Below are 48,177 nucleotides of genomic sequence, written 5' to 3'. Positions count from 1 at the left end.
TGCCGATGTGGAGCGGGTGATGTCACTTTGTAGCCGAGATTGGATAAAACTGACCTAATGTTTAATCCGATTGGTATCACTCCCTGGAGGCGCATGCCCTGAAAGGGGCCTTGGAGGTAGAGGGAGTCAGGGTGCGCCTCAGCGGCGAAGGGCTCTCCGGCGCGCTTGGGGAGCTGCCGGTGGATCTGCTGCAAGTGACCCTGATGGTGAACGAGCGGGATCGTCAGCGGGCGGGCCGGATCATCGAGCGCTACCAGCAGCGCCAGGGCAACGGCTGGCTGTGCGGCCAGTGCGGGGAGGAGAACGGCGCCAACTTCGATATCTGCTGGCGCTGCCATCACGATCCCCAGGATCATTGAACGCCCCTCGCGCCCTCAGCGCAGGGTGAAGTCGATGTCATCCCCCGCATGGGCATCGTGGTAGGTGGCGAGATCCAGCTCCTTCTCGCTGCGGGCGATGAGCACGGAGACCAGGATGTCGCCGGAGACGTTGACCGTGGTGCGCGCCATGTCGAGGATCCGGTCTATGCCGGCGATGAGCGCCACCCCTTCCAGCGGCAGTCCCACGGCAGTGAGGGTCAGGGTCAGCAGCATCAGCCCGGTACCGGGTGTGCCCGCCGTGCCGATGCTGGCCAGCGTGACGATGCTGATGAGGGTCAGGTAGTCCACCAGATGCAGATCCACCCCGAAGGCCTGGGCCACGAACAGGGCGGTGACTCCCTGATAGAGGGCGGTGCCATCCATGTTGATGGTGGCGCCGATGGGCAGCACCTTGGCGGTGATGGCGGGGGAGACCCCGAGCCTGCGTTCGGCGCAGGCCAGGCTGATGGGCAGGGTGCTGCTGCTTGAACTGCTGGTGAAGGCCACCGCCTGGGCATCGACGATGCTCTTGAAGTAGTGCAACGGGTTGAGGCGCGCCATCAGGAGCAGCAGGCTGCTGTAGACGCCAAGCACGTGGAGCAGGCAGCCGAGGTAGACGGCGCCGATCACCTTGAGCAGCGGCAACAGCAGGCTGACGCCGTACTTGCCGGTCATCCAGGCCATCAGGGCGCAGACGCCATAGGGGGCCAGGGCCATCACCATCTGGGTCAGCTTGAACATTCCCTCCGCTAGGGAGGTAAAGAACAGGATGGCGGGGCGGCCGCGTCGCCCGGTGGCGTTGAGGGCGAGAGCGAGGGCCACGGCGAACACGATCACCTGCAATATCTTGCCATCGCCCATGGCCTGCACCGGGTTGCGCGGCACCAGGTGGCTCAGCACGCTGGCCAGGGTAGGTTGCTGCGCCATGGCGCCCCGTTCATAAGGACCCATATTGGCGCCCATGCCCGGTTCCAGCAGCCAGCCCATCATCAGGCCGATGCAGATGGCGACGGCGGTGGAGCAGAGATAGAAGCCGATGGCCTTGCCGGCGATGCGGTCGAGCCGCTTGCCCTTGAGCAGGGCAGTGAGGCCTGCCAGGACGGAACAGAAGATGAGGGGCACCATCAGCATCTGGATGGTGTTGACGAACAGGACGCCGATGGGCTTGAGCAGCAGGGCCTGCTCGCTGAAGCAGAGCCCCAGACCTATCCCGGTCAGCATGCCGAGCAGGGTCTTCAACCAGAGCGGGCGACGGGTCCAGATCCGCCAGGGTTTGAAGACCAATCCATGGAACAGCATGACGCCAATATCCTTATTTTCTGTCTGCGGTGGCAAAAAGGGGCGACAGTGTAGCCATCCCCCCGTCAGGTTGCCACATTATCGACAAAGCGGCGCTCACGACCAGCCCGCTGGCGTTAAAAAAGGCGTTTTGTTGGCCTATATCAAGAACCCTCTCCGGGCTTCGGGCTTTAATTGTCATCTGACATGATGATTAAAGAGGTTCGAGATGTCCCAATCGATACACGGTCACGAAGTGATGGAGATGATGCTGGAGCAGGAGAGTCCGTTTACCCGGGCCAGCCTCAGGGCGGCGATCGCCTCGCGCTTCGGTGCCGAGGCCCGGTTCCACACCTGCAGCGCCAGCGAGATGGACGCTGACGCCCTGATCGACTTCCTGGCCAGGCGCGGCAAGTTCATCGACTCGGAGTCAGGGTTCCAGACCCGCGCCGACAAGATCTGCAACCACGGATGATCGCCAGCGGCGAGCGCGGTGGGGCGCTCGCCGAATCCCGCCACCTTTGTTATATTTCGCCCTCCTTCCCCTCTTGTTGAAAGGTTCTGCCCGGGCGCTCTATGGACACATTCTCCGCTGCCGTCATGCTGTTTCTGATCATGGATCCGCTGGGCAACCTGCCGGTCTTCCTCTCCATCCTGCGCCATGTCGACCCCAAGCGTCGACGCAAGGTAATGCTGCGGGAGCTGTTGTTTTCACTGGTGATCATGATGGGCTTCCTGTTCGCCGGTCAGCAGATCCTGAGCTTCCTCAACCTGCGTCAGGAGGCGGTCAGCATCGCGGGGGGCATCATCCTCTTCCTCATCGCCATCAAGATGATCTTCCCGAGCCCCGGTGGCGTGACCGGGCTGGCGGCGGGGGAGGAGCCCTTCCTGGTGCCCATGGCCATCCCCATGATTGCGGGCCCCTCCATCCTGGCTTCCCTGCTGCTTCTGGCCAACCAGGAGCCGACCCGGATGGTGGACTGGTCATTGGCCCTGCTGATGGCCTGGGGGGCCAGCGCCGTGATCCTGATGTTCTACGAGCTGTTCAACAAGCTGCTGGGTGAGCGAGGACTCACCGCGGTGGAGCGGCTGATGGGCATGCTGCTGGTGATGATCTCGGTGCAGATGCTGCTGGATGGGGTACACCACTATCTGGCGGTGACGGGTCAGAACTGACGGGGCGAATGCTGATGTCAACGTGAAACGGGGCTTCTTGAGCCCCGTTTTTTTTGCGCGTCAGGCGGCAGCGGCCGGGCCGTCCGCCGAGGTTTCCAGCTTGCCCATGATGAGGGCGAGCAGGGTCTCCCGCAGCCAGCGGTGGCCCGGATCCTCCTCGTGGCGCTGATGCCAGATGAGCAGGTGGGAGATGCTGTCCAGGGCGATGGGCAGCGGCAGCGGCACCAGGGGATAGACCTGGGTCGCGTGGCGGGCATAGAGCCTGGAGAGGGTCACTATCATGTCCGAGTGCATGCCCATGCGCAGGGCCGCCTCGAAGGAGGGCACGGTCGCCTCGATCCGGCGATAGAGATCCTGCTCCGCCAGCTTGTGATCCAGCATCCAGCGATCCCGCCCCTCGCAGTAGGTCTGCACATGGGGATAGGCGAGGTAACGGGCGAGATCCCACTCGGGCTCCTGCAAGGCAGGGTGATCCCGTTGCACCAGGCAGGTGAGATCGTCGATGGTGAGCAACCGCTGGCAGATGGCGTTGGGCAGGGTGTCGAGGCGAAAATCCGAATTGATGCAGTTCTCCCGCACCGTGAAGGCGATATCCACCTGGCCCTGGCTCATCTCGGTCAGGCTGTGTTCGGTCCACTCCTCGTAGCGCAGGCGGATGCCAGGGGCCTGACGCTTCAGTTCGCTCAGGTAGAGGGGGGCAAACAGGGTGAAGGCGCTGTCCATGCTGGCGATGACGAACTCCCGCTCCGTGCTGGCGGGATCGAAGTCCGGCGGCTGGATCAGGTTGTCCAGGGAGAGCAGTATGGGCTGCAGTTGCTGCTGGAGATCCAGGGCGCGGGGAGTGGGATCCATCCCGTAGGCCGAGCGCACGAACAGGGGATCGTCAAAGGTCTCCCGCAACCGTCCGAGGGCCTTGCTGACGGCGGACTGGCTCAGGTGCAAACGGCGTGCAGCCCGGCTGCCGTTGCGCTCTTCCAGCAAGACTTGCAGGATTATCAACAGATTAAGGTCTATGCGTGCAAGCTGTTCCAGCAACATGATATGAATCCTCTTCAATTCCTAGATGAATATATACCATTTGTTTTCATATCTTGGCGATCCTATGCTCGACGGGTCTCTCGCCCTGGTGGCGGCTGGTACAGGATGTAGCGGTTGAGGGGACAAGTAGCACCGACTCATACGGCGGCCCATGGTCGCCGTATTTTTTTGCGCCTCGTCGCCGTTTTTGCGCGATTTTTTCGCCAACTTGCACCTGCCTTGATTTTGCCCAACAATCGATACGCTTTCTTTTGATACAACCTCCAGGTATCTAACAGTCAGGAGTCTCCCTATGGGACTGGGTGGCATTCATATCTGGCATCTGCTGATCCTGCTCGTGGTCGTCGTCGTGGTGTTTGGCAGCAAACGCCTGGCTGGCGCCGGTGAGGATCTGGGCACTGCCATCAGGGATTTTCGCAACGCCTTGCGCGACGATGACAATATCCGGAATAAGTAGGAGTGAACGTATGTCTGTAGACGAGAAAGTGGAACTGAACGAGACCTGTGACAGTTGTGGCTGTTTTGCCGAAATCGGCACCATCATCGGCGAAGGTGACGACGTCATGGAGCTGGTGATCGAGGCCGCTGCAGAAGCCGACGCCCGTGAGAAATTTGCAGCTTACGAGGCGCTGGCCAAGCAGGTCACTGCCGACGCCAAAAGCAGCAGCGAGCTGAGCCGGGGCCCGGATGGCGTGATCCTGAAGGCCCGCCTGCAATTCACCTGCACCGCCGAGAAGCTGATCTTCGAGATGCGCGCCCGCTCCCTCTGAGATCGTGATGACACGGCAGGCTTGCCTGCCGTCTTGCTCTGCCCCTCGCTTTTTCCCTCCCTTTGCGTTGTATAGTGAGTTATCCCACGGACGATCCGTTTTCCGTCCGGCATGCGCCGATCGGCAGAAGATCCCGCGACGCCCCATGACTTGGCGCAGGCGCCTTCTCTGACAGACCCGACGGTGCGCACCGGCCCACAGCGAGGTGGTTACATCATGATGCGGCGATGGATCTGGGCCCTGCTGGCTCTCTGCTCTCTCCCTCTGCTGGCGGCGGATCTCAAGCCGCAGTTGCTGCCCCAGGCCGGTGATCTCGAACACATCCTGCAAAAAAAAGAGCTCAGGGCCCTGGTGGTCTATGAGCGGGGTTTTTTCTTTTTCGACAAGGGAGCCCAGTACGGCATCCTGGTCAATCAGCTTCAGGGATTCGAGCGCTGGTTGAACCAGACCTACCTGGCCAAGGAGAAGCTCAAGCTCAAGATCATTTATATCCCGGTGCGCCAGGACAAGCTGCTGGACTATCTGGCCGAGGGGCGCGGGGATCTGGTGGCCGCCAACCTGACGGTCACCCCCACCCGGCGCGAGCAGGTGACCTTCTCCCAGCCGCTGATCGCCCCCATCGAGGAGTGGGTGGTGAGCCAGCGGGATCTCCCTGCCTTCAATCGCATCACCCAGCTGTCCGGCCGGCGGATCTGGGTGCGAGCCAGCTCCAGTTATTTCGAGAGCCTGCACCAGCTCAACTGGCTGTTTCGGGAGCTGGGGTTGCCCCCGGTCTACATCGAGACGGTTCCCGAATACCTGCAGGACGGGGACCTGCTGGAGATGGTGTCAGCCGGGATCATTCCGCTGACGGTCACCGACAGCTTCAAGGGGCGGATCTGGCTCGACATGATTGGCGGCCTCAAGGCCCACAGACTGATACCGCTGCGGGACAAGGGGCGCAGCGCCTGGGCCCTGCGCAACAACAGCCCGGAGCTGCTCAAGGCGGTGAACGCCTACATCTCGGAGTCGAGCAAGCGGACCCTCTACAGTGACATGACATTGCGCCGCCTGCTGGCGCAGAGCGACCGCATGAGCAACATACTGGCGCCGGACCCGCTGGGGCGACTGTCGACCATTCGCAAGGTACTGGAGGCCCAGGCGGACAAGTATCAGCTGGACTGGCTGATGCTGGCCGCGCTGGCTTACAAGGAGTCGGGGCTCAATCCCAATGTCGGCTCTCACCGGGGGGCCGTCGGCATCATGCAACTGCTGCCGAGTACCGGCAAGGAGGTGGGGATCCGAGGCGCCAGACTCACCAGTCTGGAGGGCAATGTGGAGGCGGCCTGTCGCTACATGCGACTCATCCTGGACACCTACTTCAATGATCCCGGGATGGACAGGCTCAATCGCCATCTGTTCGCCCTGGCCGCCTACAATTCGGGTCCGAACCGGGTCCAGGCATTGCAGGCCAAGGCGGCCGACAAGGGGCTGGATCCGAACGTCTGGTTTGGCAACGTGGAGCAGCTGGTGGCCAACGACGTGGGCCAGGGGCCCATCAACTACGTTGGCACCATCTACAAATACTACGTGGCCTACCGTTTCAGCCTGCCCCAGCTGGAGGGCAAGTCAGAGGCCATCGAGGCGGTGCAGCCCTGAGCCTGTCAATGCTGGCCGGGGAGGGGATCATCGTGATGCTGCGCAAAGGGTTCCCAGCCCAGATCCCGGTGCTGCTGGTACCAGGGCATCAACAGCCTGGCCGGGGTGGGATCCGGTTGGCTGGCATGAGGTCTCTGACTGAGGGAGGGGTGGTCGCGCAGTTCCATCATCGGCTCCTTGACACTGGGCTATCGGGGCGGTTGTCTGGGTTATGCCACCACCAGATGACAGGGAGATGACCCTTGATCCCCGCCGAGTTTGCCTTGCTCGCCGATCCCGGCGCCGCCCTGAAAGCCCGATGCCAGTTGATCCGCCAGGCTCGCCACCGGATCCTCGCCCAGTATTACAGCTGGGAAGAGGACGGCAGCGGCAAGCTGCTGCTGGCGGAGCTGGTGCGGGCGGCCAGGCGCGGAGTGGTAGTGCAACTGCTCATCGACGATCTCTACGGCGGGGAGAACCGCTTTCTGGAGGCGGTGGCGGCGGAACCGGGCATCGAGGTGCGCCTGTTCAACCCCTTCTGGCTGCGGGGCTGGCGTCCCCTTACCTTGCTGCTGGAAGGGGTGCTGAGCTTTCGCCGCATCAACCACCGGATGCACAACAAGCTGCTGCTGGTGGATGGCAGCCAGGCGGTGATCGGCGGGCGCAACATCGGTGATCGTTACTTCGGGCTGGGGATGCCGCCTCACTTCATCGACCTGGATCTGGTCTGCCGCGGCCCCCTCTGTCAGCAGGCCGAGCAGGGGTTCGCGCTGTTCTGGCACAGTCGCTGGAGCCACCCGGTCCGTCGCCTGTTGAGACGCCCCTTGCTGCCAGCCGAAACCCGGGCCCTGAACGACTTCCTGCTGACCCTGACCGACCCCGCCATGGCGGCCGCCTATGATCTGCCGGCCACTCTGTTTGATGAGTGCCCCATTCCCCTTTGCTGGCATCCCGGGCGAGGGCAGTGCTGGTTCGATCGCCCCGGCAAGGGGCTGGTCGCCCGGCCGACCACGGCGCCCCTGCTGGGACGCATGCTGGCGAGCAATCAGGGGGCCCTGAGGTTGGTGAGCCCTTACCTGGTCCTGACACGGGGGCTGCGTCGCCGGCTCAAGGGGCAGCGACGGCAGGGGGTCGACATCGAGATCCTGACCAACTCCCTGGCCAGCACGGACGTGCCCCTGGTCTATGGCGCCTATCGACGTCACCGCCACTGGCTCGAGCGTCAGGGGGTCACCCTGTTCGAGCTGACGACGGAGGCGTTCAGTCTGCATGCCAAGCTGATCCTGATGGGGAAGGAGGAGGCGCTGCTCGGCAGTTTCAACCTGGATCCCCGCTCCCTGATGCTCAACACCGAGTTGATGCTGCACCTCCATAGCCCGACGCTGTGCGACGAGTTGCAGCAACTCATCGATGGCTGGTTGCAGCAGGCCGTGCACCCGGTGGTGGCGTCCCCCTCTGCATGGCGGCGCCTGCTGGCGCAATTGAGCGATTGGTTACCTTTGCATCGTTGGTTGTGAGTGGGATCCGCCTTGTGCGAGATCTCGCAAAGCCTTGTGCGCCTTCGAGGATAACGTTTGCCATCCAAAGACGGGACTGGATTGCATCGTATTGTTTTTAATCGATTTATATTAAGAGTGCAGTAACAATCCAGGGGCCTCGACTGCATAGAGGTGCGTGTAGAACGGTTTTTTATTTTATTTAACTGCGTAGTATCTCGAGTGCAAGGACAAACACGGCGGCTGGTCTGCCGTGTGGGTGACGGCAACAGGGGAAATGGGCCAACCGGATTGCTCCGGCAGGCGAGGCGGATCGGGAGCGGAAACCCGTGATGCCAGACAGACCCCCGTGGTTGCGGGAGCCCAATATGGAACATGCTATTTGCGAGGGGGTGACATGCGAATGTTGCCCCATTTTTTTATGCCCGCCGTCCGTTTGCCCAATCAAAAAGACCGCCTGCTGGCGGTCTTTTGCGTGATGTCTCGGCGATCAGGCGAGGCCCGCCAGCAGACGACTCCAGTTGCGCTTGGCAACGAGGAAACCGTCTCGCAACGTGCGGTACTCCAGTTGCAGCCTGAGCCTGTCGTAGCGTGCGAGGGCTGTGCGCTTGCGCTGCTCCAGCAGTGACTTGCGGCTGGCATAGTAGTGCTGGATCTGCAGGCTCAGCTTGTCGTACTCCTCCTGCAGCAGTGCCTGCCAGCGTTCCCTGTCATCCTGCTTGTGCACTCTGGCCTGGGCGCGCTTGAGCTGCATCTCCAGCCTGGCCTGTTCGATGCGTTCCTCCGGGCAGGATCTCAGGTCTTTGGCGAGCCCGCACCAGGCGGCTGTGCGGATCAGCCACTTGGTGGGGTCGAACTGCCACCACTGAATGCCGTTGCGGTAGTCGTTCTCGAACAGGTGATGGAAGTTGTGATAGCCCTCGCCAAAGGTGAAGAAGGCTAGGATGCCGTTGTCCCGGGCGCTGTTGCGATCCGTGAACGGCTGGCTGCCCCAGATGTGGGCCAGGGAGTTGATGAAGAAGGTGGTGTGATGGGTCATCACCATGCGCAGCACCCCGGCCAGCAGCAACATACCGAGCAGATCCCCGTGCAAGAGGCCGAGCAGCAGCGGAATGCCGATGTTGGTGACCAGAGCCAGGGTCAGATAGTGCCTGTGCTGGAAGGCGACCACGGGGTTGTTTTGCAGGTCGCGCACATTGCTGTAGTCGTGGTAGGTATCGCGCTGGTATTCCCGCAGCATCCAGCCGATGTGGGAGTACCAGAAACCGCGACCCGCACTGTAGGGATCCTTCTGGTTATCATCCACGTGGCGGTGGTGGCGGCGATGATCCGAGGACCAGTGCAGCGCCGAGTTTTGCAGGGCTAGCGCGCCTCCGATGGCGAAGATCCATTGCAGGGCCGGGTGCGCCTTGTAGGCCTTGTGGGACCAGAGCCTGTGGTAGCCGGCGGTGATGGAGATGCCGCAATAGCAGAACAGCAGCAGGAAGCAGAGCCACTGCCAGAGGTCGTAGCCCTGGCTCAGTCCATACCAGGGGACCGCTATCAGTGCCGTCAGCCCGGAGAGGGCGAACAGCAGGGTGTTGGTCATGATGATCGGGGGGCGGTCCATTTCACTCGGCTCCTTTCAGCGAACAGCTGTTCACTATTCTCCATTGAGCCGGAATGCGGGTCAATGGTAAAAAAGTCGGAGACAAACCTGATCCCGGCCCCGCCTTCGGGTTATCATCTGGCCTCGCTAATCTCAAGGTGACTGTTTTCGTGGGTATTCGCGCGCAACAAAAAGAAAAAACCCGGCGTACGCTGATCGAGGCGGCGTTCAGTCAACTCTGCGCCAACCGCAGTTTCTCCAACCTCAGCCTGCGGGAAGTGGCCAGAGAGGCGGGCATAGCGCCGACCTCCTTCTATCGCCACTTTCGGGACATGGAAGAGCTGGGGCTGACGCTGGTGGACGAGGGAGGGCTGACCCTGCGCCAACTGATGCGCCAGGCGCGCCAGCGCATTGCCGGTGGTGGCAGCGTCATCAGCACCTCGGTGCAGACCTTCATGGAATTCGTCGAAAACAACCCGAACATCTTCCGGCTGCTGCTGCGCGAGCGCTCCGGCACCTCGGCTGCATTCCGTCAGGCGGTGGCCCGGGAGATCCAGCACTTCATCGCCGAGCTGACCGATTATCTGGAAGCCACCACGCAGGCGCCACGGGAAGAGGCCTATATCCAGGCCGAGGCCATGGTGACCATCGTCTTTAGCGCCGGTGCAGATGCCCTCGACATGACTCCGGAAGAGTGCAAGGCACTGTCGGAGCGCACCATCAGCCAGTTGCGGATGATCGCCATGGGCGCCGAGGTGCAGAACCGCAAGCGCCACGAATCTCTCACATAACGCAATGATGGACAGCCTCATGCATGAACCGAACGCGATTCCGAAGAAGCCCCTGGTGCTGGCCCTGCTGATCGGTATCTGTGGCGATGCCTTCCTGTCGGCCTTGACGGAGTCGGTCGTCCCCTTCTCCTTCTATCCCCTCATCGCCCTGTTGCTGGCGGCCAGCCAGCTCTATCAGCACTATCGCCATGAGCCCATGGTGGGCAACACACCAAGCTGCATTCTGCTCTGCTTCTTTATCGGCGTGTTCGGCCATTCTGCCCTGGTCAAGGTGCAGTACCCCGAGCTTGGCAGCAACTTCTTCTCCCTCATTGCCATGCTGCTGCTGCTCGCCGCCCTCTCCATCAAGCTGGGAATCAGCCTCGGAAAAACGCAAAAGGAGTGACGAATCACTCCTTCTGGTCGGGCCGGGGGTGGCCTAGTCGGCACTGGGGGGAGTCTCTCCCTTCTTCCTGGCGTCTATGATGGCCTGCAGCTTGGTGCGGATATCCATCATGCCGAACACCCCGAAGATCAGCACCTGGGTGAATTCGAGACGAGTGACCGCGAAGTAGGGTTTGCAGGCCGCCTTGATCATGCTGGCCTGTACCCAGTGCATCAATATCACGATGACGCCGCACACCGGCAGAAAGCCGTTCAGTTTGCCCGGCAGGGTGCCCAGCAGGGCGAGTGCCACACCGAACCAGAAGAACAGCAGCACCCCCATCGCCAACAGATTAAACACCCGCTTCATCGTTTACCTCCCGTACATAGAGTTGATAGCAGGCCTGATGTGATCGACCTGCTTGTCCTTGAGCCGTTGTCCAAATTGACGGAGAAGGGGACTGTGCCCATCTCCCCTTTACACAGCTGCGTCATGCTTGGTGTCCCGCAGATAGAGCTGATAGCAGACCTGACCAGCCTGCTTGTCCTTGAGTAGTTTCCAGCTGGCGGGCAGCGCCAGATCGGCCATCTCTTTTTCCCGCTCCAGATAGATGAGGGCATCGGATGCCAGCCAGCCGCGTTGCTCCAGCAGCTCGCACACCTGGGGCAGCAGCTCGCGACGAAACGGTGGGTCCAGAAAAACCAGATCGAACGGCGTGGCCGGGCCTTGCAGCCAGCTCACGGCATCAGCCTGGATCACCTGCCCCTGGCTGCTGCCCAGGGTCGTCAGGTTCTTCTTGAGCTGGTCGGCGGCGCCTCTGTCCATCTCGATCAGGGTGACCTGTTCGGCATAGCGGGACAAGGCTTCCAGCCCCAGCCCGCCGCTGCCGGCGAACAGATCCAGGCAGCGGGTACCGCGCACGTGGGGAGCCAGCCAGTTGAAGATGGTCTCCTTGACGCGATCCGTGGTGGGTCTGAGCCCTTCCACATCCCTGACGGGGAGTTTGCGCCCCTTCCATTGGCCGCTGATGATTCGTACCACGCCCGCTCGCCCCTGAGGGGCCGGGCTCTTGCTCGGGCTGTTACGGCTGGATTTCACTCTGGGCATCGCGTTTCGTCGTCAGAAAATAAAGTGATAGTATAAGGCGGTTCATTTTTATGCCGACCCGCCGAGGGACGGCTATCTTAGCAGTCAGCCTTTGATGTGAGTATTTTTAGATGGCAAAAGGTTTGTTTTCCTGGCTGGGTTTCGGCCGCAAGAAAGAAGAGGCTGAGGCCGTTCCATCGCAGGCGCCCGACGCTACCCCGGCGGTAGTCGAGTCGGAGGCCGCCGCTGTTCCCGCGCCTGTCGCCGATGTTGCCCCGGCTGATGCCCCCACCGCCAAGCCCGAAGCGCCGCTGAGCGGCCCTGACGAAGGCCCCCTGGTTGTGGAAGAGCCGGAGGGCGAGCTTGAGCCCGTCATCGTCAATGAGGCCTTGATCTCAACCGAAGCTCAGGTCGCAGAAGAAGCCATTGTCGCCGCCGAAGCCCGCGCCGCAGAAGAAGCCCGTATTGCCGCCGAGGCTCGCGCTGCGGAAGAAGCTCGTCTTGCCGCCGAAGCCCGCGCCGCAGAAGAAGCCCGTGTGGCCGCCGAAGCCCGCGCTGCGGAAGAAGCTCGTCTTGCCGCCGAAGCTCGCGCTGCGGAAGAGGCTCGTATTGCTGCCGAGGCACGCGCCGCAGAAGAGGCTCGTCTTGCCGCCGAGGCCCGTGCCGTGGAAGAGGCTCGCATCGCTGCCGAAGCCCGTGCCGCGGAAGAAGCCCGTATTGCCGCCGAAGCCCGCGCCGCAGAAGAGGCTCGTCTTGCCGCCGAGGCACGCGCCGCGGAAGAGGCTCGCATCGCTGCCGAAGCCCGTGCAGCAGAAGAAGCTCGTATTGCCGCCGAAGCTCGCGCTGCGGAAGAGGCTCGTATTGCCGCCGAAGCTCAGGCTGCCGAGGAAGCTCGTGTCGCCAAAGAGGCCCAGCGAGCGGAAGATTTGCGTCTGGTCGCCGCAATGGAGGCTGAGGCCGCCGCGCTGGCGGCCCTGCCGCTGGCCGCCAAGGTGGACGACGACACTCAGGAGAAGCCGCAGCGGGAGGGCTTCTTTGCCCGCCTCAAGCGCAGCCTGGTGCGTACCAGGGAGAATATCGGTTCCGGTTTCTTCGGCCTGTTCAGCGGCAAGAAGATCGATGACGATCTGTTCGAAGAGCTGGAGACCCAGCTGCTGACCGCCGATCTTGGCGTCGACACCACCACCCGCATCATCGAGGGGCTGGTACAGCACGCGGATCGCAAGCAGCTCAAGGACGCCGAGGCGCTCTACGGTCTGCTCAAACAGGACATGGGCGAGATGCTGGCCAAGGTCGAGCAGCCCCTGGTGATCGACACCAGCAAGAAGCCTTACGTCATCCTGATGGTCGGCGTGAACGGCGTCGGCAAGACCACCACCATCGGCAAACTGGCCAAACAGTTCCAGGCCGAGGGCAAGAGCGTGATGCTGGCCGCTGGCGATACCTTCCGTGCTGCGGCGGTCGAGCAGCTGCAGGTGTGGGGTCAGCGCAACAACATTCCGGTGATTGCCCAGCACACCGGTGCCGACTCCGCCTCCGTCATCTATGACGCCATCGAGGCAGCCCGCTCCCGCGGGGCTGACGTGCTGATCGCCGATACCGCCGGCCGCCTGCAGAACAAGAGCAACCTGATGGAGGAGCTCAAGAAGGTGGTGCGGGTGATGAAGAAGCTGGACGATGCGGCGCCCCACGAGATCATGCTGACTCTGGACGCAGGCACCGGCCAGAACGCATTGAGCCAGGCCAAGCTGTTCAGCGAGGCGGTGGGCCTGACCGGCATCACCCTCACCAAGCTGGACGGCACTGCCAAGGGTGGTGTCATCTTCGCGGTGGCCGACAAGTTCCAGATCCCGATCCGCTACATCGGGGTGGGCGAGGGGATCGACGATCTGCGCCCGTTCGTCGCCAACGACTTCATCGAGGCGCTCTTCAGCCGCGAAGAATAAATCCGGCTGACATGAGTCGGCCCGGCCGTGACGAGCACGTGTTCCATACCCCGACTCCGGTCGGGGTATGTCACTATGAGGGCGCAGGCATGGCTCATCCGGGCAAGGATGACATGCAGCATGGTTGTGACCGATGTTGTCATCCAGGTGTTGTGCCGGTACGGGGGAGTGAGCGCCCCATGCTTTATCCCGGTCGGGGTTTGTCAATCTCAGGGAACCGTTATGATTCGTTTTGACAAGGTCAGCAAGGTCTACAGTGGCGGTCATCAAGCGCTGCAAAAGGTCAGTTTTCACCTGCGCAAGGGTGAGATGGCCTTCCTGACCGGCCATTCGGGGGCGGGCAAGAGTACCCTCCTCAAGCTCATCAGCGTGATGGAACGGCCGACCGACGGCCGCGTCTTCTTCCACGGCGATGACGTCAGCCACATCCAGCGCAGTCAGATCCCCTACGTGCGCCGCCAGATCGGCATGATCTTCCAGGATCACCGCCTGTTGATGGATCGTACCGTGTTCGACAACGTCGCCCTGCCCCTGGTGATCGATGGCTACAGCCATGGGGACATCAACAAGCGGGTGGCGGCGGCGCTGGACAAGGTCGGGCTGCTCGGCAAGGAGCGCTACCAGCCGCGCATGCTATCCGGCGGTGAGCAGCAGCGGGTCGGCATCGCCCGCGCCATCGTCAACAAGCCGCCCCTGCTGCTGGCAGACGAGCCGACCGGCAACCTGGATCCCCAGCTTTCCATGGACATCATGCGCCTGTTCGAGGAGTTCAACCGCTTCGGCGTCTCCGTGCTGATTGCCACTCACGATCTGGGACTGATCGCCCGGATGCGCTACCGCACCCTGACCCTCAAGGCGGGTCGCATGTATTCGTCCGGGGAGGATCGCTGATGGCTATTGTTCGTCATAAACAGCCGCCGTTGCGTCGTTTGATGATGTATGGGGTGGATCATGTGCGTCAGGCCTTTGCCAGCCTGGGTGAGCTGTGGCGCAACCCGCTCGCCTCCCTGATGACCCTGGCGGTGCTTGGCGTGAGTCTGGCGCTGCCTTCCTGTTTCCACGTATTGCTGAAGAATGCCGAAGTGGTAGAGGGGAGCTGGCAGACCAGCTCCCAGATCTCCCTCTATCTGCGCAAGGATCTGCCGGAGCAGAGCATCCTGGACATGAAGCAGCGGATCCTGCTCTATCCGGAAGTGGAGTCCGTCACTTATATGAACCGTGACGAGGCGCTCAGGGAATTTCGGGAGATCTCCGGTTTCGGTGATGCCCTGGATTATCTGGACAGCAACCCGCTGCCGCCGGTGCTGAGCGTGATCCCGGATCCGCGCTGGCAGAATCCCGAAGGGGCCGCCGAGCTGCTCGCCAAGCTGGAGAACGAGCCCGGTATCGAGCAGGGCAAGCTGGATCTGCAGTGGTTGACCCGGTTGCAGGGGATCATGAACCTGCTGCGCCACACCATTACAGGTATCGCGGTGTTGCTGCTCTCCGCCGTGTTGCTGATCGTGGGCAACACCCTGCGCCTGAATATCCTGAACCAGCGTTCCGAGATTGAAGTGCTCAAGCTGGTGGGCGCGACCGATGCCTTCATCCACCGTCCCTTCCTCTATACCGGCATCTGGTTCGGGGTCATTGGCGGCATGCTGGCCTGGTGGCTGACCGAGGTGATGGTGATCTGGAGCGAGGGGGTGGTGAAGGAGCTGGCGGGGCTCTACAACAGCAACTTCCGTCTGGTGGGGATGGGGGCGTTCGACGGCTTCAATCTCATACTGCTGGGCGCCCTGTTGGGGTTGATCGCCTCCTGGTTCTCGGTGCACAGGCACATTCGCGACATAGAACCGTCCTGATTAATTTGTCAGCATTTTAAATGCGCTGGATTTTGCGAACTGGATCAAGTAAAAGAGTGGCCCGTTTCTGGCACGGGCCACTTTCTCAGAGTAATCTGAATGGTGTCTGCGCCGAGGATCATATGTGGATCCTCTGAACCTTTTGATTTATCAATGGTCTATTGACTGCAGCAGAATGAATACGGGTATGGCCCCTATGCCTTGCTCGTCTGACTTGGCAAGCATGTGAAGGTTGCGAGCTCCGCAACAATGGACTTAGCATGCTACTTTTCAGGGGTCCTTTACTGTGACCCCTTTTTTTTGACTGTTCATTTATGATTCATGCCGTCAGCCTAAGATAGGCCGGGTTCATGCTGGGGTGATGTATGATGCAGCACGCAGAATGATACCTGGTCGGTAGACACGTCTTCTCAGGGTGTTAGACTGATTCGATTGAAAAGTAAGAGGTAGAACATGGGAACTTCATTGCAACGCACTATGGCTCTGATTCCGCAAGGTAGTCTGGAAGGCTATATCCAGGCCGTCAACTCGATCCCTGTGCTGAGCGCAGAGGAAGAGCGCGAACTGGCGATGCGTCTGCAGCAGGATGGCGATCTCGAAGCTGCACGCCAGCTCGTTATGTCGCACCTGCGTTTTGTCGTTCACGTGGCCAAGAGCTACTCCGGCTATGGCCTGCCTCAGGCCGATCTGGTGCAGGAAGGCAACATCGGCCTGATGAAAGCCGTCAAACGCTTCGACCCGAGCGTGGGCGTGCGTCTGGTCTCCTTCGCCGTGCACTGGATCAAGGCCGAAATCCACGAATATGTGTTGCGCAATTGGCGCATGGTCAAGGTGGCGACCACCAAGGCCCAGCGCAAGCTGTTCTTCAACCTGCGTAAATCCAAGAAGCGTCTGGGCTGGCTGAACCACGAAGAGGTACAGGCCGTGGCTGCCGACCTCGGGGTATCCGCTGCCGACGTCACCGAGATGGAAGCGCGCATGAGCAATTACGATCAGGCCTTCGACCTGGTCGGTGACGATGAAGACGAGGGTGGCTTCGCGCCGGTGCACTATCTGGAAGACAAATCTTCCGATCTCGCCGCGAACATCGAGAACGACAACTGGGACAGCCATGCCACCCGTCGCCTGAGTGCAGCCATGGCGACCCTGGACGAGCGCAGCCAGCACATCATCCGTGCCCGCTGGCTCGATGACGAGAGCAAGACCACCCTGCAGGAGCTGGCCGATACTTACGGCGTCTCGGCCGAGCGGGTGCGCCAGCTTGAGAAAAACGCGCTCAAGAAGCTGAAAGATGCCATGGATGCCTGACGGCCTCCTCCGGTAAGAAGCAGGGCCTGATGGCCCTGTTTTTGTTTTGCGGGGATCTGGTCGGCCTTGCCTTGGTTACCCTTGTGTATGGTATGTTGCCGCCACTGCCACAGTAGGGAGAGCAGAAGTGAAACTGTTGAACGACTTGTTTACCAACAACCGCGAGTGGGCGGAACGGATCAAGGCCGAGGATCCCAATTTCTTCGCTACCCTGTCCGCCCAGCAGGCACCCGAGTACCTCTGGATCGGCTGTTCCGACAGCCGGGTTCCCGCCAACCAGCTGATGGGGCTCTTGCCGGGGGACGTCTTTGTCCACCGCAACGTCGCCAACCTGGTGGTGCACACCGACTTCAACTGCCTCTCGGTGCTGCAATACGCGGTGGAGGTGCTCAAGGTGAAGCACATCATCGTCTGCGGCCACTATGGCTGCGGTGGGGTCAAGGCTGCGATGCAGAACCAGGAGCTGGGTCTCATCGACAACTGGCTGCGCAACATCAAGGACGTCTACTTCAAATACGGCGAACAGCTCGAAGCCATCGAGGATGAGCACGAGCGCTTCGACTACCTGTGCGAGCTGAACGTGGCCGAGCAGGTCGCCAACGTCTGTCACACCACCATCATCCAGAATGCCTGGCGCAAGGGGCAGGAGCTGGCGGTGCACGGCTGGATCTACGGCATCAAGGATGGCCTGCTGCACGATCTCGATCTCTGCATCAGCGGCCCTGACCAGATCCCGGACGTCTATCGCGCCTGGCCGGACATGCGTCCGCCCCACCGTCGCCGCTGAGGACCATCCGGTGGCTCCAGCGCTCTACCTTCAGATAAAGCAGCACATCCTGGACGGGATCCGCGAACGCCACTATCAGGCGGGCGACCGGATCCCGACCGAGGCCGCCCTGTGCGAGCAGTTTGCCGTGAGCCGCATGACGGTGAACAAGGCGCTGCGTGAACTGGTGGCCGAAGGCTGGCTGGTGCGCACCGCCGGATCCGGCAGTTTCGTGGCCGACAGGCGTACCGAGTCGCCGCTCCTGGCGATTCGCAATATTGCAGACGAGATCGCCGAGCGGGGCAGCGAGTACAGCGCGCGGGTGATCCGGCTGCAACGTCAGGCCGCCGACGAGAAAGTAGCGGTGCGTCTGGGCCTGCGGGTCGGGGCGCCCACCTTTCACAGCCTCATCGTCCATCAGGCCGATGGGGAGCCGCTGCAACTGGAGGAGCGCTTCGTCGATGCTGAGCGACTGCCCGGCTATGGCGAGCAGGATTTCACCCAGCAGACGCCAAACAGCTATCTGATGGAGATCTGCCCCCTCTCCGAGATGGAGCACGTGGTAGAAGCCGTGTTGCCGAGTGCTGGTGAAGCCGGACTGCTGCAAGTGAGGGTCGACACCCCCTGCCTGCTGCTGCACCGGCGAACCTGGTCAGACGGCTTTCTGGTCTCCTATGCCAGATTGTTGTCGCCGGGTTCCCGCTACAAGCTGAGCTCCAAGACGCGTCTCGCATAATTGTATATACATATTAAACATTTAAAAGCCCACCTCTCGGTGGGCTTTTTTGTGCTTACACTCTAATAAAGCCGCTGTTATCAAGATGTGAACTTGATCCTTTCTTTCTTTTTAGAGATCGGCTATAAATTATTGTATATACATTTAGAGGTCGGTATGAACAAGGAACTGTTGAACTGCGAGCGGGTCTGGCTCAACGTGACACCCGCCACCCTGCGCCCCGATCTGGCGGACTACGGCCTGCTGGAGCCCCATGCCCTTGGCGTGCGGGATGGCAAGATCCACGCTCTGGTCCCCATGCAGGATCTCAAGGGCCCCTATGCCGCCTCCTGGCAGGACATGAAGGGGAAGCTGGTCACCCCCGGTCTCATCGATTGCCACACCCACCTCATCTTCGCCGGCAGCCGCGCCGAAGAGTTCGAACTTCGCCAGAAGGGAGTCCCCTATGCGGAGATCGCCCGCAAGGGGGGCGGTATCATCAGCACGGTGCGCGCCACCCGGGCAGCCAGCGAGGAGCGGCTCTATGAGCTGGCGTTGCCGCGGATCAAGTCCCTGATCCGGGAAGGGGTCACCACAGTCGAAATCAAGTCCGGTTACGGCCTCACCCTGGAAGACGAGCTCAAGATGTTGCGGGTGGCCCGTCGTCTGGGAGAGACGCAGCCCATCCGGGTCAAGACCACGCTGCTGGCGGCCCATGCGGTGCCGCCGGAGTATCGCGACGATCCCGACTCCTGGGTCGAGACCATCTGCCAGGAGATCATCCCGGCGGCGGCCGAGGCAGGTCTCGCGGATGCGGTGGATGTCTTCTGCGAGCACATCGGCTTCTCCCTTGCCCAGACCGAGCAGGTCTATCTGGCGGCGGATCAGTACAACCTCGCGGTGAAAGGGCACATGGATCAGCTCTCCAACCTGGGGGGCAGCACGCTCGCCGCCCACTTCGGCGCCCTCTCGGTGGATCATCTGGAATATCTGGATCAGGACGGGATCCAGGCGCTGGCCCACCGTGGCGTGGTCGCCACCCTGCTGCCCACCGCTTTCTATTTCCTCAAGGAGACCAAGCTGCCCCCGATCTCCGCCTTGCGCAAGGCGGGGGTACCCATGGCTGTCTCCTCCGACATCAACCCGGGCACGGCTCCCATCGTCTCCCTGCGCATGGCCATGAACATGGCCTGCACCCTGTTTGGCCTGACCCCGGTGGAGGCCATGGCCGGGGTGACCCGCCACGCCGCCAGGGCGCTTGGCGAGCAGGAACGGCTGGGGCAGCTCAAGGTCGGCATGCTGGCGGATTTCCTTGTCTGGAACTGCGGCCATCCGGCCGAGCTCAGCTACCTCATCGGTGTCGATCAGCTGGTGAGCCGTGTGGTCAACGGGGAGGAAACCCTTCATGGATAAGTTCAACGGGATCGACATGTCGGTCTGGCAGGGGCGTCAGGATCCCGAAGACGGCGAGCTGGCCCTGCGCTGGCACGACAGGGTGCAACCCTGGCAGGGGAATCGCGAACCCGGCGTGGTGCTGCTCGGCTTTGCCTGTGACGAAGGGGTCCGCCGCAACAAGGGGCGGGTCGGCGCGGCCGGTGCACCGCTGGCGGTGCGCAAGCTGCTGGCCAACACGGCCTGGCACCTGGGCGCCCCCGTCTATGACGGCGGGGATCTGGCCTGTGAGGACGGTGATCTTGACGCCGCCCACGGGCGCTTGGCCGAGCGGGTCGCGAGTGCACTGGATCAGGGACACTTCCCCCTGGTGCTGGGAGGCGGCCACGAGGTGGCGTTCGGTAGCTGGAGCGGCCTGAACCGTCATCTTGGCGGCGAAGGGCGGGTCGGGATCATCAATTTCGACGCCCACTTCGATCTGCGCATGAAACAGGAGCAGGCGAGCTCGGGCACCCCCTTCTTCCAGATTGCCGAGCAGTGCGCTGCCCAGGGCACCCCCTTTCACTATGCCTGCCTCGGGGTGGCCGAAACCGCCAATACCGCGGCGCTCTTTGCCCGCGCCGAGGCGCTGGGAGTCTGGCACGTGCTGGACGAAGCGATGACGCCGACCGAGCTGCCAGCCTTGCTCAGCGGGCTGGATGCCTTCATCGCTCGTTGCGACCACCTCTATCTCACCATCGATCTCGACGTGCTGCCGGCGGCGGTGATGCCGGGAGTGAGTGCTCCCGCCGCTCGCGGCGTGGAGCTGGCGGTCATCGAACCGCTTATCGCCCATATCCGGGCCAGCGGCAAGCTCAGGCTCGCCGATCTGGCCGAGTACAACCCGAACCTGGATCAGGACAACCGCAGTGCCCGCGTGGCCGCGCGCCTGGTTCACCAGTTGACCAAGTAGTGGCGCACCGCGCCGCCTGATTGCATCGCTAAACAAGGAGTGTCTATGTCTGTACAACACCAGGATCCCCGCCACGATCCGAGCCGCGTGATCCGTGCTCCCCACGGCACCCAGCTGACCGCCAAGAGCTGGCTCACCGAAGCGCCACTGCGGATGCTGATGAACAATCTGGATCCGGATGTTGCCGAGCATCCCCAGTCCCTGGTGGTGTACGGCGGCATCGGCCGCGCCGCCCGAAACTGGGCCTGCTATGACAAGATCGTCGAGGTACTGACCCGTCTCGAGGACGATCAGACCCTGCTGGTGCAATCCGGCAAGCCGGTCGGGGTGTTCCAGACCCACAAGGATGCGCCGCGGGTGCTCATCGCCAACTCCAACCTGGTGCCCCACTGGGCCAACTGGGAGCACTTCAACGAGCTCGATAAAAAGGGTTTGATGATGTACGGCCAGATGACCGCTGGCTCCTGGATCTACATCGGCACCCAGGGGATAGTGCAGGGCACCTACGAGACCTTCTTCGCGGTGGCCAACCAGCACTTCAATGGCGAGCCCAAAGGGCGCTGGATCCTGACCGGGGGCCTGGGTGGCATGGGCGGTGCCCAGCCCCTTGCCGCCACCATGGCCGGTTTCTCCATGATCGCCGTGGAGTGCGACGAGACCCGTATCGATTTCCGTCTGCGTACCCGCTACGTCGACAAGAAGGCCCACAGCCTGGATGAGGCGCTGGCCATGGTCGAGGAGGCCAAACGCAGCGGTACCGCCGTCTCCGTCGGCCTGCTCGGCAACGCCGCCGACGTCTTCGCCGAGCTGGTGGCTCGCGGCATCACGCCGGACGTGGTGACCGACCAGACCTCCGCCCATGATCCGGTACACGGCTACCTGCCTCAGGGCTGGAGCGTGGCCCAATGGCGCGATCTGCAAAAGAGCGCCCCGGACGAGGTCAATGTGGCGGCTCGCCGCTCCATGGCCCGTCAGGTCGAAGCCATGCTGACCCTGCAATCCCGCGGCGCCGCCACGCTCGATTACGGCAACAACATCCGCCAGATGGCGCTGGAAGAGGGGGTCAAGAATGCCTTCGACTTCCCGGGCTTCGTGCCGGCCTATATCCGCCCGCTGTTCTGCGAGGGCATTGGCCCCTTCCGCTGGGTGGCCCTGTCCGGCGATCCTGAAGACATCTACAAGACCGACCAGAAGGTGAAGGAGCTGATCCCGGACGATCCCCACCTGCACAACTGGCTCGACATGGCCCGCGAGCGCATCGCCTTCCAGGGCCTGCCGGCGCGGATCTGCTGGGTCGGTGTCAAGGATCGGGTGCGCCTGGGCCTGGCCTTCAACGAGATGGTGAAGAATGGCGAGCTGAAGGCTCCGGTCGTCATCGGCCGTGACCACCTTGACTCCGGCTCGGTGGCGAGCCCGAACCGCGAGACCGAATCCATGATGGATGGTTCCGACGCCGTTTCCGACTGGCCGCTGCTCAACGCCCTGCTCAACACCGCCGGCGGCGCGACCTGGGTCTCTCTGCACCACGGTGGCGGTGTGGGCATGGGCTTCTCCCAGCACTCCGGCGTGGTGATCGTCTGTGACGGCACCGACGATGCCGCCAAGCGGGTCGGCCGCGTGCTGCGCAACGACCCGGCCACCGGGGTGATGCGTCACGCCGACGCCGGCTACGAGATTGCCATCAACTGTGCCCATGAGGCGAAACTGGATCTGCCGATGATCGACGCCACCGGCAAAGGGGTGAAATAAGATGTTCGAACTCAATCTGCAACCGGGCAAACTCTGCCTCGCCACCCTGCGCCGTGTCAGCCGCGAGCCGGTACACGTCAGCCTGGATCCGGCTGCCCTGGCGGGGATCCACGCCTCCGCCGCCGTGGTCACCAAGGTGATCGAGCAAAACCGGGTGGTCTACGGCATCAACACCGGCTTTGGCCTGCTGGCCAATACCCGGATCCCGGTGGAGCAGCTGGACGAGCTGCAACGCTCCATCGTGCTCTCTCATGCGGCAGGAATTGGCGAGTACATGGATGACGCCACCGTGCGGTTGATGATGGTGCTCAAGGTCAACTCGCTCGCCCGTGGCTTCTCCGGCATCCGGCTGACGGTGCTCGAGGCCCTGATGACCCTTATCAACGCCGAGGTCTACCCCGTGGTGCCGAAGAAGGGCTCCGTCGGCGCTTCCGGCGATCTGGCGCCCCTGGCCCACATGAGCTGCCTGCTGATCGGTGAAGGCAAGGCCCGTCACAAGGGCGAGCTGATCGACGCCGCCACTGCCCTGAAGATTGCAGGACTGGAGCCCATCGCCCTGGCGCCGAAAGAGGGGCTGGCCCTGCTCAACGGCACCCAGGCGAGCACCGCCTTCGCGCTGGAAGGGCTGTTCCATGCCGAGGATCTCTACGCCGGTGCCATCACCATTGGTGCCATGAGCGTTGAAGCGGCCCTCGGCAGCCGCCGTCCGTTCGATGCCCGCATTCACGAAGTGCGCGGCCAGCGTGGCCAGATCGATGCGGCCGCCTGCTACCGCCACCTGCTGGTGGACGGCAGCGAGATCGGCATGTCCCACCACAACTGCGAGAAGGTGCAGGATCCTTACTCCCTGCGCTGTCAGCCCCAGGTGATGGGTGCCTGCCTGACCCAGATCCGTCAGGCCGCCGAGGTGCTGGTGTGCGAGGCCAACGCGGTCTCCGACAATCCGCTGGTGTTTGCCGAGGATGAGGAGATCATCTCCGGCGGCAACTTCCACGCAGAACCCGTGGCCTTTGCCGCCGACAACCTGGCCCTGGCCATCGCCGAGATCGGGTCGCTGTCCGAGCGGCGCATGGCGCTGCTCATCGACTCGCGTATGTCCGGCCTGCCGGCCTTCCTGGTGAACAACGGCGGGGTGAACTCCGGTTTCATGATCGCCCAGGTCACCTCGGCGGCGCTCGCCTCCGAGAACAAGACCCTGGCCCACCCGGCCTCGGTGGACAGCCTGCCCACCTCGGCCAACCAGGAGGACCACGTCTCCATGGCCACCTTCGCCGGTCGCCGGCTGGCGGACATGGCCGAGAACACCCGTGGTATCCTGGCGGTGGAACTGCTGGCAGCGGCCCAGGGGCTCGACTTCCGCGCTCCCCTGCGCTCCACCGAGCTCATCGAGCTGGCCAAGGGCCGTCTGCGGGAAGAGGTCAGCTTCTATGACAAGGACAGGTACTTTGCACCGGACATCGAGGCGGCCGCCGCCCTGCTGGGCCGTGCCAGCTACAACGACCTGATCCCGGCCGGGACCCTGCCCAGCCTCTGAATTGGAGCCTGAGCAACCATAAACAAGACCGCCCATGGGGCGGTCTTTTCATTTCCGTCTCCCGCGCCTCGCGTCGGGGCCATCTGAAGCGCGCTGCGCAGAGTGGCAGCAGGCAGGTGGTGGCGGCCTTATCCGTGTTCAAACATCCGGAACAGATAAACCACGAACAGCACTGGGGTGAGTGCTGGCAGCCTTATCCGTGTTCAAACATCAGGAACAGGTAAACGACAAACAGCACAAGATGGGTGGCGCCGTGCAGGGCGTGGGTGCGGCCGCTGCTGAAGGTCACTTTACAGACCATGAGGGTGGTGATGAGCAGCACCATGTCGGCAGGGGAGAGGCCCAGGCGCACTTCCTGCCCCATCAGGGAGCCGATGAAGAGCACGGAGGGTACCGTGAGGGCGATGGTGGCCAGCACGGAGCCGAAGTAGAGATTCATGGCCCGCTGCAACTGGTTGTTGAAGGCCGCCTTGATGGCGCCGACCGCTTCGGGAGCCAGCACGATACAGGCGACGATGAAACCACCCAGCGCCATCGGGGCTTCCATCACGTGCACCCCGTAGTTGATGGGGATGGCCAGGGTCTTGGCCAGCAGGATCACCACCACCAGGTAGGCGAGCAGCAAGAGGGTGTGATAGACGTTGCTCTGCAGCGGGCCGTGGTGATCCTCGAGATCCTCGTGATCACTGTCGACGAAGAAGTGGCTGTGGCTGCGGGTCTGGATCAGCAGGAAGACACCATAGAGCAGGATGGAGATGATGATCAGCATCCATGACATGGCCTTGGAGAGGCTGCCCAGGGTGCCGCCCTGGGTGAAGTTCGGCAGGACCAGACAGAGCAGTGCCAGGGGAATGATGGCCACCAGATAGGATTTGACCCCGTCCAGATTGAAGTTCTGGGTGTGATAGCGCCAGCCGCCAAACAGCAGGGTGAAGCCCACCAGACCGTTGGTGACCAGCATCACCACCGCGAACATGGTGTCCCGGGCCATGGTGGGATTGGGATCGCCGGTCAGCATGACGGAGGAGATCATCACCACTTCCAGGGAGATGACCGAGAGGGTCAGGATCAGGGTACCGAAGGGTTCCCCGAGCTTGATGGCGAGGGCGTCAGAGTGACGCACGACGGAGAAGATGGCCCAGGTCACGATGGCAAGCAGGGCCAGCGACACCGGCAGGTAGACCGCAAGGGGGGTTGTCTCTGCCAGCAGGTCGCTCCCCAGGGTTTTGAAGAAGAGCAGGGTCAGCAGACCGGCAGGCAGAGCAATCTCTTGTCGGATAAAAGACTTCATAGGCAGTGGTTCTCATCTCGGGGCGGCCTCGGCCGACGGGGTATGGAGCGACTTGGTGCACCCAAGGTGCACAGACCCATGATAAGGGGAGATGCTCCTCATGCGGAGCATCATTTTGTTGCAAAGAGTGAGAGGCGGGGCAGATACCGCCTCAGTGCGGGTCGGAGGGGCTGGTTGTCTCGCCCTCTTGCCATGCCATCAGCCAGATCTTCAGTTTACTCAGGGGCATGGGCTTGGCATAGACGTAGCCCTGGATCAGGTGGACTCCGTGGCGATGCAGATAATCCACCTGCTCCTGGGTTTCGACCCCTTCGGCGATCATCTCCATGCCCGATTTGAGGCCGAAGGCGATGGTGGCATCCAGCACGCTGCGCTTGAGGTCGTCCGTGCCTATGGTATCCACGAACATCTTGTCGATCTTGATCTGGCGAATGCCGAGCCGTTGCAAGTAGGCAAAGCCGCCATAACCGGTGCCGAAGTCATCCAGCTTGAAGTGATAGCCCCTCTCCTGCAGGGCGGCGATCTCCGCCATGGCCCCCTGGATGTGCTTGATGGGATCCCGCTCGGTGAGTTCGAAGGTGAGGCGGGCCGGCGAGGGCCAGCCATGGCGCTGCAACTGGGTGCGCAGACGAGGTTGCTCGATATGGCCCGCCACCAGATTGACGCTGACCCACTGGTGCGGGGCCAGGACGGGGAGATCCGCCAGGATGCGCTCCAGCAGTTGATCCGTCATCGGCAGGATCAGCCCCTGCTCCTCCGCATAGGCGATGAAGGTGCCTGGCGACACCAGATCCCGTCCTCGCTGCCAGCGCAGCAAGGCCTCGAATCCCACCACCCTTCGGTTTCTGCTGTCTACTATGGGCTGATAGAAGGGGATGAACTCCCGCCGAGCCAGCCCTCTTTGCAGCAATCCTTTGAGGGAGCGCCGGTAGTTTCTAAGGCTCCAGTAGAGGGCCGCCAGCAGCGCCCCCAGCGCCCCGGCCGACCAGAGGCCATCGCGGTGTATCTGTGAGCGGGCGTAGCGTTTCAGTGCCTCGCCAGCCCAGAGGGTCTGCTCCACCTGATGCTGGGGGTCGAAACTGAGCAGCCGCATCGGGTGTGCCTCTTCTCGAATGTGCTTGTTGCCACGGGGGAAAAAGAGCCCGGACTGGGTCGGGTGCTTGTGGTTGAACTCCAGGTAGAAACAGTCGTTGCAGGGGGTGCGGAGCAGCTCATGGCTCCAGCTGCTGTCGAGCACCCAATAGGCCAGATTGCCGTTGCGTCTCGCATAGACCAGGGTTTCGCGTTCGGTATCGAACATGGGGGCCGTGCTGGATATATGAAAGTCGGGGGAGGCCGGTATGCCGGCGTCGGCAAGCTGGGGCAGGGCGGGGCCCAGGGTGGAGCAGCCGCTCCCGTTGGCAAGCTGCAGGCCGGCCAGGCGAATATGGCGGTTGTAATACTGGGGTGAGCGCAACAGCGCCATGTCTGTGGGGCCGCAATCGAAGGCAAAGTGGGCGAGTTGGGCGGGGACATCGTGATCCAGGAGCTGGTTGCGCTCCTGCAGGTAGTCGAGCAGAGCCCTTTCCTTTGTCTGCAGCAGGTGGTGAGCCAGCTTGTCGCTCAACAGGGGGGTGAGCAACAGCATCAGCAGCGGGGGCACACAGAAGAGGGCCAGAGGAATCCATAGCGGAGATCGTGCTGACATGGTGAGCATCCTTCTTCCATGAAATGAAACAACCCGATTGAGACTCAAGCATCATAGCATTAGCTGCATCGATTTGAGCCAAGTTGGTCACACTTGGAACAAAAACGATAATTAATTGATAAATAAAGGATATGGCTACACACCTGAACAAGATTCAATCGCTGACCTGTCATAAATGACAATTGTCCAGCTTATCTGAAGTGGCTAAAGTAGCGGTGCGGTTTGACTCACCGTGTGTTCAATACTCCTGTATCTATTTTTGTCAGTAGCACAGAGTGTTAGTTTTGATATGAGTGTTTCTTTTGGTCCCCGTTGTGGGACCATTTTTCTGTCCGCTCCTCAGCCTGTGTCCCCTCGATCTCTCCCTTGATGCCTCTCTCTTTTGCGACCTGCACTACGGCGCCGCATGACGCATCCTCCCGCTTATTTGCAGAAGCGGGATCTTCACCCATAGGCGGCGTTTGGTCTGGGCTGATACCATGATGCCCTATGGATGCTGTCGGCTACGGAAAGGCACATGAAACTGACCACTCAACTCGTCTCTTTTATTACGCTGTGCGTGATCTCGGCCATGGCCATGGTGATGCTCGGCGGGGTCTTCAGTTTCCGCCAGATGGGAATGGAGCTGCAGCAGAACCGGGTCGACTCCCTGGTGGAGATCATCGACAAGCAGCTCGGGGTGACCGATGACCAGCAAGCCCTTGCCCGCTGGCTGCCCTCCCTGTTGCGGGCCTCCCATGTGGTGGAGCTGGAGATCCGTCAGGACAAGCAGCGGGTCTACTGGTTTCGCGATGTGCAGCAGCAGACGGACGAGAGCCTGCTGATCGCCTACAGCGAGGCGATCCCCAATCAGGCCGGGATGCGGGCCGACTTCAAGCTGGACAGGCCGTTCAAGGAGTTCGAGTACTCCATGAAGGCGATGTTCGGCATCTCTCTGGGTATCTTCATCGTGGTGTTCGGGCTCTGGTACTCCATCCGCTGGCTGCGTCAGCAGTTGCGCGGTGCCGAGCTGCTGGCGGAGCGTGCCCAGCTGATCCTGGATGGCAAGCTGACCAAGCTGGCCCATGACCCTGCCGAGGAGTGGCCTGTCTCGGCCAGTCAGGCCCTCACCCATCTGCTGACCGAGCTGGCCGACGCCCGCAAGGAGCGCAGCCGCTTCGACAACTTCATCCGCAGCAACGCCTTCGTCGACAAGACGACGGGCATCGGCAACCGCCTCTTCTTCGACAACCGGCTGGAGAGCGCCATCATGGAGGCAAGCGTGATCAGCGGCGGTGTGCTGCTGATCGAGCTGGCCGGTCTGGAGGAGCTGGATCCCGAGCTGAGCGGGCGCCCGAGCCAGGAACTCCTGATGGAGGCGAGCGCCACCATCGCCGCCTTCGTGCGCAAGCACAGCGGAGCCCTGCAGGCGCGCTATGCCGGTCAGGTCTTTGCCGTGTTGCTGCCGAACATGTCAGAGAGCGAGATGGTGGACGGCGCCAGCCAGTTGCTCAAGAGTCTGCAACGACTGCACTGGCCCGAAGCGGTCAATGCCGACACCGCCGTCTATCTCGGTGCGGTCTGCTATCAGGCACAGGATTCCCTGCTCAAGGTGCAGGAAGAGGCGGAGCTGGCGCTCAAGAGCGCGCGCCTGCAAGGACACAGCGGCTGGTTCCTGTTCGAGAAATCCCTCAACGAGGAGGCGAGCAGCAAGGGAACGGTGCGCTGGCGCACCCTGATCAGCCGTCGCATCGAGGAGCAGGGCATCGACTTCTACGTCCAGCCTGTGCAGCAGGAGCGGGATCAGGTGGTGTTGCAGCAGGAGCTGCTCATCCGCCTTCACGACGAGCAGGGCCGGGAGCTGCAGGCGGGGGTCTTCATGCCCATGGCGGAGAAGGCCGGTCTGCTGCTGCCGCTGGACAGACTGGTGGTGGCCCGAGCCTTGCGACTGCTGCGCCAGCGACCGGCATCGAGCTGCCCCATCAGCCTCTCTCTGTGCGCCCAGAACCTGCTCACCCGCGAGTTCCAGCGCGAGCTCTTCTTCGAGCTGTTCCAGTTGCCGCGCAGTACCAACGAGGGGTTGATCCTGCAGTTGTCGGAGTCTCAGGTGACCCGCCACTACGAAGCCCTCAAGCGGCCGCTTCGGGCGATGCGCATGCTGGGGTGCAGGCTTGCCATCGATCATGCGGGCCAGGACGTGGTGAGCACCCAGTACATCAAGGAGTTCGAGATCCACTTCCTCAAGCTGCACCCCAGCCTGGTGCGGGAGATCCACCTGCGCCAGGTCAACCAGATGGCGGTACGCAGTCTGGTGGGGGGCTGTGCCAATACCCAGGCCCGGGTCATCGCGGTGGGGGTGGAGAGTGGCGACGAGTGGAAGATGCTGCGACACCTGGGCGTGCATGCCGGTCAAGGTCCCTGGTTTGCCGACCCCGAGCCCCTCAACCTGCCTGACTAGCGTCCTGGCCGGGGTGACAGGCGGCCCTGCTCCTGCAGGCCCGCCAGCCCCTGCAAGCCACCTGTGTGGATGAAGATGATCTTGCTGCCGCGCGCAATGCGGCCTGCCGCCAGTTCGCGAAACAGCCCCCACATCGCCTTGCCACTGTAGATGGGTTCCAGCGGCAAGCCGGTTTCTGCACTGAATGCCTGCACCCATTGCCAGAGTGCCGGACTGAACCTGGCATAGCCGCCGTCGTGGTGATCCAGCGCGATGCGCCAGCCCGGGGTGGTGGCCGCCGCCGGATGCAACCGGCATACCTCGCCGGTGATGAAGTCGGCCCCCTTGAGCACCGCGATGGCCAGGATCTGCTCCTGTGCCCGCTTGCCCGCGATGAGTCCCGCCAGGGTGCCGCCGCTGGCGCAGGGCAGCACCCAGAGATCCGGCGAGAAGGGCACCTCGTCGACCAGCTCGGCCACCCCGGGGATGGCCAGCGGGCTGCTGCCTCCTTCCGGTACCAGCAGGGTGTCGTCATCCTCGAACCGGGCAAGCCATTCGGGATCCTGGCGCCGGCGATAGTTCTGCCGGTCGACAAAAACGAGATCCATGCCCCAGCCTTTGGCCGCTTTCAGGGTGGGATTGCTGACGGTATCCCCTTCACCGCGTATGATGCCCGTGGTGCGCAGTCCCAGTCTGAGTCCTGCTGCGGCCAGGGCGTGGATGTGATTGGAGTAGGCGCCGCCAAAGGAGAGTATGTGGCCCTTGCCCAGCATCTGTGCCTGTTGCAGATGGTATTTGAGCTTTCGCCACTTGTTGCCGGAGAGGGTCGGGTGGATCAGATCGTCCCGCTTGCACCAGAGCGTGACGTCATGGGCTGCCAGCAGAGGATGCCGGATCCGGTGCAGGGGGGAGGGGAGCTGAAGGGGCGCCATGGGATCGTCTCCCGTGGGTGCCAGCGTGGCCGTCGATGCGTCGTTTGTCATAAAGTTGGAGGCTAATAGCCTGTTTATGTTAAGGTTTAGTCCGTTTTACGCGGCCAGGTGAAGATCCAGATGAAGTCACTGTTCAGGCGTTCTCCCTCCAGCCATCAGGTCGGGATCCTGCTGGCCAGCGATCGCATTCTGCTGGCCTGCGTGGACCCCGTTCCCGTGTTTGCCAGCCAGCCTGTCAACGGCCCCCACGACTGGTCCAAGGCCCTGGCCGAGCTGTTTTCCCGGCACGGTCTGGCCAAGTCTAAGGTGCGGGTGGCCCTCGCGGCCAGCCTTTATCAGCAGATCCAGATCGACAAGCCCGCCGTCCCCGATGCCGAGATGGCGGGGGCCCTGCCCTGGGCCATCAAGGATTTCGTCAACGAGCCGGTGTTGCAGCTCGCCATGGATTATGTGGACCTGCCGACGCCCCCTGCCGGGCGTCCGCGCATCAACGTTGTCTGCATGCCCAAGAGCCGGGTGCAGCAGGTGGCGGATGCGGTCAACGGTGCGGCGACCCTAGAGGCCATCGTCAGTGACGAGCTGGCCATGACGGCCCTCTACGAGGCGGACCAGATGGTGCGCATGCTGCTCTGGCAACCCCGGGGGCAGGAGCTGCAACTGCTGGTCTTCCATCGGGGCGGACTCTGTTTCTCCCGCCAGTTGCGCGGATTTGCGAGCCTCACCGGCAGCCATGAGCCAGATGCCGACCAGCTCGACGCGCTGGCGCTGGAGATCCAGCGATCCATCGATTATCTGGCTGGCCATCTCAAGTTGCCCGAGCCCGGCCAGTTGCAACTGGCCATCGCCTCCTCCGCCATGGGGGTACTGGTGCGTCACCTGGAACAGACATTCGGTTTCCCGGTGTCGGCCATGGCAAACAAGGCGGTACTGGCAGGAGTCGAATACCTCAGTGCTTACGGCGCGGCCCTGGGCAGGAGCGACTGATGAAACACCATATCAACCTCTATGGCGCCGAATTCCGGCCAAGACGTCTGTGGGCCAGCCTGCCCCAGATGGCATTGGTCTGGGGCGGCGTCCTGGTGCTGCTGCTGGGGGCCACTCTCTTCTATGGCTGGCAACAGCAGGGCCTCGATCGTGAATTGGCTGGCGTGCGGGCACAGCTCGACGTGCAGCGCGGCGAGGCCAGGCGTCTCGATGCGGAGCTGGCGCGCCATCTGGCGAATGCAGACTTGCAGCGGCAACTGGCCGACAAGCGGGAAGAGCTGGGGGCCAAACAGGCGCTGCTGCAGCAGCTTGGCCACCTCTCCCTGCAAAAATCCCAGGGCTATGCGGGGGTGATGGCGGACCTGGCCCGCCTGCGGGATCCCCGCCTCTCCCTGCAACGGATCGAAATAAGCGACGGGCGCATCAACCTCGCGGGTGTGGCCGAACGCAGTCAGGACGTGCCCGCCTGGGTGAACCGCTTCAAACAGACCCCCTCCCTGGCGGGCAAGCAGTTTGGCGAGCTCACCCTGAGTCGGGACAAGGAGGGCCAGCTTGCCTTCCAGCTCAGTGGCATAGCGCGGGAGACTCCCTGATGGACATGAAGGCACAATGGCAGGGATGGGCGCAGCAGATCGCAGCCCTCAGCCTGCGTGAGCGGATCCTCATTCTGTTGACCGGGGTCGTGCTGCTCGGGGCCATGGGCATCTATGGCTGGCTGGATGACGCCGACACCCGGCTGGACCAGGATCGGCAGGCCCTGGCTGCGGCGCAGCGGGATCTGGAGATCCTGACCCTGGAAAACCAGGGCAAGCAGGCCAGGCTGGGGCGGGATCCCGATGCCCAGGTACGCGAGCAGCTCGCCGGCGTCGAGACTTCCCTGCGCCAGATGGATGCCGAGCTGCTGGCCCAGACGGTGGATCTGATCCCCGCCCACGAAATGCCCGCGGTGCTGGAAGCTCTGTTGTCCCGCTCCGCCAACCTGCATATGCTGGCGCTCACCTCCCTCAAACCCGAGCCGCTGATGGCCGGGGAGCAGAAGGTGAACCTGTTCAGGCACGGCATCCGGCTTCAGCTGGAGGGCGGCTATTTCGATGTCTACCAGTACCTGAAAGCGCTCGAAGCCCTGCCTCGCCACTTCTACTGGAAGGGCTTTGACTACCGGGTGGTCGAGCATCCCAAGGCGGCGGTAGCGATGGAGATCTACACCCTCAGCACCAGCAAGGAGTTCATCCGTGGTTAAGCGGCATGTCGGTGGGACGGGATCCCGCATTTTTGCCTTCTCATCCTGGCGCTGGCTGGCCCTGTGGGGGAGCCTGCTCGCGCTGCAGGCCCAGGCCGAGGTGCTGCAGGATCCCACCATGCCCCTGGCGGGATCCGGCTCGGCGGCGAGTGTCGCCAAGGAGGCCGGTCTGCCCAGGTTGCAGAGCGTCATCCTGGGGAGCGGGCCCGCCCTGGCGGTGCTCGACGGTCAAGCCTACCGGGTCGGCCAGCAGGTCAACGGATTCCGGCTGGTGGGGATCAGCGCCGACAGCGTGGTGCTGGAAAAAGCGGGCAAACGCCAGACACTGACCCTGTTTGGCAGCAAGATCCGGATGTGAAGTGGGTGTCGCACGGGATGGTGCGGGCCAGGTTTGTCGAGTTTCATAGCGAGTCAGGTGCACGAATAACATGAAAAAACACCCTTTTTGTCTGCTTCCCCTCGCGCTGGCGGTGGCGGGTTGCACTACCTATCGTCACCCCGAGCCGGTACAGGCCAAAGATGCACTCAAGCAGGCGATGAGCGAGCAGAGCCCGACCGCCCCCCTGACTTCCCTGCCGCCCTCGGTGCAGAGCGAGCTGTTGCAGCTCAATCGTCCCCAGCAGCCGATGACCATTCCCGAGAAGCGGATGCGCATCGCGGCCCATGACGTGGACGCGGTGGAGTTCTTCGGCTCCCTGTTCAAGGGCTCCCGCTACAGCGTGGCGGTCCATCCCGGTGTGGCGGGCGTCATTTCGGTAGAACTCAAGGACGTGACCCTGCAGGAGGCGCTGGCGACCGTCGGCGACATGTACGGCTTCGACGTACAGCGCAAGGGCAACGTGTTCCACGTCTATCCCGCCGGTCTGCGTACCGAGACCATTCCGGTCAACTACCTGATGATGGCCCGGCGCGGTCTCTCCCGTACCTCGGTGAGCACAGGCGGGGTGACGGCCAACGACAACAACAATGGCAATAACAACAACTTCGACAACGGCCTGAACAACAGCGGCAACAACAACAGCCAGGGCAACACCGCCAGCGGTGACAACAACACCAACAGCAACGGCACCCGCATCGAGACGGACAGCAACAACGACTACTGGACCGATCTGCGGGATTCCCTGCAGACCCTGATCGGCACAGGGGAAGGGCGGGCCGTCATCACCAGTCCCCAGGCGGGCCTGGTCACGGTGCGTGCCTATCCCAAAGAGCTCAAGGCGGTGCGCGAGTTCCTGGACCAGTCCGGCGAACACCTCAAGCGCCAGGTGGTGCTGGAAGCGCGGATCCTGGAAGTGTCCCTCAACGAGGGTTACGAGCAGGGGGTGGACTGGAGCGGCCTCTCCGCAAGCTGGGACGGCGGCAAGGGCATCACGGGGGGCGGCTCCCTCATGGACAGCCCCATCGCTTCGACCCCCAACCAGATCTTCCGGGCTCTGGGGGGCGGCGCCGGTTTCACCATCTCTGATGGCAACTTCAACGTCGCGGTCAGCCTGCTCAAGACCCAGGGGGACGTGAACACCCTCTCCAGCCCGCGCGTGACGGCCACTAACAACCAGAAAGCGGTGATCAAGGTGGGGACGGACGAATACTTCGTCACCAACGCCTCGACCACCACCACCACCTCGGGGACTTCGGCCCCCATCGTCACCCCGAACGTGGAGCTGACCCCCTTCTTCTCGGGTATAGCCCTGGACGTGACGCCCCAGATCGACGAGCAGGGCAAGGTATTGCTGCATATCCACCCCTCCGTCATCGACACCGAGGAGCAGAGCAAGACCATCAGCGTCGGCACCGCCGATCCCCTGGTGTTGCCGCTGGCCAAGAGCTCTATCCGCGAGTCCGATACCGTGGTGCAGGCCAACAATGGGGACATCATCGTCATCGGTGGTCTGATGAAGACCGACAGGCAGGAGATTGTCAGCAAGGTGCCCCTGCTGGGTGACATCCCCTGGGTCGGCGAGGCCTTCACCAACCGCCGGGAGAGCAACCGCAAGGTAGAGCTGGTGATCCTGCTCAAGCCCACCGTGGTGGAAAAAGACACCTGGCAGAAAGAGCTGCAACGCTCCTCCGAGCTGCTCGATAAATGGTATCCCCCCAAGGGCTGATCCGGGATGACGCGCCTGTTGAGCACTCCTTCTCCCATGTGGCGGCGCCTCCCGGCTGCCGCCAGTCTGCCCTGCCCGACGGCGGTGGCACCATGTCGCTGATCCGGGGCTGTCTGCGGCTGCGCGCCCTGGGCTCTGGCCGGGAGGGTGCATGTATCTGAGTCACTTCGGACTGCGGGAGGCCCCCTTCGGCCTGACCCCGAACACCGGTTTCTATTACGGCCTGCCCCCCCACGAGGAGGCCATGCAGGTGCTCAACTGGGCGCTCTCTCAGGGGGAGGGGTTCATCAAGGTGACCGGCGAGGTCGGCACCGGCAAGACCCTGCTCTGTCGCAAACTGCTGAGCGAGCTCGGCTCCGAGGCCTGCCCGGTGCGCCTGGCCTGGCTGCCCAACCCCCATCTCACTCCGGGGGAGCTGCGCACGGCCCTGGCCCTGGAGCTGGGGTTGACGCTGGCGGGGGAGAGCGAGCTGGATCTCACGGATCGTATTCACCGCCATCTGATCTCCCTGCATCGGCAGGGGAGCAGGGTGGTGGTGCTGATCGACGAGGCGCAAGCCCTGCCGGACGAGACCCTGGAGGCGATCCGGCTGTTTGGCAACCTGGAAACCGAATCCAGCAAGCTGCTGCAAATCGTGCTGTTCGGCCAGCCCGAGCTGGATGCCAGGCTCGGGCAGCCCCGTCTTCGCCAGTTGCGCCAGCGCATCGGTTTTTCCTACCGCCTGCGGCCGCTGCGGCTCGACGAGACCCGGGCCTATCTGGAGTACCGGCTGCAGGTGTCCGGTTATCGCGGGGCCGCCCTGTTCGATGGCCGCGCCCTGCGCAGGCTGTGGCGCGCATCCCGCGGCATTCCCCGTCTCATCAACATACTGGCGCAGAAGTGCCTGATGCTGGCCTATGGTCGCGGTGTGCGGCGGATCGACAGCGCCCTGGTCCGGCTCGCCATCCGGGATACCGATGATGCCCGCCGTGGCCGTCTCACCCTCTGGTGGCCTCTGTTGTTGTTGCTGGGCACCGCCCTGGCGTATGGAGTCTGGTCATGAGCGTGATCAATCAGATGCTGAAAGATCTGGATAGGCGTCAGCAAGAGGCCGAGGGAGCCGCCGTCTATGTGGCGCCGGTGCGCCAGCAAGGCTGGTGGATGCTGGTGCTGACCCTGCTGTGTACCCTGGCCCTGGGGATCCTCGGCTGGCGCACCTGGATCTTCTGGCAGCAGAGCCAGCGAGCCTCCCTGCCAGCGGCGCAGGTCGAGGTCCCCCGCACCGCACCTGCGGTGGCGCCATCCGCGCCCCTGGCGGTGGTGGCCACCACGCAGGCGGTCTCCTCTGCTGCGCCAGTGGCAAAGGTGCCCGCCGCCAGTGCCGAGTCGACCGCCGCGAGAGTGGCCCCCTCCGCAGCCGAGCAGGCTCCGGCCGATGAGGCCGTGCTCGCCGATGAGGGCAATCCGGAGGAAGCGCTGGGGGACGAGACGATCCCGAGCGACGAGGAGCTGCAGCCGGACCTCTATGCCGAGCTGGCCGCGGAGCAGAGCGCCGAAGAGGCGCCTGCACCCGCCGCGCCGCGCAAACCCGGGATCCTGAAGATCGAGACGGTGGAACTCTCCGACGCCGAGCTGGCCACCCTGGCCGAGCGCAAGGCGACCACGGCCATGGCCAAGGGACGGATGCAGGAGGCGCAGGATGGCTACTACGAAGTGCTGGCCCACGATCCCCACAACCAGGGGGCGCGGGAACAGCTGGCGGGCCTGCTCTATGGCGCCGGACGGCTGACCGAGGCCGCCCAGGTGCTGGAAGAGGGGCTGAGGTTGGATCCCGCTCAGGCGGACCTGCGTCTGCTGCTGGCCCGTGTGGCCATCAGCGGCGGGGATCGGCAGAAGGCGTTGGACTGGCTCACCGGCTATCAGCCCGATATTGCCAGCAATCTGGATTATTACGCCACCTGGGCCGGTCTTGCCCAGGAGCTGGGGCAGCCTGTCCAGGCGTCCGAGATGTACGTCAGGCTGCTGCGCCAGCAGCCGGATCAGGGGCGCTGGTGGCTGGGACTGGGGGTGGCGGAGGATGGTCAGGGACACCGTCAGCGGGCACTGGATGCCTATCGCAATGCCCAGTTGCACGGCAATCTGGGGGAGGCCTCCACCCAATGGCTCGAACAACGAATTGGCCAACTGACCCATTGATTAAAGCGGCAGTTCGATGAGCCCATGCCATCGGACCAGGCAGCGGGCGTGAAGCAACAGAGATCGGAGCAACAATGGCACAACCCAGACTGAAAATGCGCCTAGGCGACCTGCTGGTACAGGAACAGATCATCTCGGATGATCAGCTGCAGCTCGCCCTGCAGCAGCAGCGCCAGACCGGCCGCAAGCTGGGGACTACCCTCATCGATCTCGGCTTCATCAGCGAGGTGCAACTGCTGACCTTCCTCGCCCGTCAGCTGGATGTGCCCTTCTTCGATCTCAACAACCTCACCATCGACGTCTCGGCCGTGGCGCTGTTGCCCGAGGTGCAGGCGCGCCGCTACCGGGCGCTGGCCGTCAACCTGAGCGACGACAAGGTCACCGTGGTGATGTCGGATCCGGCGGATCTGAGCGCCCTCGACGCCATCGCTGCCCTGCTCAGCCCGCGGGAGCTGGTGCTGGCCGTGGCCCGTGAAGGCCAGCTGCTGGAGTATTTCGACCGCCTCTATCGCCGCACCCGGGAGATAGAGAACTTCGCGGTGCAACTGCACGAAGAGCACCAGGAGACCGGCTTCGAGCTGGGGGCCGGCAGCCTCAATGCCGCAACCGACGAGGGGGAGGCGACGGTGGCCAAGCTGCTGCGCTCCCTGTTCGAGGACGCGGTACAGGTGGGGGCCTCCGACATCCATATCGAACCGGACGAGAAGGTGCTGCGCATTCGCCAGCGTATCGACGGCGTGCTGCATGAGAACATCCTCAACGAGGTGCGCATCGCCCAGGCGCTGGTGCTGCGCCTCAAGCTGGTGGCCGGGCTCGACATCTCCGAGAAGCGTCTGCCCCAGGATGGCCGTTTCAACATGAAGGTGCGCGGCCGCGACGTGGATGTGCGGATGTCCACCATGCCGGTGCAGTATGGCGAGTCCGTGGTGATGCGGCTGCTGGATCAATCCTCCGGCATCTTGTCGCTCGCCGAGACCGGGATGCCGCCCGCCATCCTGACCCGCTTCCGTCGTCAGCTCAAACGTCCTCACGGCATGATCCTGGTGACGGGCCCGACCGGCAGCGGCAAGACCACGACGCTCTACGGCGCCCTCTCCGAGCTCAACCAGGCCAGCCACAAGATCATCACGGTGGAAGACCCGGTGGAGTACCGTCTGCCCCGCATCAGCCAGGTGCAGGTCAATCCCAAGATAGGGCTCACCTTCTCCCAGGTGCTGCGCTCCACCCTGCGCCAGGATCCGGACATCCTGCTGGTGGGGGAGATGCGGGACAACGAGACGGTGGAGATCGGCCTGCGTGGCGCCATCACGGGCCACCTGGTGCTGACCACCTTGCACACCAACGACGCCGTGACCAGCGCCCTGCGTCTCATCGACATGGGGGCGCCCGGCTATCTGGTGGCGAGCGCCCTGCGGGCCGTGGTGGCCCAGCGCCTGGTGCGGCGGGTGTGTGAACACTGCGCCTGCGAGACGGCGCCGGACGAGGGGCAGGCCACCTGGCTATCCGTGCTCTCCGGTGAAGCGCCGGGGCAGCATCGCTATCGCAAGGGGCGGGGTTGCCAGAGCTGCAACTTCACCGGCTACGCGGGCCGGATCGGGGTGTACGAGCTGCTGGAGCTGGATCAACCCATGATGGATGCCCTGCGCCGCAACGATGCCGAGGGGTTTGCCCGGGCGGCACGGGCGCATGAGCACTACCGCCCCCTGGCCCTGACGGCGCTCGACTATGCCCGCGAGGGGATCACCTCGGTGGACGAAGTGCTTCGGCTGGCCGAGGACCTGGGGTAACGCATGAGGCATCTGGATCGTACTGAATCATTCTTCCGGGGTCGCCCATGAACCGTTTTGCCTACAAGGGGCGTGACAGCCAGGGCCAGGCCGTCAGCGGCGTGGTGGAAGCGGTCAGCGAGCTGGCCGCCGCCGAGCAGCTGATGCGCCGCGGGGTGATGCCCACCGAGCTGAAGGCCGGCAAGGCCAGGTCTGCCAGCATCGACTGGTCGCTGCTGCTGGAAGGGAGCGTCAAGCTGGAGGAGCTGGTGGTCTTCAGCCGCCAGATGTATGCCCTGACCCGGGCAGGCATCCCTATCCTGCGCGCCATCGCGGGGCTGGAGGAGAGCGCCCACAGCAAGCCCCTCAAGCGGGCGCTTCACGCCCTGGGGGAGGATCTGGCCAACGGCCGGCCGCTGTCGAGCGCGATGCAGTCGCACCCGAAGGTGTTCAGCAGCCTCTTCGTGGCCATCATCCACGTGGGGGAGAACACGGGTCAGCTGGAGGAGGCCTTCCTGCAGCTCGCCAACTATTTCGATCTGGAGCTGGAGACCCGCAAGCGGATCAAGACCGCCATGCGCTACCCCACCTTCGTGCTGATTGCCATCGGCATCGCCATGGTGATCCTCAACATCATGGTGATCCCCGTCTTTGCCGGGATGTTTGCCAAGTTCGGGGTGGAGCTGCCGCTGGCGACCCGTATCCTGCTGGCCACCTCCCACTTCTTCGTTCACTACTGGTGGCTGCTGCTCGCCATCCTGGTGGGCGCCGTCGTCGGCTGGCGACGCTGGGTCGCCACCACCAAAGGCAGGCTGGCCTGGCACAGATGGCAGCTGCGGCTGCCCATCGTCGGCTCCATCATAGAGCGCTCCCTGCTTGCCCGTTTTGCCCGCAGCTTCTCCATGATGCTCAAGGCCGGCGTGCCGCTCAACACGGCGCTGACCCTGGTGGCCGACGCGGTGGACAACGCCTGGATGGCGGGACAGATCCGCGACATGCGGGGCGGCATCGAGCGCGGCGAGAGCCTGCTGCGCACCGCCGGCGCCAGCGGCCTGTTCACTCCATTGGTGATGCAGATGATCGCGGTGGGGGAGGAGACCGGCCAGGTGGACGAGCTGCTGCACGAAGCGGCCGAGTATTATGAGCGTGAGGTGGATTATGACCTCAAGAGCCTCACCGCCCGCATCGAACCCATCCTCATCGGCATAGTGGCGGTCATGGTACTGGTGCTGGCCCTGGGTATCTTCACTCCCATGTGGGACATGATGCGAGCGGTGCGGGGTCAGTCGTGAGTTATCTGTGCAACCAGCATCTTCACTCTCCCAATGGCGGGGAGATGATGCGGGCCGTGCGGGGCAAGTGATGCGATGAGCAGACAGTCCGAGCAGGATGAGCGCTGGCTGGGAGGCTACAGGCGGTTGATCGCCTGCATCCTGCTGCTGGTCATCCTTGCCACCCTGGCCCTGAGCTATCGCAATCACAGGGAAGAGGCGCTGGCCATCAGCGCCAGCCTGCTCGGTGAGCAGTTCGCACAGCGGGCCCAGCGCCTGCACGGACGCTGGCTCGACGAGCGGCGTCCGTCGGTGCTCCATGCCGAGGGCACAGCCTGGCAGTTCGATGAGCGGGGCTGGCCTCTGGCGGTGTTGCCGCGCCAGTCGCCATCGGCCGATTGCCGTCAGCTCTGGCTCGCCCTGCTGGGGCACGATGAGGGGCTTTCGTCCTGGCAGGCCCTTGCCAGCGAAGGAGGCGGCGGGTGTGATTTCGGCCAGGAAGGGCACTGGCTGCACTACAGCTTCACCGATGGCCGGGTGGTGGCCCTCCCCTGATTGGGTGCTTCAAGTATTTCATTGACATGATTTTTTTCTATCCGCATGAAATAATGCGGACCATTACGGAGGCAGCATGGCAGCAAAGAGAGTGAGACCCGTTCGGGCGCTTGGCCGGATGGCTGGTTTTTCCCTGATTGAGCTGGTGATCGTCATCGTGATCCTGGGGATCCTGGCCGTCACCGCCTTGCCCCGTTTTCTCGATGTGACCGACGAGGCGAAGAAGGCGAGCGTGGAAGGGGTGTCCGGCGGTTTTGCCACCGGGGTGTCCCTGGTGCGAGCCCAGTGGGAGGCCGAAGGGCGTGCCAGGCAGGATGGGCTCAACACCGTGCTCTATGACGGCTCGCGTTTCTATCTGACCACGCCGACCGACAGTCAGGTCAGCAATGGCGAGCTCTCTCCCGGGTATCCCATGGACACGGCGTCAAGCGGCACGCCCGATGTGGATCCGGCCAGCCTGACGGCGGCCCGCTGCCTCAATATTTGGGAGGGGTTGTTGCAGAATCCTCCCAAGGCTACTGCCCGTTTTGACGAGGTGCGCGGTAGCGGCAATGACCTGAAGTTCTATGCCACGGTGAGCAACAATGGACTGGATTCGGTCTGCCGTTACTATCTGGTCAACAGCCTGAGCAAGGGAAGTGATGGACGTTATCAGGACCCGCAAGGGAGCACGGATGCGTTCATGAGTTTCAGTTATCGCCCGGCCTCCGGCCAGGTGACCACCCATATCAATTGATAAACCGAGGAAAGACGTAATGAAAAAGCAATCGGGCTTTACCCTGATCGAACTGGTCATCGTGATCATCATTCTGGGCATTCTGGCAGTCACCGCCGCACCCAAGTTCCTGAATCTGCAGGATGATGCCAAGGCCGCTGCGGCACAGGGTGTACAAGCTGCACTGCAAAGTGCTTCTGGTCTGGTGTACAGCAAGGCTGCCTTGGAAGGTGTTGAGGCATCCTCTACCGTGAAGAATGTCTCTGTTGCTGGCGGTACTGTCACCACTCTGTTTGGTTACCCGACCGCAAATGCTGACGGTATTGTGAAAGCGGTCAGCCTGGACGGTTGGGCGATCAGTGGCGCGGGTTCTACCGACGCTGGTGGTATCGCAAAGTTCTATCCGACAAATACCAAGGGTGATGGTTGCTATGTTGTCTATACCGCAGCCACCTCCACCTCTACAGCGACGGCCGCTGTGTCAGGTTCTTTGGCAACCTGTAAATAACGTCTAGATGAACGGGGCATCTTAAGTTGCCCCGTTCATTTTTCATTTAATAGGGTCTTTATGCAGAAGGGTTTCACCCTGATTGAACTGGTGATCGTGATCCTGTTGCTCGGGATTCTGGCCGCCTTTGCCGTGCCCAAGTGGCTGGGCAAAGGCGGCTTTGAAACCCATACCCTGCGTGACGAGCTGGTGGCCCGGCTGCGGCTGGTGCAGACCATGAACATGCAGGAAGGGGACGCGCGCTGCACCCAGCTGGTGCTGGAGGCGGGGCGTTTTGGCCATCTGACCGGGGCGAGCTGTGCGCCTGCCCCCATTTCAGGCTGGCGTGGGGATGAGCAGAGTCGCGGGCGCCTGGTTCAGGCGTCCGGCAACCTGCAATTCTCCCCCCAGGGGACATTCCATTTCGACAAGCGCAGCGGCAGGCCCCTGTGGCCAGGCTGCATCAACGGCTGCGAACTGGCGGTCAGCAGCGGCCAGGAGAGTGCTCGGCTGCGCATCGAGCCGGAAGGCTATATCCATGCGATCCCCTAAGGCGCGCCGCGGCTTCACCCTGGTCGAGTTCGTGGTCGGCATCGTGCTGCTGGCCGTGGCGCTCACCGGCATCCTGGGGCTGCTTGTCAATCAGGCTCCCCAGGCGGTGGACCCGGTGCAGCAGGTACGCGCCGCCCAGCTCGCCCAGCGCATCCTCGGCGAGATGCTGGAGAAGTCTTTCGACGAGCATTCCGATCACAACGGCGGCCGTTTTCGCTGTGGCGAGACGGCCGGTGTGCCCGTCTTCACCTATCCCCCCTGCACGGCGAGCGCCGACTATGGCCCCGATGGTGGCGAGACCCGCCCCTACGGGTTCAACGACGTGGACGATTTCGACATGGCAGGCCGCTGGGTGGACGCCAGCTACTTTACCCAGGCCTCGGCCGCGAGCAGCGAGGAGGAGTATCGGCGCTACCAGGTGAAGATCGCGGTGGTGCCGGACACCCTCTTTGGCAGCACGGGGGAGGGGGTCGAGTCCATCGGCAAGCGCATCACCCTGACCGTGCGCCTGCCGGACGGGAGCGAGCTGGTCTTCGGCCTCTATCGGGGGAACTACTGATGGGCAAGCCACATTCCCGTGATGCCGTGTGGGAATACCCATGTGCCAGACTCGCCTGTTACCGCGTCCGACCCGGGCGTGAGGGGGGCTTCACCCTGGTGGAACTGGTGATGGTGATCCTGCTGCTCGGGGTGATGGCGACATTTTCCAGCCAGTTTATCGGCATCGGTACCCAGATCTACGGGGATGCCAGCCGCCGCGAGCAACTGATGAGCGATGCCCGTTTCGCCCTGGAGCGGCTCAATCGCGAGGTGCGCGACGCGGTCCCCGGCTCGGTGCGGGTCGAGGACGAAGGGGGCGGTGCCCAGGAGCAGGGGGCCTGTCTGCGGTTCTGGCCCATCGCTACCGCTGGCCGCTACCTGGAGACGGCGAGCAGCACCGTGCTTCGCATCGTCGAGCCTGTCACCATGCCGGCAAAGGAAGATACGGCCATCATCTATCCGCTGCCTGACACGACCTCTGGCAGTACCATCACGCTGGACAAGGGGTGTGTGCAGGGGCGTTGCACTGCCAGAGTGACCGAGGTAGGAACTCCCGTCTCCGGGGCCGTGCCGCTGACCCTGGCTGGTGCGCTCGCCAAGGACTCCCCGGGCCAGCGCATCTATTTTGCGAACCAGCAGGTGCTCTATTGCGTGAGAGGGGGCAGCCTCTGGCGCATGGCCAAGTCCCTGGACGACACCCTGAGCAGCAGCGAGACCACCCGGTTGATGGCGGAGCATATTCGTCCCGCCGCCTATTACTTCTATCGGGAACCCGCCGCCTTCAACCAGAGCGAGGTGGGGCTGCGACTGGAGTTCGAGCAGCGCGACGAGCACGTCGTCTTCCACCACAAGCTGGAGACTCTCAATGTGCCCTGACACTCCCACCATGGTGAGGTCCCAGCGGGGCAGCGCCATCCTGATCGCCCTCTTCGTCATCGTCATCATGGCCCTGCTGGCGGCGGCCATGGGGCGTTTCCTGGTGGACAGCAGCGAGAAGCATACGGTGGAGGTGCGCGGCGTGCGTGCCCTGATGGCGGCCCAGAGCGGGCTCGAAGTTGCACTGTACCGGCTCTATCCCAATGGGGAGTGGCAGGGGCAGGCCAGCCGGTGCGTCCCCATAGCGCTCGACTTCACCGAGCCCGGGCTTGCCGGGTGTCAGGCCAGCATCACCTGCAACAGGGTGACGGTGAGTGCGGCCGGAGGGACCCAGACCGGATACCGATTCAGCAGCGAAGGGCGCTGTGGCCAGCCCGATGCCGGCAGCGGCCCGAACCCCGATTTTGCCGTCAGCCGCACCCTGGTGGCGGAAGCCTTTGATGGAGCGACGCCATGAGCCCCCTGCCAAGGAGCCAGACCCCATGAAGTCCAGCCAGCCTCTTCGCGGCGCCCTGTTGTGGATCTTGCTGGGATCCACCTCGGTGCAGGCCGCCAGCCAGTGTACCGAAGCCTTCCTCTTCCCGGTGCAGAGCCACGCCTCCCCCGGCGTGCTGAGCATGAACAATGAAAGCAAGATCATCAGCACCACTGTGGGGGCCAGTTACCCCTTCCTGACCAAAAACATCCAGCCCAACGCCAACTGCAACAACGGTGGTTTCTGGAACAACGGCACCTGGGTCTCCAATTGCAACGTCAGCGGCGCCCTTGCCAGTGTGCTCAAGGATGTGACCTTCATCAGCGACCCCGACGCGTTTCCGGCCAACCCGGGGGGCTTCCCCTCCTACAGCGGGAAAAATGATCTCGCTTGCGACGGGGCCATCTCTCCTGCTGCCGGTGACTACAAGAACGCCTCGTGGGGGGGCAACAGCTGCGTGGCGACCCTGAAATCGGGCCAGACCTATCGCTTCGATACCTTGTCTATCAGCGAAGGGGCGATGATCAACCTCAACGGTGCGACCGTCTATGCCCAGAAGATGACCATCAAGAATGGTTACAACAGTGGCGTCACCGGGTCGGGAGACCTTCATGTGAACGATCTGACGGTGACTGGTCAGGGCAAGCTCAATGACGCCAGGGTCACCGTCTACAGCACCCTTGAGGTCTCGGGCAATGGCAATACCGGGACTGCCGTCTTCCAGCCGCACTACCTGGACAAGGTCACCATGGAGGTCTCTGCCAGTGGCCAGAGCGTGCTCATGGGGGCAGGGGACTGGTTTATCAAAAGCCTGGGGATGAAGAGCAACAGTGCCATGACCTTCCAGGGGCAGAGCTCCCTCGCCGTCTATGGGCTCAAGATGGAAAACGAGAGCCGGATCTCCGCCGCAGGGAGTCGCAGCGATCTGACGCTCCTGCTTCACCAGACCCTGGAGGTGAGCGGCAACGGCACCCTCAACGGATATCTGCAGGCCCGCTACCTCAAGACGTTCAAACACCAGAGCACCTCCAACATCAATTTCTACTTTCGTGGCGGCAACCACTGGATAGACAAGATGGAGCTCGGCCAGAACGACAAGCTGATCTTTGACAGCGGCAGTGCCGCGAGGTTGTACATCAAAAGCGATCTGGCCCTGAGCGACCAGATGGAGGTCAATGCGGGGGGCAAGGCCAACGACCTGATGATGTATCACTTCGGCAAGGTCACCATGAGCGGCAACACCAAACTCAACGCCATTCTCTATGTGAACGCCGGGGATCTGGCCATGAGTGGCCAGGCCGTGCTGACCGGCGCCGTGTCGGCGGTGAACGTCTCCATGACCAACAACAGCCAGGTGATCCACGAGCCCTTCAACGGCGACTGGCCGGGCATGTGTGAAGACCCACTGACCTGTTTCAGCGACGACTTCTCCGCCAGTACCCTCAGCAGCGACTGGGTGGTGGCTCAACGCAATGGCAGTACCTTGCCCTCTTTGCAAAACGGTCGCCTGCGGCTGACCCAGAATACGACCAACCAGGCCACCTCTGCGACCTTCCAGCGCCTCTTCCCGGGGGCCAGCAATCTGGTGACTATCGAGTTCGATCAGTATGCCTACAAGACCTCCGGCTCGAGCGGGGCGGACGGGATGGCGGTGGTGCTCTCCGATGCGACGATCACGCCCCAGCCCGGCGCCTTCGGTGGCCCGCTGGGCTATGGCTTCAAGACCGGGATCAGCGGTTTTGCCGGTGGCTGGATGGGGGTCGGTATCGACGAATACGGCAACTATGCCAACGAGGGGGGCTCCTATAATCCCGGGTCTCGTCCTCAGGCCGTTTCCATTCGTGGCTCCGGTGCCAGTTCGGGGACCTCGGGCTATCGCTATCTGGCGGGAACGGCGAGCAACCTGAGCCCGGCAGTGGACAGCGGAACCAATGGCAACCGCCCCCATCGTTACCGCATCACCATTGACTCGCGCACTGCCGGCAGTTCACTTGCGTCGGTTGAGCGGAACACGGGCTCGGGCTACACCATGCTGGTGGGGCCCATCAATATGGTGAACCAGACGGGGCAGGCGGCGGTGCCCGCCAACTTCCTGCTGTCGCTCACCGGCTCCACCGGTTCTGTGACGAACTACCATGAGCTCGACAACGTCCGGATCTGCGCCCTCAAATCCAATCCGGTGGGGACCCAGATCGATCACTTCGAGTTCGATCACTCCGGTCAGGCCCTGACCTGCAACCCCGAGACCCTCACCATCCGGGCCTGCGCCAACGCCAGTTGCAGCCAACTGTTCACGGACCCGGTGAGCGCCGTCCTGACCCCCCTGAAGAATGGCAGCAACGGCTGGATAGCCGGCAGCCAGGTGAGCTACAACGGCAACACGGCCACCGTGAATTTCAGCGGCGGCACGACCACCTTGCAGCTACGCAACAATCTGGCGACGGCCATCACAGTGGGGGTGAGCGGCTCGACGCCGTCCACCAAACCCCTGAGCACCACCCTGTGCCGCGCCGGCAGTGGTGCCCTGAGCGCCGCCGCCTGTACCTTGAGCTTTGCCGACAGCGGCTTCCTGTTCAATGTGCCGGATACCCTGGCCAACAGGCCCCAAGATGTAGTGATCAGTGCCGTCAAAAAGGACAATGCGACCCAGCAGTGTGTCCCCGGTTTTACCGGTGAGCGTTCGGTCGGCTTCTGGGGAACGTATGTCACCCCGAATGACAATTCTGCCGGGAGTCAGATGGCGATAGATGGCAAGACGATTTCGACTTATGCCGCCAATGTAGTCTCGCCAGCGGCGACAACCCTCAATTTGACCTTCGATGGTCAAGGCAAGGCGACGTTGAAGAGTGTTCGCTATCCGGATGCAGGCCAGATGCGGCTTAATGCCCGCCACGATGGCAGCGGGGATACCGCAGGGCTGGTGATGACGGGCTCGGATCTGTTCGTCAGCCGCCCGGTGGGGCTCTGCATCACGCCTACCGAGGGGACCTGCGCGGCAGGGGATGCCAGTTGTCCGGTGTTCAAGAAGACCGGTGAGGCGTTCCAGCTGAATATCAAAGGGGTGGCTTGGCAAGCGGATGATGACAAGGACCTGTGCAGCGGCAACCTGGCGACCCCCAACTTCGCGCTGGCCAATATTGCGCTCGGCAGCGAGCTGGTGGCGCCCAAACCAGGGGAAGGGGCGGTAGTCGGCACGTCCAGCTACGACCACTCCAACCAGAAGGACAGCAACCTCAACTCCGTCGGCCAGTCGGTCAACGAGGTCGGGGTGTTCCGGATGACGGCGACGCCACCGACCTTGGGTTACTTTGGCTACACCATACCCGCCGCCAGCAGCGTGCCTGTGGGGCGTTTCATCCCGGTGGATTTCAATCTGGTGAGTGGCAACATAGTCCCCGCCTGCGAGGCGTTTTCCTATATGGGGCAACCCTTCCTGGCGGAGTTGCAGATCCAGGCCCGCAATCAGTTTGGCGAGACCACCCTGAACTACAGGGAGGCGTTTGCCAAGGGGGATGCCTACCTGAGCGCGGCCAACAACAAGGACGGGGTGTCGCTCTCCGCCCGGTTACGCAGCCTGGGGCCGCTGCCCTGGGTGGCAGGGGAGGCCGACTTCAACGGGCCGACCGAGTTTGCTCGTCGCTCCGATGGCAAGCCAGATGGCCCCTACCGGGCCCTGTCGTTTGGCCTTTATATGAAGGACAACGATGGTGAGCAGACCCTGATCGCCAATCCCGACTTCAACGACGGGCAGCCGGGGTCATGCAGTGGCGCTGGCTGCAATGCCAGGCTGATCGATGACGTGCCCATGGAGGCGTACTTCGGCCGGGTGCAGGCAGGTACCCGCCAAGGGGTGGCAACGGCCGGGCTGGCGGTGCCGCTGCAACTGCAATATCACGAGGCGGGCGCCTGGCATGCCATGGGAGCTGATCAATGTACCCGCCTTTCCCTGCAAGATGGGGGCATCGAGTTCACCGATGGCAGCCAGCGTTTCGATCAGGGAAGTGGCGATCTGATATTGGATGACAACACCCGGATCCGGCTCGGTCTTGGCCCGGTCGCCCCTGGCGCCATGGTGGTGAGCGCGAAGGATGGTGTCATCTCCATACAGTTCGCAGCCCCGGACAGGGCGGTGCGCATTCCGTTCAAGATCGATCTGAGCAAGCAACCGGAGTCAGAGCAGCAACCTGGACGGCGTCCGCTCTGGTTGTCTGACCCTGACAGTCTGGAGGGCATGGCCATTTTCGGCCGGGATCGGGGTAATGACAGAATTATTTATCGCCGCGAAGTGATGCCCTGACACCCGGGCTGACACGGGGAGATAGACGCATTGCTGTACAGTGG

At 62.9% G+C, this 48,177-nt stretch carries 47 protein-coding genes; 38 read left to right on the top strand and 9 right to left on the bottom strand.

From position 1 onward, the window contains the following. The first annotated feature begins 83 nt into the window (after positions 1 to 83). Entirely contained in the window at positions 84 to 359 is a 276-nt protein-coding gene (locus tag OKC41_RS06810) for a DUF2007 domain-containing protein (protein ID WP_270671817.1), read from the top strand. Positions 360 to 374: 15 nt separating this feature from the next. Here the strand turns inward: OKC41_RS06810 and OKC41_RS06805 are convergent, their stop codons facing one another. Then, complete coding sequence (locus OKC41_RS06805; protein WP_039040404.1) at positions 375 to 1,658, bottom strand: dicarboxylate/amino acid:cation symporter; 1,284 nt, start codon at positions 1,656 to 1,658, stop codon at positions 375 to 377. Positions 1,659 to 1,866: 208 nt separating this feature from the next. On the opposite strand from OKC41_RS06805, the gene OKC41_RS06800 reads away from it, so the two are divergent. Both OKC41_RS06800 and OKC41_RS06795 read left to right on the top strand, forming a co-directional pair. Beyond that, positions 1,867 to 2,112 (top strand): YecH family metal-binding protein, encoded by a 246-nt coding sequence (locus tag OKC41_RS06800; RefSeq protein WP_039040405.1) that lies wholly within the window; start codon positions 1,867 to 1,869, stop codon positions 2,110 to 2,112. A gap of 101 nt (positions 2,113 to 2,213) precedes the next feature. Continuing rightward, positions 2,214 to 2,813 (top strand): YhgN family NAAT transporter, encoded by a 600-nt coding sequence (locus OKC41_RS06795; protein ID WP_010672590.1) that lies wholly within the window; start codon positions 2,214 to 2,216, stop codon positions 2,811 to 2,813. Positions 2,814 to 2,873: 60 nt separating this feature from the next. Here the strand turns inward: OKC41_RS06795 and OKC41_RS06790 are convergent, their stop codons facing one another. Next, positions 2,874 to 3,851, bottom strand: a complete 978-nt coding sequence (locus tag OKC41_RS06790) for a LysR substrate-binding domain-containing protein (RefSeq protein WP_010672591.1) — start codon at positions 3,849 to 3,851, stop codon at positions 2,874 to 2,876. A 292-nt stretch (positions 3,852 to 4,143) separates the two neighbouring features. Here OKC41_RS06790 and tatA point away from each other — a divergent pair, with 292 nt between their 5' ends. The 3 genes from tatA (at position 4,144) to OKC41_RS06775 (ending at position 6,259) form a co-directional block, all read left to right on the top strand. Then, positions 4,144 to 4,308, top strand: a complete 165-nt coding sequence (gene tatA, locus OKC41_RS06785; protein ID WP_010672592.1) for a twin-arginine translocase TatA/TatE family subunit — start codon at positions 4,144 to 4,146, stop codon at positions 4,306 to 4,308. A gap of 10 nt (positions 4,309 to 4,318) precedes the next feature. After that, entirely contained in the window at positions 4,319 to 4,621 is a 303-nt protein-coding gene (locus tag OKC41_RS06780; protein WP_053288055.1) for a YfcZ/YiiS family protein, read from the top strand. Positions 4,622 to 4,837: 216 nt separating this feature from the next. After that, on the top strand, positions 4,838 to 6,259 hold the full coding sequence (locus tag OKC41_RS06775; protein ID WP_270671815.1) for a lytic transglycosylase F: 1,422 nt from the start codon (positions 4,838 to 4,840) through the stop codon (positions 6,257 to 6,259). Positions 6,260 to 6,264: 5 nt separating this feature from the next. Here OKC41_RS06775 and OKC41_RS06770 read toward each other — a convergent pair whose 3' ends face one another. After that, positions 6,265 to 6,426, bottom strand: a complete 162-nt coding sequence (locus OKC41_RS06770) for a hypothetical protein (protein ID WP_201894930.1) — start codon at positions 6,424 to 6,426, stop codon at positions 6,265 to 6,267. 75 nt (positions 6,427 to 6,501) lie between these two features. On the opposite strand from OKC41_RS06770, the gene OKC41_RS06765 reads away from it, so the two are divergent. Next, positions 6,502 to 7,755: a phosphatidylserine/phosphatidylglycerophosphate/cardiolipin synthase family protein gene (locus OKC41_RS06765; protein WP_201894931.1), complete on the top strand. Its 1,254-nt coding sequence runs from the start codon at positions 6,502 to 6,504 to the stop codon at positions 7,753 to 7,755. A 469-nt stretch (positions 7,756 to 8,224) separates the two neighbouring features. On the opposite strand, the gene OKC41_RS06760 is transcribed toward OKC41_RS06765, so the two are convergent. Then, positions 8,225 to 9,343: a fatty acid desaturase gene (locus OKC41_RS06760; protein ID WP_042015295.1), complete on the bottom strand. Its 1,119-nt coding sequence runs from the start codon at positions 9,341 to 9,343 to the stop codon at positions 8,225 to 8,227. Positions 9,344 to 9,492: 149 nt separating this feature from the next. Here OKC41_RS06760 and fabR point away from each other — a divergent pair, with 149 nt between their 5' ends. Both fabR and OKC41_RS06750 read left to right on the top strand, forming a co-directional pair. Beyond that, the gene (gene fabR, locus OKC41_RS06755) at positions 9,493 to 10,113 is read left to right on the top strand and encodes an HTH-type transcriptional repressor FabR (protein ID WP_010672598.1); all 621 of its coding nucleotides are present in this window, start codon (positions 9,493 to 9,495) and stop codon (positions 10,111 to 10,113) included. A 19-nt stretch (positions 10,114 to 10,132) separates the two neighbouring features. Continuing rightward, positions 10,133 to 10,498 carry a YijD family membrane protein gene (locus OKC41_RS06750; protein WP_010672599.1) on the top strand — a complete coding sequence of 122 codons (366 nt, stop codon included), beginning with the start codon at positions 10,133 to 10,135 and terminating at the stop codon, positions 10,496 to 10,498. Between the two features lie 33 nt (positions 10,499 to 10,531). On the opposite strand, the gene OKC41_RS06745 is transcribed toward OKC41_RS06750, so the two are convergent. Next, positions 10,532 to 10,846, bottom strand: a complete 315-nt coding sequence (locus OKC41_RS06745; RefSeq protein WP_128271420.1) for a DUF1145 domain-containing protein — start codon at positions 10,844 to 10,846, stop codon at positions 10,532 to 10,534. 108 nt (positions 10,847 to 10,954) lie between these two features. Beyond that, positions 10,955 to 11,584 carry a 16S rRNA (guanine(966)-N(2))-methyltransferase RsmD gene (gene rsmD / locus OKC41_RS06740; RefSeq protein ID WP_029313522.1) on the bottom strand — a complete coding sequence of 210 codons (630 nt, stop codon included), beginning with the start codon at positions 11,582 to 11,584 and terminating at the stop codon, positions 10,955 to 10,957. Positions 11,585 to 11,694: 110 nt separating this feature from the next. On the opposite strand from rsmD, the gene ftsY reads away from it, so the two are divergent. The 10 genes from ftsY to hutH all read left to right on the top strand — a co-directional run bounded on the left by ftsY (position 11,695) and on the right by hutH (position 23,769). Continuing rightward, the gene (ftsY, locus tag OKC41_RS06735) at positions 11,695 to 13,509 is read left to right on the top strand and encodes a signal recognition particle-docking protein FtsY (protein ID WP_201894932.1); all 1,815 of its coding nucleotides are present in this window, start codon (positions 11,695 to 11,697) and stop codon (positions 13,507 to 13,509) included. A gap of 222 nt (positions 13,510 to 13,731) precedes the next feature. Further along, positions 13,732 to 14,400: a cell division ATP-binding protein FtsE gene (ftsE, locus tag OKC41_RS06730; protein WP_010672603.1), complete on the top strand. Its 669-nt coding sequence runs from the start codon at positions 13,732 to 13,734 to the stop codon at positions 14,398 to 14,400. After that, a complete protein-coding gene (gene ftsX / locus OKC41_RS06725) occupies positions 14,400 to 15,353 on the top strand; it encodes a permease-like cell division protein FtsX (RefSeq protein WP_029313524.1) in 954 nt (317 codons plus the stop codon). The genes ftsE and ftsX overlap by 1 nt, the downstream gene beginning before the upstream one ends. Positions 15,354 to 15,806: 453 nt before the next feature. Beyond that, positions 15,807 to 16,661, top strand: coding sequence for an RNA polymerase sigma factor RpoH (gene rpoH / locus OKC41_RS06720; RefSeq protein WP_029313526.1), 855 nt, complete (start codon positions 15,807 to 15,809; stop codon positions 16,659 to 16,661). 127 nt (positions 16,662 to 16,788) lie between these two features. Further along, the gene (can, locus tag OKC41_RS06715; RefSeq protein ID WP_010672606.1) at positions 16,789 to 17,448 is read left to right on the top strand and encodes a carbonate dehydratase; all 660 of its coding nucleotides are present in this window, start codon (positions 16,789 to 16,791) and stop codon (positions 17,446 to 17,448) included. A 10-nt stretch (positions 17,449 to 17,458) separates the two neighbouring features. Beyond that, positions 17,459 to 18,163: a histidine utilization repressor gene (hutC, locus tag OKC41_RS06710; protein WP_010672607.1), complete on the top strand. Its 705-nt coding sequence runs from the start codon at positions 17,459 to 17,461 to the stop codon at positions 18,161 to 18,163. Positions 18,164 to 18,319: 156 nt separating this feature from the next. Beyond that, the gene (gene hutI / locus OKC41_RS06705) at positions 18,320 to 19,555 is read left to right on the top strand and encodes an imidazolonepropionase (protein WP_201894933.1); all 1,236 of its coding nucleotides are present in this window, start codon (positions 18,320 to 18,322) and stop codon (positions 19,553 to 19,555) included. After that, entirely contained in the window at positions 19,548 to 20,486 is a 939-nt protein-coding gene (hutG, locus tag OKC41_RS06700) for a formimidoylglutamase (RefSeq protein ID WP_128296309.1), read from the top strand. The genes hutI and hutG overlap by 8 nt, the downstream gene beginning before the upstream one ends. A gap of 45 nt (positions 20,487 to 20,531) precedes the next feature. Then, positions 20,532 to 22,235, top strand: a complete 1,704-nt coding sequence (hutU, locus tag OKC41_RS06695) for a urocanate hydratase (protein ID WP_104455120.1) — start codon at positions 20,532 to 20,534, stop codon at positions 22,233 to 22,235. 1 nt (position 22,236) lies between these two features. Then, positions 22,237 to 23,769 carry a histidine ammonia-lyase gene (gene hutH / locus OKC41_RS06690; RefSeq protein WP_010672611.1) on the top strand — a complete coding sequence of 511 codons (1,533 nt, stop codon included), beginning with the start codon at positions 22,237 to 22,239 and terminating at the stop codon, positions 23,767 to 23,769. Between the two features lie 193 nt (positions 23,770 to 23,962). Here hutH and OKC41_RS06685 read toward each other — a convergent pair whose 3' ends face one another. Together OKC41_RS06685 and OKC41_RS06680 are read right to left on the bottom strand one after the other, a co-directional pair. After that, on the bottom strand, positions 23,963 to 25,060 hold the full coding sequence (locus OKC41_RS06685; protein WP_010672612.1) for a calcium:proton antiporter: 1,098 nt from the start codon (positions 25,058 to 25,060) through the stop codon (positions 23,963 to 23,965). A gap of 151 nt (positions 25,061 to 25,211) precedes the next feature. After that, on the bottom strand, positions 25,212 to 26,747 hold the full coding sequence (locus tag OKC41_RS06680; RefSeq protein WP_201894934.1) for an EAL domain-containing protein: 1,536 nt from the start codon (positions 26,745 to 26,747) through the stop codon (positions 25,212 to 25,214). A 517-nt stretch (positions 26,748 to 27,264) separates the two neighbouring features. Between OKC41_RS06680 and OKC41_RS06675 the strand changes: the two genes are divergently transcribed. After that, positions 27,265 to 29,184 carry an EAL domain-containing protein gene (locus tag OKC41_RS06675; protein WP_010672614.1) on the top strand — a complete coding sequence of 640 codons (1,920 nt, stop codon included), beginning with the start codon at positions 27,265 to 27,267 and terminating at the stop codon, positions 29,182 to 29,184. Here the strand turns inward: OKC41_RS06675 and OKC41_RS06670 are convergent. After that, complete coding sequence (locus OKC41_RS06670) at positions 29,181 to 30,095, bottom strand: 1-aminocyclopropane-1-carboxylate deaminase/D-cysteine desulfhydrase (protein ID WP_052258863.1); 915 nt, start codon at positions 30,093 to 30,095, stop codon at positions 29,181 to 29,183. The genes OKC41_RS06675 and OKC41_RS06670 overlap by 4 nt on opposite strands. Before the next feature lie 120 nt (positions 30,096 to 30,215). Between OKC41_RS06670 and OKC41_RS06665 the strand changes: the two genes are divergently transcribed. From OKC41_RS06665 to OKC41_RS06580, 18 genes are all read left to right on the top strand, one after another. After that, on the top strand, positions 30,216 to 31,079 hold the full coding sequence (locus OKC41_RS06665) for a hypothetical protein (RefSeq protein WP_041214302.1): 864 nt from the start codon (positions 30,216 to 30,218) through the stop codon (positions 31,077 to 31,079). Beyond that, a complete protein-coding gene (locus tag OKC41_RS06660; protein ID WP_201894935.1) occupies positions 31,079 to 31,672 on the top strand; it encodes a PilN domain-containing protein in 594 nt (197 codons plus the stop codon). The genes OKC41_RS06665 and OKC41_RS06660 overlap by 1 nt, the downstream gene beginning before the upstream one ends. Next, positions 31,672 to 32,319 carry an MSHA biogenesis protein MshJ gene (locus OKC41_RS06655; RefSeq protein WP_201894936.1) on the top strand — a complete coding sequence of 216 codons (648 nt, stop codon included), beginning with the start codon at positions 31,672 to 31,674 and terminating at the stop codon, positions 32,317 to 32,319. The genes OKC41_RS06660 and OKC41_RS06655 overlap by 1 nt, the downstream gene beginning before the upstream one ends. A 28-nt stretch (positions 32,320 to 32,347) precedes the next feature. Beyond that, positions 32,348 to 32,677 (top strand): MSHA biogenesis protein MshK, encoded by a 330-nt coding sequence (locus OKC41_RS06650; RefSeq protein WP_270671816.1) that lies wholly within the window; start codon positions 32,348 to 32,350, stop codon positions 32,675 to 32,677. 70 nt (positions 32,678 to 32,747) lie between these two features. After that, a complete protein-coding gene (mshL, locus tag OKC41_RS06645) occupies positions 32,748 to 34,424 on the top strand; it encodes a pilus (MSHA type) biogenesis protein MshL (protein ID WP_045522955.1) in 1,677 nt (558 codons plus the stop codon). Further along, a complete protein-coding gene (locus OKC41_RS06640; RefSeq protein WP_141227152.1) occupies positions 34,403 to 34,585 on the top strand; it encodes a hypothetical protein in 183 nt (60 codons plus the stop codon). The genes mshL and OKC41_RS06640 overlap by 22 nt, the downstream gene beginning before the upstream one ends. Then, positions 34,576 to 35,466: an ExeA family protein gene (locus OKC41_RS06635; protein WP_010672622.1), complete on the top strand. Its 891-nt coding sequence runs from the start codon at positions 34,576 to 34,578 to the stop codon at positions 35,464 to 35,466. The genes OKC41_RS06640 and OKC41_RS06635 overlap by 10 nt, the downstream gene beginning before the upstream one ends. Continuing rightward, positions 35,463 to 36,599, top strand: a complete 1,137-nt coding sequence (locus OKC41_RS06630) for a tetratricopeptide repeat protein (RefSeq protein WP_270671814.1) — start codon at positions 35,463 to 35,465, stop codon at positions 36,597 to 36,599. The genes OKC41_RS06635 and OKC41_RS06630 overlap by 4 nt, the downstream gene beginning before the upstream one ends. Before the next feature lie 74 nt (positions 36,600 to 36,673). After that, entirely contained in the window at positions 36,674 to 38,386 is a 1,713-nt protein-coding gene (gene mshE / locus OKC41_RS06625; RefSeq protein WP_069652318.1) for an MSHA fimbrial ATPase MshE, read from the top strand. A gap of 47 nt (positions 38,387 to 38,433) precedes the next feature. Further along, positions 38,434 to 39,657, top strand: coding sequence for a type II secretion system F family protein (locus tag OKC41_RS06620; protein ID WP_257707427.1), 1,224 nt, complete (start codon positions 38,434 to 38,436; stop codon positions 39,655 to 39,657). A gap of 75 nt (positions 39,658 to 39,732) precedes the next feature. After that, positions 39,733 to 40,191, top strand: a complete 459-nt coding sequence (locus OKC41_RS06615; protein ID WP_266139911.1) for a hypothetical protein — start codon at positions 39,733 to 39,735, stop codon at positions 40,189 to 40,191. A 76-nt stretch (positions 40,192 to 40,267) separates the two neighbouring features. After that, positions 40,268 to 40,927, top strand: coding sequence for a type II secretion system protein (locus OKC41_RS06610; RefSeq protein WP_049637307.1), 660 nt, complete (start codon positions 40,268 to 40,270; stop codon positions 40,925 to 40,927). Positions 40,928 to 40,946: 19 nt separating this feature from the next. Beyond that, positions 40,947 to 41,414 (top strand): prepilin-type N-terminal cleavage/methylation domain-containing protein, encoded by a 468-nt coding sequence (locus OKC41_RS06605; protein WP_045522947.1) that lies wholly within the window; start codon positions 40,947 to 40,949, stop codon positions 41,412 to 41,414. Between the two features lie 60 nt (positions 41,415 to 41,474). Beyond that, positions 41,475 to 41,945 carry a prepilin-type N-terminal cleavage/methylation domain-containing protein gene (locus OKC41_RS06600; RefSeq protein WP_270671813.1) on the top strand — a complete coding sequence of 157 codons (471 nt, stop codon included), beginning with the start codon at positions 41,475 to 41,477 and terminating at the stop codon, positions 41,943 to 41,945. Then, on the top strand, positions 41,932 to 42,504 hold the full coding sequence (locus OKC41_RS06595) for a prepilin-type N-terminal cleavage/methylation domain-containing protein (protein ID WP_270671812.1): 573 nt from the start codon (positions 41,932 to 41,934) through the stop codon (positions 42,502 to 42,504). Before OKC41_RS06600 ends, OKC41_RS06595 begins: the two co-directional genes overlap by 14 nt. Further along, a complete protein-coding gene (locus tag OKC41_RS06590; protein WP_270671811.1) occupies positions 42,504 to 43,361 on the top strand; it encodes a type II secretion system protein in 858 nt (285 codons plus the stop codon). Before OKC41_RS06595 ends, OKC41_RS06590 begins: the two co-directional genes overlap by 1 nt. Beyond that, positions 43,351 to 43,818 (top strand): MSHA biogenesis protein MshP, encoded by a 468-nt coding sequence (locus tag OKC41_RS06585; RefSeq protein ID WP_039040430.1) that lies wholly within the window; start codon positions 43,351 to 43,353, stop codon positions 43,816 to 43,818. The genes OKC41_RS06590 and OKC41_RS06585 overlap by 11 nt, the downstream gene beginning before the upstream one ends. 25 nt (positions 43,819 to 43,843) lie before the next feature. Then, the gene (locus tag OKC41_RS06580; protein WP_270671810.1) at positions 43,844 to 48,133 is read left to right on the top strand and encodes a DUF6701 domain-containing protein; all 4,290 of its coding nucleotides are present in this window, start codon (positions 43,844 to 43,846) and stop codon (positions 48,131 to 48,133) included. The last annotated feature ends 44 nt before the right edge of the window (positions 48,134 to 48,177 follow it).

Origin of the sequence: Aeromonas sp. QDB17 (assembly GCF_027705305.1) — a bacterium.
Lineage (GTDB): Bacteria > Pseudomonadota > Gammaproteobacteria > Enterobacterales > Aeromonadaceae > Aeromonas > Aeromonas caviae.
Note: the sequence above shows the minus strand (reverse complement) of the source record. Positions and strands in the feature narration are given on the sequence as shown.

Coding starts and splice junctions, on each gene's coding strand:
- OKC41_RS06805 (WP_039040404.1), bottom strand. CDS start 1,658: ATGCTGTTCCATGGATTGGTCTTCAAACCCTGGCGGATCTGGACCCGT.
- OKC41_RS06800 (WP_039040405.1), top strand. CDS start 1,867: ATGTCCCAATCGATACACGGTCACGAAGTGATGGAGATGATGCTGGAG.
- OKC41_RS06795 (WP_010672590.1), top strand. CDS start 2,214: ATGGACACATTCTCCGCTGCCGTCATGCTGTTTCTGATCATGGATCCG.
- OKC41_RS06790 (WP_010672591.1), bottom strand. CDS start 3,851: ATGTTGCTGGAACAGCTTGCACGCATAGACCTTAATCTGTTGATAATC.
- tatA (WP_010672592.1), top strand. CDS start 4,144: ATGGGACTGGGTGGCATTCATATCTGGCATCTGCTGATCCTGCTCGTG.
- OKC41_RS06780 (WP_053288055.1), top strand. CDS start 4,319: ATGTCTGTAGACGAGAAAGTGGAACTGAACGAGACCTGTGACAGTTGT.
- OKC41_RS06775 (WP_270671815.1), top strand. CDS start 4,838: ATGATGCGGCGATGGATCTGGGCCCTGCTGGCTCTCTGCTCTCTCCCT.
- OKC41_RS06770 (WP_201894930.1), bottom strand. CDS start 6,426: ATGGAACTGCGCGACCACCCCTCCCTCAGTCAGAGACCTCATGCCAGC.
- OKC41_RS06760 (WP_042015295.1), bottom strand. CDS start 9,343: ATGGACCGCCCCCCGATCATCATGACCAACACCCTGCTGTTCGCCCTC.
- OKC41_RS06750 (WP_010672599.1), top strand. CDS start 10,133: ATGCATGAACCGAACGCGATTCCGAAGAAGCCCCTGGTGCTGGCCCTG.
- OKC41_RS06745 (WP_128271420.1), bottom strand. CDS start 10,846: ATGAAGCGGGTGTTTAATCTGTTGGCGATGGGGGTGCTGCTGTTCTTC.
- rsmD (WP_029313522.1), bottom strand. CDS start 11,584: ATGCCCAGAGTGAAATCCAGCCGTAACAGCCCGAGCAAGAGCCCGGCC.
- ftsY (WP_201894932.1), top strand. CDS start 11,695: ATGGCAAAAGGTTTGTTTTCCTGGCTGGGTTTCGGCCGCAAGAAAGAA.
- ftsE (WP_010672603.1), top strand. CDS start 13,732: ATGATTCGTTTTGACAAGGTCAGCAAGGTCTACAGTGGCGGTCATCAA.
- ftsX (WP_029313524.1), top strand. CDS start 14,400: ATGGCTATTGTTCGTCATAAACAGCCGCCGTTGCGTCGTTTGATGATG.
- rpoH (WP_029313526.1), top strand. CDS start 15,807: ATGGGAACTTCATTGCAACGCACTATGGCTCTGATTCCGCAAGGTAGT.
- hutI (WP_201894933.1), top strand. CDS start 18,320: ATGAACAAGGAACTGTTGAACTGCGAGCGGGTCTGGCTCAACGTGACA.
- hutG (WP_128296309.1), top strand. CDS start 19,548: ATGGATAAGTTCAACGGGATCGACATGTCGGTCTGGCAGGGGCGTCAG.
- hutU (WP_104455120.1), top strand. CDS start 20,532: ATGTCTGTACAACACCAGGATCCCCGCCACGATCCGAGCCGCGTGATC.
- hutH (WP_010672611.1), top strand. CDS start 22,237: ATGTTCGAACTCAATCTGCAACCGGGCAAACTCTGCCTCGCCACCCTG.
- OKC41_RS06685 (WP_010672612.1), bottom strand. CDS start 25,060: ATGAAGTCTTTTATCCGACAAGAGATTGCTCTGCCTGCCGGTCTGCTG.
- OKC41_RS06680 (WP_201894934.1), bottom strand. CDS start 26,747: ATGTCAGCACGATCTCCGCTATGGATTCCTCTGGCCCTCTTCTGTGTG.
- OKC41_RS06675 (WP_010672614.1), top strand. CDS start 27,265: ATGAAACTGACCACTCAACTCGTCTCTTTTATTACGCTGTGCGTGATC.
- OKC41_RS06670 (WP_052258863.1), bottom strand. CDS start 30,095: ATGGCGCCCCTTCAGCTCCCCTCCCCCCTGCACCGGATCCGGCATCCT.
- OKC41_RS06665 (WP_041214302.1), top strand. CDS start 30,216: ATGAAGTCACTGTTCAGGCGTTCTCCCTCCAGCCATCAGGTCGGGATC.
- OKC41_RS06660 (WP_201894935.1), top strand. CDS start 31,079: ATGAAACACCATATCAACCTCTATGGCGCCGAATTCCGGCCAAGACGT.
- OKC41_RS06655 (WP_201894936.1), top strand. CDS start 31,672: ATGGACATGAAGGCACAATGGCAGGGATGGGCGCAGCAGATCGCAGCC.
- mshL (WP_045522955.1), top strand. CDS start 32,748: ATGAAAAAACACCCTTTTTGTCTGCTTCCCCTCGCGCTGGCGGTGGCG.
- OKC41_RS06640 (WP_141227152.1), top strand. CDS start 34,403: ATGGTATCCCCCCAAGGGCTGATCCGGGATGACGCGCCTGTTGAGCAC.
- OKC41_RS06635 (WP_010672622.1), top strand. CDS start 34,576: ATGTATCTGAGTCACTTCGGACTGCGGGAGGCCCCCTTCGGCCTGACC.
- OKC41_RS06630 (WP_270671814.1), top strand. CDS start 35,463: ATGAGCGTGATCAATCAGATGCTGAAAGATCTGGATAGGCGTCAGCAA.
- mshE (WP_069652318.1), top strand. CDS start 36,674: ATGGCACAACCCAGACTGAAAATGCGCCTAGGCGACCTGCTGGTACAG.
- OKC41_RS06620 (WP_257707427.1), top strand. CDS start 38,434: ATGAACCGTTTTGCCTACAAGGGGCGTGACAGCCAGGGCCAGGCCGTC.
- OKC41_RS06615 (WP_266139911.1), top strand. CDS start 39,733: ATGAGCAGACAGTCCGAGCAGGATGAGCGCTGGCTGGGAGGCTACAGG.
- OKC41_RS06610 (WP_049637307.1), top strand. CDS start 40,268: ATGGCAGCAAAGAGAGTGAGACCCGTTCGGGCGCTTGGCCGGATGGCT.
- OKC41_RS06605 (WP_045522947.1), top strand. CDS start 40,947: ATGAAAAAGCAATCGGGCTTTACCCTGATCGAACTGGTCATCGTGATC.
- OKC41_RS06600 (WP_270671813.1), top strand. CDS start 41,475: ATGCAGAAGGGTTTCACCCTGATTGAACTGGTGATCGTGATCCTGTTG.
- OKC41_RS06595 (WP_270671812.1), top strand. CDS start 41,932: ATGCGATCCCCTAAGGCGCGCCGCGGCTTCACCCTGGTCGAGTTCGTG.
- OKC41_RS06590 (WP_270671811.1), top strand. CDS start 42,504: ATGGGCAAGCCACATTCCCGTGATGCCGTGTGGGAATACCCATGTGCC.
- OKC41_RS06585 (WP_039040430.1), top strand. CDS start 43,351: ATGTGCCCTGACACTCCCACCATGGTGAGGTCCCAGCGGGGCAGCGCC.
- OKC41_RS06580 (WP_270671810.1), top strand. CDS start 43,844: ATGAAGTCCAGCCAGCCTCTTCGCGGCGCCCTGTTGTGGATCTTGCTG.